Source organism: Frondihabitans sp. PhB188 (genome assembly GCF_003752365.1).
In the GTDB taxonomy this organism is placed as follows: Bacteria; Actinomycetota; Actinomycetes; order Actinomycetales; family Microbacteriaceae; genus Frondihabitans.
Genome location: NZ_RJUO01000007.1, coordinates 1 through 56,735, shown reverse-complemented (window position 1 = coordinate 56,735; position 56,735 = coordinate 1). Strand labels below are relative to the sequence as shown.

Here is a 56,735-nt window from a genome sequence, read left to right as displayed (position 1 = left end):
GCGGCCGACGCAGCCGCGGACTGGGCGGCGACGGCACCTCGCAAGCGATCCTCGATCCTGCTCAGTGCGTTCAACCTGATGATCGAGCGCGCCGACGACCTCGCCTCGCTGATCGTCGCGGAGAACGGGAAGATCTTCGCGGACGCGAGAGGCGAGGTGCTCTACGCGGCAGAGTTCCTCCGCTGGTACGCCGAAGAGGCCGTCAGGATCCCGGGAGCATTCCAGACCGCCCCCTCGGGCGCGAACCGGATCCTCGTCACGCACCACCCGATCGGCATCGCCGTCCTCGTCACCCCGTGGAACTTCCCCGCGGCCATGGCAACGCGCAAGATCGGTCCTGCCCTGGCTGCCGGGTGCACGGCGATCCTGAAGCCGGCGAGCGATACCCCGCTGACCGCGCTGGCGATCGCCGCGATCTTCGAGGAGTCGGGCCTGCCCGCCGGTGTCCTGAACGTAGTGACGAGTCGCCGCAGCGGGCCCGTGGTCGAGGAGATGGTCCACGACCCGCGCGTCCGCAAACTGTCGTTCACCGGATCGACCGAGGTCGGCGTCACGCTCATGCGCCTGGCGGCCGACAACGTCGTCAACTCGTCGATGGAGCTCGGCGGCAACGCCCCGTTCCTCGTTTTCGACGACGCCGACCTGGAGTCCGCCATCAGCGGCGCCATGATCGCCAAGATGCGCAACGGCGGCGAGGCCTGCACTGCGGCCAACCGGTTCTACGTCCAGTCCGGGATCGCCGAGCGCTTCTCAGAGCGCCTGACGGAGGAGATGGGCAAGCTCACCATCGGCTCGGGTCACGACTCGTCGGTCCAGCTCGGCCCGATGGTCAACGCGAAGGCCCGCGACGACATCGCAGGCCTGGTCGACGGCGCTACGGCTCAGGGGGCACGCGTCCTGACCGGGGGCACAGCGCCCGACGGTGACGGCTACTTCTACCCGGCGACGGTCCTGGTCGACGTGCCGAACGACGCGCTCATCCTCGAGGAGGAGATCTTCGGCCCGGTTGCGCCGATCGTCACCTTCGAGACGGAGGAAGAGGCGATCCGCCTCGCCAACGCGACGCAGTACGGGTTGGTGTCCTACCTTTACACGCAGGACGTCGGGCGCGGGCTCCGCGTCAGCGAGAAGCTGGAGTCGGGCATGGTCGGTCTCAACCGGGGTCTTGTCTCCGATCCTGCGGCGCCCTTCGGCGGAATGAAGCAGTCCGGCATCGGCCGCGAGGGCGGCGCCGAGGGGATGCTGGAGTACATGGAGAGCCAGTACATCGCCGTCGACTGGTGACGCGCGACGCGTAAGCCTGCCTGCCAGTGAACACGCCTCCGGGCGGGGCGGAGGGGCGAAGGGGCGCCGGGCCGATCAGGCCCGGCGCCCCTGTGTCGTCGCATGCTCGGCAAGGCGACGAGCGGCGTCGCCGAGAGCCGCGAGGAAGTCGTCACGGTGCGCGTGCATGTCGCCGGCGAGTCCGCCGATGGACACGCAGCCGAGAAGCTGGCCGGCACTCGAACGGATCGGCATGCCGAGAGCCCCGATTCCCACTGTCGCGTCCTCATCCGAGAATGCGTAGCCGAGCACTCGGGTCCGACCGATGTCCACGCGGAGCTCGTCGGCCGTCACCAGCGTGCTCGGTGTGAGCCGAGCAAACGGAGCCTTTGCCAGGTACGCCTCGGACTCCTGCCCGAAGGCGAGCATCGTGCGACCGGCAGCACCCGCGTAGTAAGGCAGGGTCCGGCCCGGCTTCAGAATCAAGACGCCGATTCCGCGACCGGGGGCCCAGTCGATGCAGACCGCTTCGTTTTCGCGAGGGACCGAGAGAAACGCGGTCTGCTCGGTCGCCTCCACCAGATCGTCCAGGATCTCGCGCGAAGCGTTCCACTCCGTCATGGCGGCGAGTGCAGAATCCGCTAGGTGGAGCCAGCGGAGGTTGAGGGAGACCCGGGAGTCGGCGCCCGTCTCGGTAAGTCCGACCGAATTGAGCCCGCTGATCAGGCGATACGCCGTCGGTCGAGGGACGCCTACGATCTCGGCCAGTTCGGCGGGGCTCAGGGAGCCCCGCTCGGAGAGGGCCTGGATGATGTCGGTGGAGTTCGCCAGAACCCGAATCGGTTTACGAGGCGGCAACCGCTGCCCCTTCCAGGAAGCCCAGGCGGGCGCTGGTGGTCGCCGCGGCTTCTCGAAGGAGTCTGACGATGCGCGGCTCGTCGGCGAGGAGGGAATTCGCCAGGCCGCTAACCGAGATCGCCGCCGCCAGCTCGCCGCGGTGGTTGAAGACGGGCGTGGCGAACGCTGCGATGCCCAGGGTGACGTCCTCGACCGATCGGGCGTAGCCGTGGTCCCGGGTCTTCTCGAGGGTGCGTTCGAGAAGGTCGCGCGACGGCACGGGGAATCGACGCGGCTCGCGATCGGCCTGGAAAGAATCGAGAAGCGCATGCTGCTCCGCCTGGGGCAGGAACGCGAAAAGGGCTTGGGGGGCGGCGCCCGCGTAGAGAGGGAGAGAGTCGCCGATCTGCATGGCGAGGGAGCGGACGTTCGAGCCGTCGATCCGTTCCACGCAGACGCCTCGCCTGCCTCGCCTGTAGCAGAGAAAGCTCGTCCAGCCGGTTTCGCCGCGAAGCTTCCGGAGTTCGGGGAGTGCGGCCCGGCGGACGTCGATGCTGTCTTCGAGCTGAGCGCCCACGCGGATGAAGAAGACGCCGAGTCGGAAGCGGCCCCGGGATGATCCTGGTTCGATCCACCCGATCGTCGCGAGGTTCTGCAACAGACGGTAGGTCGAGCTGACGGGTTCGTCGACCAGTTCCGCGAGTTGCGCGGCGGTCAGTTCGCCCGCCGTCTCGAGAGCTGCGACGACGGCGCCGGCCTTTGACATGATGTCGCGGCCGTCGTCGATGTCGACCTCTTCGCTCATCCGGTCATCTTCTCACAGGGTGGACACTCTCAAGATCAAGAGATCGTACGGCTTGTTTATCTCACGTAATAGACACACCGTTCACTGCGCGATAGATTGATCGTAGTGACCGAAGTAAGACCACGGGTTGTGAGCAGAAGGAGCGATAGTGAATCGCAATGACGCGAAGAACGTCGAAGAATTGGCGGCGATCGCACGCCAAGGGCGACTGAAGGTCATCGAGACGGTGACCTCCAGCAAGGCTGGGCACGTGGGTGGGCCATTGTCCGCCATGGACCTCATGGTCGCGCTGTATTTCCACCAGATGAACATCGATCCTGCCGAACCGGCGAACCCCGATCGTGACCGTTTCATCCTGTCGAAGGGGCACTGCGCCATCGGCCTGTACTCGGTCCTCGCGCTCCGCGGATACTTTCCCGTCGAAGAACTCGCCACGTTCGACCACGGCGACTCCCGTCTTCAAGGGCACCCCGACATGAAGCTGACGCCCGGCGTCGACTCCTCGACGGGCTCGCTCGGTCAGGGTCTATCGGCAGCCTCGGGCATGGCCATCGCTGCCAAGAAGCTCGGAAAGGACTTCCACACCTGGGTTGTCCTCGGCGACGGCGAGATCGAAGAGGGCATGGTCTGGGAGACCGTCATCTGCGCCCCTCGGTACGGTCTCGACAACCTGACCGCCATCGTCGACCTCAACGGACTCCAGCAGTACGGCTGGCCGGCCTCGGCCACCGACCGCTTCGACCGGAGCGAGCCGATGGGCCACGTCGACCTCCCCGCCGTGTTCCGCGGATTCGGCTGGAACACCATCGAGATCGACGGGCACGACTACGGCGAGATCCTGGCCGCCTACGACGAGGCCGAGTCGTACCGCGGCGCCTCGGGCAAGCCGACGGCGATCATCGCCAGCACGATCAAGGGGTACGGGCTCTCCTACACGCAGGCCACATTCAAATGGCACAACGGCGTCCCGACGCCCGAGCAGCTCGCCACCGCGCGCCACGAACTTGGCGACGCCATCGACATCAGTGACACCGACAAAGCGGAGGCCCTGGCATGAAGGCACAACGAGTCGTGTGGGGCGAGACCCTCACGAAGCTGGCCGAGACGGATGACCGCATCCTCGTCATCGACGGCGACCTCGCCAGCTCCACACGCGCGGATATCTTCGCCGAGGCGCACCCCGATCGATTCATCCAGGCCGGAATCGCCGAACAAAACATGGTGGGTATGGCGTTCGGGATGAGCACGCTCGGTTTCCGTCCCTGGCTGTCGTCGTTCGGCGTCTTCCTGACCAACCGCGCCCTTGACCAGGTCCGCATGCTGGTGTCGCAGACCAAAGCGCCGGTCCGTCTCGCGGCGGCTTACTCCGGGCTCCTCAACGGAGCCAGTGGCAAGACACATCAGGATCTCGAAGACCTCGCCGTCATGCGCGCTCTGCCGAACATGACCGTCCTGGCTCCCGCCGACGAGCACGAGCTCCGGGCGGTCATCGAGTGGGCCGCCAACTACGACGGGCCGGTGTACCTGCGCCTCGCTCGCGACGCCGTGACCGAGGTTTTCGACGAGACATACGAATTCGTCATGGGCGCACCTGTCTCGCTGGCGGAGGGAAACGACGCTGTCGTCGTCTCCACGGGCGTTCAGACATCGCGCACGGTCGACGCCCTCGACCAGCTGCGGGCACAGGGGCGCTCCTTCGCCCATGTCCACCTACCCACGCTCAAACCCGTCGACACCGACGCGCTCTCCGCGCTGATCGGCGACGCCCGCCAAATCTTCACCGTCGAAGAGCACTCCGTCGTGGGCGGCCTCGGCGACCTGGTCAGCGAAGTCGTGACGTCCCGCGGGCTCGGCGCCCGCCTCGACCGCATCGGACTCGCCGATGGCTGGGCCGAATCCGGGCCGAACGACTTCCTGCTCGAGAAGTACGGGCTCTCCGCCGAGAAGGTCGCGGCCCGGGTCCTAGCCGGACTCGAAGTCCTCGCACCGGCATGATCTCGCTGATCGACGAGCTGAACCTCGTCGCCGATGTTCAGCGTGTCGGTGGTCAGCGTGTCGGTCGAAGCAGGGTCGTGACGCTGACCCCGGCGCCGACCGTCGACCGCGTGTACCAACTCGACGGTCTCGAGGTGGGCGGAGTGAACCGCGCCATCTCCACCGCAGCGTTCCTTGCAGGAAAGGGCATCAACATCAGCCGTTGCCTTCGGCTCGGGGGAGCTGTGACCCGGGCCGTGTTCCCCCTTCGGCCATGCGAGCGGGACGGTCTGGTCGGCGACGACCCGGACCGCTCGTGCTTCCGGCCGGTCCCGGTCCGCAAGCCGACCAGAACCAACGCCGTCCTGATCACGTCGGATGGTACGACGACGAATGTGAACCAGGCGCCGCAAGCCCTTTCGTCCGACGAGTGGGAGATGCTCTGTGTCGCCACTGTCCGTGCCCTCCAGGAAATCGGCGCGAGCTGGCTGGTCCTCGCGGGGGCTCTGCCTCTCGACGAGGGGACAGGCACGACCGTCGACCTCCTGCCACTCGTCACGGCCGCACACACGAGCGGGGTGATGGTCGCCGTCGACACGGCGGGGCCGTTCCTCCGTGCCGCGCTCCAGCCTCTGCAGCCGGTCGACCTGATCAAGCCGAACCTGGAGGAGCTAGCGGAACTCGTCGGCAGGTCGCTCACGACCCACGACGAGATCGTCCGCGCAGCGCAGGAGGTCCAACGGCTCGGAGTGCGCACCGTGCTCGTCAGTCTCGGTTCTGCCGGCCTCCTCCGAATCGGCCCGGACGACGACGTCATCGCAGTCTCTTCGGCCGTCGTCGACGCCGTCAACACGACGGGCGCCGGCGACGCCGCTCTTGCCGGCTACCTCAGTGTCTGCGCGGGGCAGCCCGCGGAGCACCACGCCGGCCTCCGACGAGCGGCCTCCTGGGGCGCGCTGACAGTGCAGGTCGCCGCGGCGACACCGAGCCGCCTCGCCGATCTTCCCGACATCACTCTTCGAACGAAGCGGTCGACCCCCGGGTTGATCCGTCACTGACCCGCTCCACCGATCAGACGAGGCTCCCATGACCGACACCGTTCTCACCGACTTCGCCACCGAGGAAGCAGCGCACACCGGCCGGGCAGCGCTCGACGCCTGGGTCGCGAATTTCGCCGCGCTCACGCAGCCCGACGTCATCCTTTGGTGCGACGGCTCCGAGGAGGAACGCGCGCGTCTCCTCGCCGAGATGACGGCCTCGGGCGCGCTCATCGCCCTTAACCATGATCTTCGCCCCGACAGCTACCTCGCCCGCAGTACTCCGTCGGACGTGGCCCGCGTCGAAGACCGCACCTTCATCTGCTCGGCCGATCAGGAGGACGCCGGGCCGACGAACAACTGGCGTGCACCAAACGAGATGCGGCGCGAACTCGACGCACGATTCACGGGGAGCATGAGCGGGCGAACCCTCTACGTCGTCCCATTCTCCATGGGGCCCCTGGGGGGCGCGATCTCGCAGATCGGCGTCCAGCTCACCGACTCGCCCTACGTCGTCGTGTCGACCAGGATCATGACCCGCATGGGCCGCCCCATCCTCCACGAGATCGACGCCGGTGCTCGCTGGGTCCCCGCACTGCACACGGTCGGCATGCCCCTATGCACGCCGTCAGGGGCCCGCCTACCTGACGTCGCGTGGCCGTCCAACGAGACGAAGATCATCGCCCACTTCCCGGAGACCCGGGAGATCTGGTCTTACGGCTCGGGTTACGGCGGCAACGCCCTCCTGGCCAAGAAATGCTTCGCCCTCCGCATCGCGTCGTCGATGGCTCACGAGGAAGGCTGGCTCGCCGAGCACATGCTCCTCATCAAGGTCACCAGCCCCGACGGCCACACTTACCACCTCGCCGCGGCGTTCCCATCGGCGTGCGGCAAGACGAACTTCGCGATGATGTCGCCCACACGACCCGGTTGGATCGTGGAGACCATCGGCGACGATATCGCCTGGCTCCGCCGCGGCGAGGACGGTCGCCTCTGGGCGATCAATCCCGAGGCGGGCTTCTTCGGGGTGGCCCCCGGCACCGGCGCGGACACGAACCCGGCCGCCATCTCGACCATTCGCTCGGGCACGATTTTCACCAACGTCGCTCTGACGCGCGAGGGGGATGTGTGGTGGGAGGGGCTCACGCCCGAGGCGCCCAGAAACCTGATCGATTGGCAGGGTAAGGCCTGGACGCCGGAGACCGGCACGCCGGCCGCCCATCCGAACGCTCGCTTCACGGTCGCGGCCGACCAGTGCCCGACGATCTCGGACGACTGGGACAGCCGGGACGGCGTCCCGATCGACGCGATCGTCTTCGGCGGTCGTCGCGCCACGAACGTGCCCCTCGTCGCCGAGGCGGAGGACTGGGAGCACGGGGTCTTCTTCGGAGCGACCACTTCGAGCGAGCAGACCGCGGCGGCTGAGGGGCCCGTCGGGATCCTGCGCCACGACCCATTCGCGATGCTGCCGTTCTGCGGCTACAACATGGCCGACCACTGGACACACTGGTTGCGCATCGGCGAAGCCCTCGGCGAGAACGCGCCACGGATCTTCCGCGTCAACTGGTTCAAAAAGAACGCGGCCGGGAAGTACGTCTGGCCGGGCTTCGGCGACAACATCCGTGTCGTCGAGTGGATCGTCGATCGCCTGCAGGGGGCGGCGGCCGTCGACTGGACACCGCTCGGCGGCCTCCCTCGCACTGGAGCCCTGGACGTCGCCGGCCTCGGCCTCGAAGACGCCGACCTCGTCGATCTCTTCGACGTGGACCCGGAGTTGTGGCTAGCCGAGACAGATCAGATCGACCGTCTGTTCGCGACCTTCGGCGAGCGTCTGCCGCTCGAGATGAGCAGCCGCCTCGCGCAACTCCGCGGTCGTCTCGAGGAACTCCGATGAGCTTCGTCGGAGGTCATAAACGGACAGATTGAGCGGCCAAAGGAGATCGCGGAGGCGATGATTCCGCTGATCGGGGCGTTTTACCGCAACCATAGCGTCGTGACCTCGATCCACGGTCGTCGGCTGAAGAACGAAGATGTCCGCGCTCGAACTCCGCCCCGCCGCGATCGACGCGGCAGCGTTGGTGAACTCGTTCCGCGGACGACCGGCCGGAGCGGACCTTGCCGCCTTCCTCGAGGTCGAGCTCGCCGAGATCATCGATTCGCCCCGGTCGGAGCTTCTCGTCACCGACGTTGTCCTCTACGGTTTCGGCCGGATCGGCCGCCTGATTGCTCGAATCCTCGTCTCGCACGAGGGGGCCGGAAGCGGCTTGCGGCTGCGCGCGATCGTCGTCCGGGGCGGAGAAGAGGGGGATCTCGTTAACCGGGCCAGTCTGCTCCACCGCGACTCCGTCAACGGGCCCTTCGACGGAACGATCACGATCGACGTCGAGAACTGCATCCACCTCACGGGCCCTCGGCGTCGGCGTTCCTCCAGTTTGCGTCGCCGTCGGGGGCTCCCTCATGGGCCCACGAGCGCCCGGCGAGGCCGTATCTACCTCGAGCGGCCGAGCAAGTTGCCCAGCGAGCGTTTACCCGGGCGAATACTTTCCTACTGAGCGGGCGACAAACGTGCCCCCCTTCGCCCTCTGGCTTGGACCTGGTGTCGCTCTGGGGTACAGCCCAACGCGGCATTGTGGATGAGTGAAGCTAGTGCCGCTCTAGGTTCGATCGGCCTGATTTGCGTCAGATCCGCGTGAGGGCCTAGAGATGGCGTGGCGAGTTCAGCAGCCACGAGACCACTGTCAGGTGCGGGCTCGTATTGAGGTGCCTAGCGGGTGTCTTCGTGTGGGAGGGGCCGTGGGTGTTTATGCGGCGAGCGTGACTTGGGCTGGGCGGGGGATGGTGACCCAGAGGTCGACGTCGTCATCGTCATCGAGGCCTAGGGCGGCGGCAGTTTCGTCGGGGGTGGAGGCAACGATTGTGATGGCGGTGTCGGTGTCAAGGCTTCCCGTGCGGAGGACGATGCGGGCTGAGTGCAATGGTTCGATTTGTGAGGCGGCGTTGTCGATGAGCACGTTCAGGGTGTCGGGGTCGTAGTTGTCGAGTCCGCCGTCGTCGAGGACTTGAACGTGGGCTCCCCGACGCCTGTGGGCGGAGATGGCGTCGCGCATGGTCGGGTTCAACAGGTGTCGTCCACGAATTTCATCGCGCAGCGCTTGTTCAAGGACACGGCACTCGGTCCGGCTTGCCTGATCGAGGACGCCGTGCTGGTCGATGATGTGGCGGAGCATGGGGGCGGCGTCGGTGCGGGTGTGGTGCAGGCGGGCTCGGCGCTCGAGGTGAAATGCGTCCAGCTGTGCCTGGTGGAGGGTGAGGGTTCGTTGGGTGGCGGCGGAGATATCGGCGGCGGCGCTGACGCGTTGGATGGCGCGCCGCATCATGAGGCCCGCAATGACGAGGACGATCTCCGCGGCAAACCCTAACCGGATGGCCCCGGTGGGCCCAGCCCACAGAGTGATCTGGGTGAGCTGGAAGGCGACGGTAACGATAGGTGGGGCGCGGTGGCCGGTGGTCCAGACGATGACGGCTCCGGCGAGGATGCCGCAGGTGTACCAGTAGATCGATCCGGCATCGACCTTGTGGGGGTTAAGGCCGATGGTGGCGGTGCAGCACAGGAGGATGCCGCCGGTGGCGATGCCCCATGCGGTTCGGCCACTCATGGTCCCTGTTTTTGCGCCTCGGAGGAGGGCTGGCAGCAGAATGAGCCCAATACCGGCGGCGATCAGGGGGCCGACGGCGCGGGAGAACAATGCTGTTTCGGAGATCGCGGTCAGGATCGCCATGATCATTACCGCCGACAGGATGCGGAGCATCTGGTGTTGTGGGATGAGAGCAATGCGCGGTGGTTTGGCGTTATCGTCGGGGGAGGGCGAGCGTGTCGGGGGTTGCCAGCGCAGGGTGACGGTTGTGCCCTCGCCCGGGACGGATCGGATGTGAGCTGCGCCTCCGGCTTGGTGAACGTTTTCCAGAATTGATACCCGCACCCCGAGGCGTTCTTCGGAAATTGCGGAGGCGTTGAACCCTTTCCCGTTGTCGGAAACTGTGATCTCAACTCCGCCGTCGGGCAACACCGTGGCGGTGGCGGTGCGGCGGGACACGGGGCCGGCGTGGGTGACACTGTTGGTCAGCGCTTGAAGGGCAGCGGCAAGGAGTGCGTCCGCCGACGCTGGTGGCAACACAACGTCGAGTTCAGCCGACAGGTCAATGAGTGCGTGTGGGCGGAACATGTCCCACTCGTGCCGTCGTTTCGCGACTGCGTCCTGCCACTTCACGGTGGGGGCGTGCATGACCGGGTGGTCATCGGTGTCCGAAATGATCTGCAGCGCTGAAGCGGCCATGCTGTGGGCGCGGCCCGGGGTTTCGCCGCCGGCGGCGGAGAGAAGTGTTGCGAGGACAGAATCATGCAGGAGCGAGTCCGTGGCGGTGCGTTCTTTCTCCAGAGCCTCGTGCCGGTTCTTGGCTTCGAATGAGAGTTGAGCTTTGTGTTCAACTTTGTCGGCCCGGTCAGCTCGAGCCCGGAGGACCTTCATCCCCGCGACGAGACTGCACGACAACAGGGCGAAGCCCACCCCATCGATGACGCTGTGACTGGCCGGTATCCGGCCCGCGTAAACGGCGGTGAGCGCAGCCGTTATGCCAAGGCTGATCACCGCGGCACGACGCGGGCGTTTCTCGGCGACGGCTACGCAACCGAACCCGATCAAGGTCATGGATAGCAACCATGGCGTTGCCCCATCAGGCAAAGGGTCTTTGAGAATGAAGGGCTCGAACAAGAGGAGGGCCACGTTCGCGCCAACCGAAACCCATAGCCACACAGCCGCAGGAGCTGCCCTTTTCGCCAGCGCGAGCGGAGGCGCCGCTATCTGAAGCACCCCAAACACGAGAGACTCCAGCATCCACGCGGCCGTTGTGGGTAGGTGATCGTGGAGGAAATCGGGGACGGCGAGGAGCGCCAGGAGAACCCCTACGACGCTGATGATGGCAACGACGCCGCGTTCGACACCAAGGCAGAGCGAGCCTTCACCATCAGAATGCGGCGGGATCGTGGAAAGGGTGAACGGCATCGAACCGATTCCCCCTATTCGTCACTTCTGGCCGGCTGGATGCGGCATAGTCCTTTTTCAAAACGCTAGGGCCGGAGACATTCGGCATCTACACCCAAAACGGGGCCTCAGGCCCCGACTCATCCCATTCCGTTTGACCAGGCAGGCGTAATTAGTTGAGGAGTGCCTCAAATGGACGTTAGGTATGGACCGTCAGAATGTCGATCTAGAGTCGGGATTGGCTTCTTAGATGCCCTTCGAGACGCGGTCTAAGACTCCAGCTCGACACCGACGCGGGCGGCGTGGAACTGGCCGCCAGCCCAGCAGGAACAGGCCTACCTAGCTCCGACGCTCCTAATTCCCATGCGTTTTGGCACACTTTGGTTATGGGACACGTGGAGCTGCGTGAAAGTGAATTTTAATCGTGCTTAGGAGTCCGGGATCAGGAAGTGATGGTCAAAATTCGGTTCCCGAACAAGGCGGCGTAGAGACTCTGGCCGGCGAGAATACTTAGTAAAGAGGACGCCGCTTTCGGAGCCACCCTGTGGAATGCTTCAAAAGCGGTCACTACCAAAACAAGTCCGATCTCGTCCCCCTTCCAGCCGTAATCGTGTTCGGCCACATCGCTCAGGCAATCGTTGAGAGCATCGAGGTTCACGCCGTAGTAATCCGGGAAGTCCAGCGCTGTTCCGATTTCAGTAAGCATGTCGGGCTCGTCGGCCCACAGACTGGCGTCGAAGCGGACGAGTCGATACCCGTGATCTTGGAGCCACGTAAGTGTGTGCTCCCGTTGATCGCGGTCGGAGATTGTGAGGTGGAAGCCGTTGCGAGCTATGTCGAAGTCGATGGGGTTCCCAAAGGTCTCCTTGGTTGTCCAGGCGGGCATACCTCAAAGGTATCCGGGCAGATGCCCGGGCAGGAAAAGTCTGGATAGAAGCGTGCAGGAACCCTCAGCGTGCGGCTCGAGCCTTTTATGACGTACGTCGGAGAGCAGTGACCGAACCCCCTCTCAGGCGACGGCCCGAGTCAGGTCTAGGATCGCTCCGTTCGATGAAAGGGAACTGCTTTGAGCGATCAGCAGAACCGGCCTCAACCCTGGCCCGTCTTTTTTGTAGGCCTTTTCATTCTCATCCTCTGTTTGCTCGGAATCTTCACACCGTTCGGCACTCAAACCACAGCCGGGGGATTCCCTGTTCGACCTTTAAGCTGTGTCCTCCTGGCAGGCGTGGCTTATCTCTGGTTCCTGGCCGCACGAGCCTTCCTCCGTCGGCGAAGGTGAACGCCTAGCTGTCTGATGCTGAGAGCCAGGGGTTTTTTTTTATTGCCCATGCGCATCGAGTCCAGTAAAGAACGGCTTCTGCGCAGCCTGGCCGGCCGTCGGGAGGGAACGCCCAACGGACAATGGTTTTTCCGGCTAGAGCGAAATGACGCGGCGATCCTGCGATGGGGGACTCAACCATGGACAAATTGATATCGGATGCATCGCTCCCGACGCCTTACCGGGCTGTTGGTTGGATCGAGGACGTCGAGGTGCACTCATCTGGCGACCGGATGCACTGCTGGGTGGGCGCCCGAAACGGGGCTCTCTTGGCAGTTCAGGTCGACCATGTCGTTTTCCACGGACGCGTCACCGACTACCAGAGTTCGCGCATCGCGTCGCTGTTCAAGTGCCTGACGGATGACCGTCTTGCGGCGTTCCTCGGCACAAATATTGGCAGAGAATTCTTCGATGACATCGAGGAACGGGCTGCCGCAACCCACGAAATCGAAGCCGCGCTAACCATCGACGGAACACAAGTGCCGGCCGTCCGGAAACACTTCGAAAGCTTCGCGGCCACCTGGCCGGTCGACTATCGCCAATACCCACTCCTCATAGTGGAAATGCCAATTTCGGCTCTGACCACCATCGAGCTGGAGCCCACGATTCCTTAGCCGAACCCTCTGCGAGCACACGGATGGCTATATCGAGTTTGGCTCATCCGTGCGGGGCCCCGAGGTAGCAAACGGCGCGTGATGTGAAGCAAGGCTTTGTCGGACTTCGAGCTCGAGGGCGGTTAAGGTCCCGGTGCCGAGTGGGGTTCGGTTCCTAGCTGTGCACTTGTAGCGCGGAAATACGTACTCGACGGTCGCAGGACTGTAAGGACGGCGGCGGTGACCGAAATAGCAGCGAACAGTGTTCCCAGCCCATGGGTGTGAGTGATGCTGCCCAGCGAGAGAACGGTGAGGGCAATCAGAACGATCCGAGCCCAATTCGCGCCCTGCCGCATGAAGAGGTCAAAGACAACTAGTCCCGCGACTAATAGCAAGCCTAGGACGAGCCCACCCATGATCAAGGGCGTAGTTAACGCTTCAACCTGGTCGACGACGCTGCTCGTTTGTCCCCGTTGAGCGACGTCGGCGTTGGTGTCTGCAATGAGCTCCCGGACATTCGCGGCCACTACGATTTCAGCTGCCAGATGCACTAGGGCGGCTAAGAGGTACAACCAGAATGCGATTGCGATGACGCGTGGTTGCGAGTTTTTGAATGGTCTAGACAGTTCTTCTCCAACGTCGGCGGCGGATTAGGGCCATGCATAGAAGCGACGAGTGCGCTTTGGCGAGCCGGTGCGCGGTGGACTCGATGTGTCTCGATTCGCTACGGCTGACACTACCCATCTGGTCGCTCAGATTGGTGGCACCGCAAGGTGCCCGCAAGCCGAACCTCTTACGGCACGGAAACGGTGTCTGCCGGATCGTCAGGAAGTGCTAGTCGTTAGGGAATGAAACGGTTTCGACTCGGAATTCCTGGGCGGACCAGAACACAATGCTGGCCCCTGTCCCGTCGGCGCGGGGCACGGATCCTTGACGTTCTTCATGTACTAACCCGGCTGGCGCACCACACGTGACGACATGCAGGTCGGGCAGATCAATGGTCGAGCCGCAAAACTCGGACGCGTCATTCATCACTTGGCTTTCCCTTCCCATGAGCCTGCACAGCACCAGCATTCGCCGAGACTATCTGTCGAAACGGCTTCCCGTAGGCGAGCGCAGTTCGCACACCAGCACTTCGGCTTCTTTGCCCTTCTATAAGCCGAGTTCAGCAGAGCTAACAGGCTGCTCCTGCTGGAGAAGAGTGAGCAGCCACGCGGCCTTCTCGCGATCAAGTTCGGGCCAAGTTGGAAGCCGAGTGATTGAATCCTGGGAAGATATTTCTTGAAAAATGAGGTCACGTACAAAGGCGTAGAAGTCTTGCTCAAGGCCGATGTTCCGTCGCCATGTGCCGTCGTTTGCCACCCAGACGAGGACGTGATGATCGCCGCTTCCTTCTTGAGCTGCAATCCATACTTGCTTCTGGTCGCTGTGTACGGAAAAGAAAGTCGTCACGTAGGTCGTCTCCTCTCCCAGGGCTGTTCCTCTCTTCTAGTGGAACACGTGAGTTCCGGCTGAGCACCACTACAGGCACGGGCCGGGGCTTGTGATGCGGGATTGTTAGAGTCCTGTCCGGTAGGACGTGTCAGGATCGGGATATGAAGCCTGGGGGAGTGGCGCCGCTTGTAGGGGTGGGGTTAGCAGCCGCGGCCATCATGGTGGTGATCGCGGCGGCAACGCACGGTTTCCAACAGGTCACGGGGTGTGCGGCGTACGCGGTGGCTCCGACGGTCACGGTGAAAATATCCGGCAACGCCACCGATGTTGCTGTGTTGCAGGTGTGCGCCAGCGACGAGCCGTGCGTGACGGCGCCTCGCACAGGGGAAGCAACGCCTGGCCCCGGCCCGGCATCCCAAAGCTCTTCGGGCTCCGCGGGCACTGCGAATGCCACCTTCGTGCCGGTCTTCCTCGATTTCTCAAGCAGCAGGCCGCGCGTATGGGTGTTCGACGTGGGAACAGCTGAACCGGCAGCGATCACGGTCACTGCAAAGAACACGTTGGGAAAGGTTCTTGCTCGGAAGAGGTACCAACTGGCGTGGCATTCCGCCGACACAGACGATGGGTGCGACCACGGGAACGTCACCGATCCGGTTCACCTACATCTGTAGATGTCAGACCCCATGATCGTAGATACGACAGCCCACCAGCTCGCTTGCTGCTCGCCCTAGACGAGACAGCACAACTACTGGCCGGCGAAGAGTCGGAGGCTGGCAGGCTCCACCTATAAGCGAGTCGCATCAGGGCCTTGTATTAGTGAACGAGCGCAATCAAATTGAGGCTTAAGTTCATTCACTTCGGCGCCCGTAAGACAGACGGCTACCGCGCGGCCTGGGCGGCGATCGCAGAGGAACGGTTAGCGTGCGTCGTCGAGGTAGTCGCCGCCGACGCCCGCCCACTTGTGCAGAGTTCGTCGACCGTCGAGTGCGTGCTGAGCGAATTTGGGTAGCGCCCCTCGCGCGTTGAGGACGGTGACCGGGGTGGAGTGTTTGCGTCCGTGAGAGTCGGTCCATTTGATGAATGGCCATGGCGTGATCGATGTGATTGCACGCCGTGGCACGGTCCGGGACCAGAACTGGCCGAAGACAGTCATGTGGTCGTCGCTCAGGGTGACTCGTGCCCGGGGAGTGCGAATGGTTGCAACGATTCCGAAAGCTATGGCGATGATGCCGAAGGCATACCAGGGCCAGCCGGGTGAGATGGTTGTTCCGGCCCAGAGAAACATCACCCCGGCCAGGGCGATGACGACGCTGCCTCCGACACCGACCCACTTCGTGAAGCGAAGCTGCTCCAGGACGATATCTGGCACGGGGACCCCGCTATCTGTGTTCACGAGTGCCACCCAACTCCCTCGTCATTGCCGTTGTCTTTGCTCCTGGCGAAGGGAGACTGGCGGCGGTGGCCGGAACTAGCTTTTGCCTTGGCTGCCTCTAGCTTGGTGGATCCCCCGGTTCGCCAGTGGCGCTTGTAGCAAGCCATGCTCGTAGTCGACTGAGGGCGATCTGGCGTTCCTGACGTCCGAGTCGATCCTCGCGAAACATCACCGTGCCGACATTTGTCGTCCCACCCCAATGGTCGTGACGCTCGACGACGCCGGCCGTGGGAAACGAGGCGATCTCATGCTTGGGGATTGATGATGTGACGAGCAGCCCTCTGACTCTGAGAGTGGACGGGGTGAGCACATAGCCAGACCGAAGGACCCTGATCGAAGCAGTGAGGGCGACTGCTGCGGCCACGCCGGCGATCACTGTTTGCACGACACGGATCGGCGGATAGACCGCGATGAATACACAGATCATCACCAAGAAAACGAAAATACAGAAGTTCAGGACGCGGATCGAACGAGGAGCCAGGATTACTTCTGATTCTGCCGTCATGGGTGTGGGCCTCCCTCCGGCGCCAAGGGGACGCAGGTGTTATCGGTCCGTGTGTTTGATTGAGTTGTAGATCGCGTAGCCGACGATGGCCGCGATGACCACGAGAACAATCCACCAGTACGAACCAAGCACGGATGCACCCATGAGTTTGACTTCCCTTTTTGAAAACGCAGGCTAGCCGCCCTGAGGTGAGCCAAGCACAAGGGTCTTGCCGCCGCCGTGACGTCGACGGTAAGTCGTTCGTCGAGGAGTCGAATTGCCGCTATGCCCCGGGGGCTCGAAGGACGAGATTTGCGTCAAGGTCAGTCGCCGGATCTATGAACGGTGCCGAGTCCGTATCGCCTGAACAATGCCAACGGCTGCCGCCGCCGCCCCAACCGCGAGCAGGAGGCCGCTCCATGCCTCTCCCACGGACGGTGAGACGACTAGAACAACGATGCCTACGGCCATTAGCAGCAAACCAATGAGCGCCATGAGGAGAAGTTTGGTGGTCGGCTTCGTCATGAGCGAATCCTAGGCTCGCGTGCAGGTTGCATCAAAGGGTGGGTGGCAGTGATCCGTATGTGGAAGTCCTTCCGGCCCGCACGTACGCCGGACCTTTAACGTGCCCGGTACGCGAGGGAGCTCGGTTCGATGACATCACCGGTCAGGGCGTTCTTCGCGCCAGAAAAATCACACCCATGACGATGAAGAAGATGCCGAAGGGTAGCGGGGCATGCCCGGGACCACCAAGCACCCTGTGGGTGCCGAGCGTGAGTTGAACAACGCCGAAAGCCGTGAAGAGAGCGCCGATCACAAGGAGAAGTATCCCGCGAGTGCGGCGGCTAAGAGGCGTCTTCTGACGAGGCGGCTTCATTGAAGGCAAAGGTAGTCCTCGCGTCTTTGAGAGCCGTCGGTCGGAGGGGAACGTCCTACGTGCATCGTCTATTGGCGGTGGGCTTGAATTCTTGCTTCGACGGAGGCGAGCAGCTCGTCGGTTTCAATTTGATCGAAGCCAGTGACCGAGGGCCAATCTTCCCCCGATGCGTTTCTGTCCGTCGACACGAGTCGAGTCGATGCGATTACTCGGGCCCACGCGTCGATTGGTAGCGCCGCCGGACCGTTGACGGCCGTCCATAGATACTCCAGGTCGCTCTCCATGAGTGCAGCCGAGGAATAGCCCAGCGCGCTTGCGTGGCTGTCGTCGGCTCGTGCTGATCCCCACCATTCACCGACGCCAGCTTTCAACACGTGCATCTCATCCTTGGTGAGGCCGAGCTGACCAGCCGTCATGACGTCCATCAGCTGATGCTGTCATGCCCAGACTCGAGAATGCAGTGGTCGCTTGGGGATGCCGTCCGTGCCCGGACTAAGGTGTTTTCGACTTGCCCTAGCCGGCAACCCGCCCACAGGGCCCGGCCGAGTTTGGGAGGGGGGAGGCAGCCCGTTCGAGCCGGGCCAAGAGTGGGATCAACCTAGTCTCGCCCGAGCCTTCATCCCGTGCGGAGGGGAAAGACCCTCGCTCTTTAATCCTCAAGGGCTTCGAGTGAGACCGCCATAGGCACGCGGACGCACGTTTACCCCGCACGGTGACGACGCACGGTGACCGGGGGCTAACTGCAACCGACTTTTGCGTCTCATATCCCTAGGGATATGGGATGTCCCACGGTCTCGACTTCGAGACCCGAGCTAAGTCCGGAATTCCGCCACGTCGAAGTTCCCAAATCTATGTCCCAAAAGCCTCTGCTTGAGTTTGCGTGTTCATCGTTGGTTTTGGGACACGTGGAGGTCCATCGTGGGCAAGCTGATTGGGTACGCACGGTGTCGACGAAGCAGTAAGAAACTGACCGGCAAGAAGCGGACCTCCTTACCTCCGGCGTCCGACGCGATGACCTCTGTGTCGACCATGGTGTGTCCGGCGCTCGAGCGTCTCGGCCGGCCTTTGATCGTGCCCTCGACGCGATCCATGACGGTGACACTCTGGTGGTCACCACTCTTGATCGTCTTGGCCGGTCAACGCAGAACATGCTCGATTTTGCTGAGGGACTGAGGTCGCGGTCGGCAGGTCTTCGGGTGTTGAACCTGGGGGGAGCGGACGTGGACACGTCGACGCCAATGGGGTCGATGGTGTTCACGGTGATGTCGGCGTTGGCGCAGATGGAGCTCGACATTAAACGGGAGCGTATTACGGACTCCGTTGCGAAGCGGCGAACGGCTGGTGGGGACCTTGGTGGTCGTCCGCAGAAGGTGTCGGATCGGCCGATTCGAAATGCCTTGCAGTTGATCGATGGGGGAGAGGCTGCTGCGGGTGTTCTTCGGGATCTGGGTTTGTCTCGGTCGACGTTTTGCCGGCGTGCCCGGGCGCTCGAGCGTGAGCGGGCGTGAGAGCACTGTCGTGACGTTTGGACCGGCCAGGTGTGGTCAAACGATGTCGCTGTCCAGTGGCGCAGCAATCGGGTTCATGTTCCTGTTCAGGGCGTCCTGGCTTCCTCTCTGAGTTGGCCTAAAGGACGGGGTTTGTTGACCCGCCGATTCTGCTGCTCGGCAACACCGATCCTCCTTCCGGAGTGGTGAAGCCGTGGGCGTGCCTCGTGTGGGGATCTTGGGTGGGGCAACCGTCTGTGGGAGTCTCGGCTAGACGAGGAATCAAGGGGTGAGCACGGTGGGGCAGAAGTGGGCACGGCCATTGCGAATACTTGCCATCGTGAGCATAGGTGTGGGAGGGATTATCTCGGTTGCTGCCCTGGGCTTTGTCGCTTTCGCGGCAGTTCTGTTGGCAAATCAAGCTGCCGGGTTCGTCAAGACTCCGGTAGCCGAAGCCGACATGATTGGCACATGGTCGTCCCGCCACGATGGCAAGATCACATTCGCCGCTGACGGAACCGTCCACCTCCATGACGTTCCCTTACGCGGTGCCATCTCTGAACTGGACGCGTCGGCGCGAAAAATTGACCGAACCGATGGGTGGATAATTCAGCACAGGCAAGACGGCTCGAATGACGGCACCGTGTGTCGTGTCACCCCGGACACTGACGACTGCATGTGGGCGGTCACCACGACAGGGGGCCATTTGGAGCTGGATCTCATTGTCGGCGACCCTGATTCCCGAGATTGGTACCGGTACGTCAAGATCACTCCATGAGCTCGGCAGTTTCTGCCGTACAAGACCGTCCGTATGGGGCGTATTGATGCAAAGGCTTGCAGCTCAGTTACCCGGTAGCTTTCGGGTGCGTCGCAGGGGCAGCTGGGTCGGATTCGCAGAGGCATAAGTGGTCGTGCCCTGGAATTACGGTTGTGCGGGCCATCCGTCTCTGAGTCCTGGGTTTAGCTTGGGGGAAGTGGGTCGCCGCTTTCGTAGACGGTGATTTCGAACGGGGTCTTTGCGGTGACGGTGACGCTGAGTGAGGTCGGCTTGTCATCCGCGGTCAGGTTCTTTCCGTAGCCGCTGAGGTTAGCGCCTTGGCAGTCGTCGCCGGATCCGCCCGTGATCTTTTTGTTCGACGCGAGTACCGCGAAAGCGTAGGTGCTGGAAGTTGCGCAGGCGACAAACACGCTGATGCTTTTCGTTCCCGCTCGTGTGGTGAAGGGGATGGTGCTTGTGCCGATCCCGTCGGCGATGAACGGTTTCTGGCTAAGGTCGGTGAATGTGGGTGCGTCGTCTGGGGTTTTACTCAGATGGCCGGCGACGCTTGGGACTTTCACCGGCGCCGGGTCGTTGATGGTGGTGCTGGAACACCCGGCGAGGACGCCGATACTGGCGATGCTAATAAGGGCAATGGTGGCTTTGGTTTTCATGATCCCCCTGGATAGTTGCTGTGCCGCTAATGATCTGCTCGAACAGTACTGGATCACCGAAGGCTGACATGTCGCGTGACCAGTCAAAGGGTCGGGTACCCGTTTTTCGCTGCCATGTTCAGGGTGGTGGTGATGTTGTCGAGTTGCGGGAGGATCGCGGTCAATGACCCGTCGGTGTCTGCCTGGCCGAGGACAGTCCGGTACGCGGTGCGCATCTTCACAAGGGTGTGTTGTCCGTCGTCCGTGAGGTCAAGAGTGACGAGGTGGGGTTGGGTGCTGCTGGGGACGCGGTGCAGCAAGCCGGCGTCCTCGAGGCCGTCGATGAGTGCCGCCGTGTTTCCGTCCGACGTTGCCAAGTCGGCAGCAAGGCTGCTCGGGCTGATGCCGGGGGTGACTGCGATCACTAGCAGGGCGGTGAGCTCGGCTGGCGTCATCGCGAGGCTTCTCGCGACGTGGCTCCGGAATCTGCGGTGGGCTTCATCGAGGCGGTGCAATGTTTGAGACAGGGGAGCGACTGCCTCGTAGGAGTCATCGGGGTGGGCGGTCATGGTTGATCCTTCCACGCAGCTGCTCGTTCCTCAAACGGTCGACCTTCATTAACCGAACGAAACCTAAACGTGTTCTTGGACCCACAGGGTAGGTGTGGCGGCGGGCAATGGGATCGACCGCGGGGCGGGCCTTGGCGCAGAAGATGCTGCACGCTTCCGAAGCCTGGTTTTGGTGGCCCATTCCGTCGGCCATACAAGAAAACCGGCGGTGAGAAGGAAGACGCCGGCAGCCTCGCCGTTGACGAAGAGAGCCGCGCCCGTCAGCAGCAGGGTGAATCCTGCGGCGTCGATGCACCGGCATGCCCAACGGGTGGGCGGGACTGTTCGGGCCATAAGAGTTAGCGGGCCTGGAGAGAACGGCGGTGGGTTTCGCGAAGAGCCCGGAGCCTTTCGCTGCTGTCCTGGACCGGCCCAGTCGTCGAATTCTTACGGGCAAGAATCACAGTCGTTGTCGTGGCAGCGAGCAGGAGAACGAGACTAACGAGGGCGATGAGCACGGTGACGCCTCCACGGGCAAATAGGTTGACGGTCGAGATTCTCCGTAATGGAGTGTCTTTATGAAACGCCATCTTGGTTGTATTGTCATGCCCCAGAACGGGGCGGCTCTATGCGACAGTCACGCAAGCCGCCACGCCTGGCCTTTCCAATTCCGTGCTAGACCCGGAAGGGATCGGGTACCGGGTGGGGGAGCCTTTTACCGTTTGAGGTCTTTGCGTACGGTGAGGTGTTCCCTCGCGACGTGCTGCCACCGCGGATGTTTTGGACCCTGGCTGGTGGGAGTAACGATCTGATAGGTGGTACCGGTGGTGTGGAGGTGTCCATGGCCGATGAGGATGCTGCCGAGGGTTTCGGTGATCTCCCACACGCCGGCACGGGCGTTTCGAACCCGGTAGACGCGGCCGTTTAGCCGGACAAGGGTGTGTTGCCCGTTGATACGTGGCAGTTGCGCGTCGTCAAGGTCGATCGGTTCCACACTGCCCCCTGGATTGGTACGCCCATCCTTGTCCTGGAGGCGGCCAGGGTCGTGGACCTCAGAGTCGTGTCGTCACGCCGAGCCCAGTGGACCGACGTCAGAGGGAGAGGGGTGTTAGGCCTTGCTGGCGTGGAGGACGGCGGAAGTCAGCGTGGTGAGCTGCTGGATCATTGCCGGTTTTTCGGGGAGGGCAGTGAGTGTTGTCTCGTATTGGTGGAGAACATGGTTGACGGCGTTCCGGCCGGTTGGGGTGAGGACGAGGAGCAGGCTGCGCCGGTCGGTGGGGTGTTGCAGGCGGGTGAGGTACCCGGCGGCGTCGAGTCGGTCGGTGACGGCGGTGATTGCGCCGGTGGTGAGTTGCAGGTGGGCGCGTAGCTGTCCCGGGGTGACGGGTTCGTCTTGGGCGAGTTGCAGGAGAGCGTCTAGGTCCGTTGTTCCCACCCCGAGCTGCTGGGCGGCAGCGTCGAGGAAGACGCGGTGCGCGTGATCGAACGCGAAGAGAGCGCTACGAATAGTCGCGAGCGAATTCCCGATGTGTCCGGGAGATGGGGACGCGACCTTGGTTGTGGGGTTGGGTGTGGTGTTGACCGTCGTGGTCATCAGGTACTCCGTATCTGGGGACCATCCATGGTCCGCTTCACCCTGACTCAACCACCACCGGGTCCTGCTGTCATTCCCCAGAAGGGGGAGCTGGAGTGAGAAGGGTCGTAGGGCCTTAAGGTGCCTGACGTGTAACGCTCCACAACCAATGCTGCCCAGATCACCGAACGAGGCCCCTCGTGAAAAGCCGGTTGGGTGACGAGCAGCGGGCAAGATCAACGGGCGCGGATCGGACGGTTTTCACTCAGGATGGGTACCGTCGGTTGGGCTGGGTGCGGCTTTCACTGTTCTGTCGTGGCCTGGTCGGCTCGGCCCGGCTCGTGACCCGAAGGCCGGGCCATTTTCTTGGTTGAGGACAGGAATGGCGTCGGTTCACTGGTTCCACCTCGAGGTGGCGCGTTCGGGATTTTGCCGTTGGGACTGTCAGCCGTGGAGGGCGGCGAGGACGACGAGCGTGATCGTGGCCACGGCCAGGATGCCGACCGCGACATAAATGACGCGAGGTGTTCCGGGTTGTCGCGGCGGCCCATAGGGGTTCTTCTGGCGGCGCCTCATTCGACCGATTTTATGGGTGAGGTCGGTAAGTGTGGTCTTGGACCCCGGCTTTTTGCGTGTGGGGTGTTGGGATGTGCCTCAGCCGCGCGCGGCTGCTGAGGGTGATCCTTGTTGAGCGTGCGTCGGTGTTGATGGGGTGGAGCGGTCCCGAGCCGCGCCACCCCATCAGACCAGGAGCACTCCTCTGTCTCCTGGCCAAAAGAAACAGGCGCGCGGCAGCCGGGTAGGAAGGGGCTCCACGCTGTGAGGTGAGTGCGGGGTCTCCCGCCCGGGCGGGAGACCCCGCGGCCACGCCCCACGGGCGCCAGATCAGAAGCATCCACATAAAGCGGGCCTTCGCCTGGGGTACCACCCCCCGGCATCACAAGCGTAACCGCGCCGGGGAGGGCGCAACAGGATCGCGGTCATCTTGGCGGTCACGCTCAGGGGCCGACGGGAATGGCTTTGTGGGAGGTAGGCGAGATTCAGTTGTCGCAGGCGAGTAGCTGCAGGAGGTTGGCTTCTATCTCCTCGAATCGGATGTGGGGGTTCTCCGACCAGGAGGTGAGGGTCTGTTGCCACCCGGTGGCGCCGAAGATATGTCCGCCTAAAATCGTGACCAGCGTCGCCAGATGCTGCTCCAACCCCAGCGCCCCAAGTGCGGAATTTCCCGTGTCGGGCTGCGGGCGCGGGGTGGCGGTTGCGGTGGGTTCCTGGTGAGGGACACCTGTCGGGTTCTGATCCATCCTCACATGCTAGAAGGCGGCCCCAGCGGGGTCTTGTCCCCACTACTGGGAGTCCACGACGCTCCGTCGTCATGGTCGAATGCGGGCGTCCCGGGCGGATAGCGTCCCAAACTCGAGCCGCTTCCAATGAGCGGGGCAAGGCTCCCAGGTGGGGTGCGGGTGTTTCTGCCCATGCTGAGTGCATCATCCGGAACGATTACGCGTCCCGGGGAACGTGTGTGAGCTGAGGGGCACCCGGTTGGGGTTCTAGTCGAAGTCGACACGGCTACGTAAGTTCAAGGCGTGCGTATTCACGAGGACCCGAACCTGCCGGTGGCCGGTCGTATCGACAAGGCGGCGAAGGCGATCGCGTTCGACGCGGGCCTGCCGGCGGTGACGTTGCGTCGTGTCGTGGCCCAGACCGGGCTTGAACCGGCCGTTATTGCTCGGCAGGAACCGTCAATGCCAGCGCTGGCGGCGCGCATGTTCCGGGACATCGCCGCCGACGAACTCGCCGCAGCACGCGCCCACGTGAACACTCTCACCACCGCTCGAGCAGCGCTTCAGTACCTGACCGATGACCTCTTTGCCGGGGAACACACTAGGGAAGATTGGATCTGGGCAGACGGGTGGAGTGTGGGACGCCGGAACCCCGTCGTTGCGAAAGTGGCACGAGAAAGCACAACCCTGTGGGTCGAATTCGTGGCGGGCATCATCACCGTGGGCGTGACTAATGGTGAATTCAGAACCCGTGACCCGCATTTGGTCGCAGAACTGTTCGTGGCCCTGATCGACAGTCTCAGTATTTATTCACTCGTGGCACACAGCACCCCGACCCGGAGAGCGGCCATGGTCGAAGCATTCATCCGCACCGCCCTCGACCCGACCTGCAACATTCCCGCCACCCCACCCCGGGATTAAGAACTCCGAGAATTTGGTGCTGCCGGCGCGAACGCCTCCGGCGAGTAATGATCTATCCCTGTCTCGTAAAGTCCGGGGTGACCATGCCAGGCCCATCGAGCTGCGGGAACGACTTCTCGAGACACGACGACCCCTGGCTCTTCAGGCATGTTCTGAGCGGGTGAACCGCGACCTGAGACGTCCGAAAACCTTTAGTTTTCCGAGACGGCAGAGTGGGATTGGTTCCATCGAACAGCTATCGAAGATGGAATCGATCTTCGTCGCCAGCCCGACCTGGCATGATGGTCGGCGAAGGGGAGTAGCTCCCACGGCCCGAAAGGGCCCAACGGTCCGTCGACATACTGGTGTATCTGCACCCGGCGTTCCTCCCGACACTGCTTCGAGAAGCGGGTCGGGCGAGCGAGACCTTCGGTTCCTGTCCCGGCCGAACCCCCTTCCTCACGTGCGTTCGGCCTCGCTTCCGAAAGGCCGCACCATGTCCCCCATCACGCTCGTCCTCATCGCCGTCGGCGTCTCCGCCGACGCCTTCGCGGTCGCCCTCACCAAAGGCCTGCACCTCCGGCACTTCCGGCTCTCCCAGGCGCTCGTCATCGCGGCCGTCTTCGGCGTCTTCCAGGCCGTCATGCCCCTCATCGGCTGGTTCCTCGGCAGCCAGTTCGCCCGCTACATCAGCAGCTTCGACCACTGGATCGCATTCGGGCTGCTCCTGCTCATCGGCGGCAAAATGATCTGGGAGGCCGTGCGAGGTCAGGACGACCACGAGAAGGACACCGACAGGATCGGGATGCGCGAACTCCTGCTCCTTGGGCTGGCCACGAGCATTGACGCCCTCGCCGTAGGTGTCTCGTTCGCATTCGTCCCCGTCTCCATCGGCGGAGCCGTGGCCCTCATCGGAGCGGTCACCTTCGTGTTCGCCCTGGCCGGGGTGGCGATAGGACGCCGAGTGGGCGCCCGATTCGGCCGACCCGCCGAGATCGTCGGCGGTGTCGTGCTCGTCCTGGTCGGGTCGCGAATCCTCGTCGACCACCTCGGCGTCCTGTAGTACTGCCGCTGATGCACGGAGTGATTGGTCCGCCCCAATTGGCCGGGGGCTACAGGCGCGTGAGACGCCTCAAAAATCTATAGTTTTTCGAGACTCTGTGGGGGTGACCAGGTGAGGGTGATGGTTGTTCCGTTTCCGGGGCTGGAGGTGATGTGTGCGGTTCCGCCGGCGTTGCGGGTTCGTTCGATGATGGACGTGCGAACGCCAAGGCGGTCGGTGGCCTGGGTTGGGTCGAAGCCTTGGCCGTTGTCGCTGATCGTGATGGTGAGGGTGGTGCTGTGCCAGGTGACGGTGATGCGGCGGGTGATGGAGACTGGGCCGGCGTGCTGGATGCTGTTCATGAGGGCTTGCATGGTCGCGGCGTAGAGGTCGTCGACAACATCGGCAGGGACGGCGTGTCCGTCGAGTCCTTCGGTGTGCAGCTCAACCGCGGTTCCGAATTCAGTGATCGCGGTGTCGAATCGTGCTCGAAGTGCGGTGCGTCTGGCGGCCGTTTTTTCGGCGTCGTCCAGGGTATGGGTGACGGTGATCTCGGCGAGGGCATTCTTGGCCATGTTGACCGCGATCGCCGGGTCAACGGGTGAGTCGTGTTCCCCTGCGAGGAGGAATGTGGTGAGGACGCCGTCGTGCAGGAGCGCGTCTATGCGGAGGCGTTCCACTTCGTTGCGGTGCGCTTTGACTGTCTCCGCATAACGGCGGGTGGCGGCCCTTTGGGCGCGGTCAACAGACGTTGTCGCTTGCCTTAGGAGCGACACAATGACGAGTGTCGCGACACCAAGGATCAGGGTGTATCCGCTGTCGAGGATCGCATGCAGGAGCGTGGCATGTCCGCCCGGAGGGGTAAGACGAACGAGGGTGTAGGCGGTGGCGAGACCGAGGATGTAGAGCGTGGCCCACCGTGGGGTGAAGGCCAGGGCGGCTGCGGCCATGGCGACGTTGCACAGATACCAGGGCCACGGCACATGGGGCTGCACTTGGGTGAGATTTTGGGCGGCGAAGGGCCAGGAAATGATGACGGCTGCGTACACGGTGGAGAGGGCTCCGGCGGCCGGGAGGGTCGGCCCGAGCGTGGCTGCGGCAATGGTCACCAGCAGGAGGGAGCCGAAAAGGGCGAGGCCGATGATCCAGGCCCATGCCTGGTTCATCGCAGGTTGACCTTCGAACGCGAAAGGGAGCGCCTGTAGCCCGAAGATGAGGCAAACTGCCCCGAAACTGCGGGCGAACACGGTCTCCAGGAGAGCGCGGCTGATCGCCGATCGGCGGGACAAGGTGATCGCACCTTCTCGAGGTGCAATGCCGGTGGTGGGCCGGGGGTGGCGATAGTTCATCGGCCGGGATCCCTTCAGGTTCGTCAAGGGACTCGACAAACATATTGGGTTCCAGGAAAGGCGATCCCCCGGTTGACATAAATGGATTCGTCCCGAAATGCGCCTGTCAAAGGCCCTGATCATCTGTCATCAGCCGGAGTTATCAGCTGGCCAGGTCCATCGGGCGGGCGTGCTTCAGGGCAACGGTTGCCGACATGATTCTCCGGATACCTACGCCCCGGCGTTCTCGGATATATGCCGCCGACATGTGCCCCGCAGGAGTGCCAAATGCGCGTGCCCGGCAGACTCTGACAGGGCGTGCCGCTGTGCCGCTGTGGCAGTCGGGGGTGCGTGGCTCCTGCCGGGGTTAAGGGCGAGAGCCACGCGGCTGGACCTGCGCCGGCGCCGAATCAGAGGCACGGGCAACAAGACACAGCCATTGCCGGTAACCAGCCGACTATGGGAAAGCTTAGGGCTGTGCCTGTTCCCCGGCGAGGGGCCTTGCACTTCTGGGGTGGACGGGTGGGGTGCGGTCCTTACCCCAGTCGACGGCGTCGCCGCTGGTTCCGGACAGTTGCGTGGTGGGGTCTCGGGTGGGTTCATTGACGGCGTAGAGGCCGCGTCCGGAGTCGGCGGCACTGTAAAGCGCAGCAAGCCAGGTGGGGTTGATGTCCGGGGTCCGGCCGCCGGCGAATTTGAAGCGGAGCCCGATGTTGGGGGAGAGCCACACGGTCGCTCGTCCGTCGCCGGTTTCGGCGGGTTCTCGCCAGGAGAACATCAGGGATTCGTTGCGGCGGAATTTGTTGACGATGACGATTTGGAGGTGGGCGAGGAGGCGGTCTTCGACTTTGAATTCGAGGACTTCGCCGTCGTAGACGATGTATCCCATGGGGTTTTGCTCTCAGGGGTGAGAGCCCAGGTGGTGCCGGTGGCGGGGTCTGGGCCGGGCGGGTGCGGGTAACACCCACGCACTGTGCCATAGCTCAAGTACTGTCACCGGTTTGGTGACGTGGGCCGCACACGGGTGCGTCCTGGACGAGCTCTCCTCAACAACTCCAGGGTACGTGCGGACGGAGTGCCCCGGTGGAGTGTTTGGGGGGGGATTGACGGGGGGAGTTGGGGTGTGGGGTCGACCCGAACGACCCCACACCCGGCCCGGCGACCCTGATCCAACCCCCGGAACATATGAACACTAGCCAAACAGAACAGTTCGGAAAAGAGCTAGACAGAAGAACCTGAAGCTGTTGCCGCGCTTGAGGCCACTTTCCGAGGCGAAGTGTTGAGCATTTGCTGTGACGTGACCAGCCCCTCCGGAGAGGCTGGCCACACTGCACCTTCCGGGGTAGGGAGTCCGGTAGGGCAGCGCACTTCACGGTACGGAGGTTGGCGCCTTTGGGACGGGGCTTGACTTCTCCACAGGCCGGAACTGCGCCAAGAGTGCACTGGTGTGGGGTCGCCAGGGTGCGACCCACCATTGGGGGTCTTGTATTGTCGCTTCCGCCCTCTTTATCGTGGTCGAGCCGTCGAGGAAGCCGACATTTCACCCCTGTCCTTTCTTTGGCACGCGTCTAACCCGCGCGTTCATCACACCTCAAAGTCAGGATCAGGATCATGCATTTCTCGTTGCCTCGTGTCACCCCTCGTACCGCCAAGCTGACGGCGTGGTTAGCCATCCCCGCAGCTCTTGCCGTATCAGGCATCGCGGTGTCGAATGCGTCGTATGCGGCGTTCTCGGCCACCACGTCCAACGCCGCCAGCAACTGGTCGGCAGGATCGGTAGCGTTGACCGACGATGACGCGAACGCCGCCCTGTTCACCGTCACGGGGCTGAAACCCGGGCTCACGGGTGCGAACTGCATTGCGGTGACATCGACGGGTTCGTTGCCGTCGGCGGTGAAGCTGTACGCCACGAACACTGCAACGACGAATGCGTTGTCGTCGTACCTGTCCGTGTCGATCGAGCAGGGGACAGGGGGCGGGTTCGGGTCGTGCACCGGGTTCACCCCGCTGGCGACAACCCCGTCACTATTCGCCGGCACCCTCGCCGCACTCGGGACCGCCAACACCGGGTACGCCACCGGGCTTGGTTCCTGGACCCCGACCGGGACCGCACCAGAGACCCGCGTGTACCGGATCACCTACAGCCTCGCTGCTTCCACACCCAACAGTGCCCAGGGGGGAACAGCATCTCTGGGGCTGACATGGGAAGCCCAGAACAGCTAACCCCAGCACCTTAACGTCTTCGAAATCGTGTCTGCCATTGACGTGACCTCTACGCTCCTCGGCCGAGGCGCCGGAAACGTTTCTCGGCCGTTGCCGGATTGGGGCCGGGTGGTCGTGGCGCTCCTTGCCCGCACCGTTCTGGCGGCCACGGTAGGAATGCTGTTTTGGGCTGCAGCCCCCACGGCGCTCGGGTGGGAACCGACCACGGTAATGACCGGGTCCATGATGCCCCGCCTCCACCCCGGAGATATCGTCGTCGCCCGCCCCGTGGCGACCCCGCAACTGCATCCCGGTCAGGTGCTTCTGTTTGATGACCCCGACCATGCCGGCCGGCTGCGCCTGCACCGCTACCTGCAACCCGCCGCCACCGGGATGATCACCACCAAAGGAGACGCCAACCCCACCGCAGACTCATCCGCCGTCGACCTCAAGACAGTTCACGGTGTCGGCTACCTCCGGGTGCCTTACCTAGGGTTGCCGATCCTGTGGCTCCGCACCGGTGCCTGGCCCGCCACGCTGCTTGTCGGCATCGCACTTCTCGCAGCGGGGATCCTCACCCGCACCGACAAAACCTTACGGTGCGCGATCTGGAACCAAGGATGCACCACCGATTCCACGGCCCAGAACCCATCAAGACAACCGCGCCGCTTATTTCGCCGTGCCAGTGTCCTTGCCTGCGCCCTAATCATCGTCGCGGCCCTTATTCCCGAGAAAGCGCACGCTGCCGCCTTTGCCGGCACGACCCGCCCCCCACAGGCCGTCTTTACGGCGGCCACGGCGACTGCACCCACCGGGGTGACCTGCACCAATAACCCCGACTCCACGGCCACCATCAGTTGGACCTACACCGACGTGGCAGCCAACTCGTTCGACGTGATCAGCGGTGGCACCGTCCTGGCCAGCAGTCCCGGGACTGGCCGCACAGCCCGAATCAGTGCCAGCCAGTTATTGAACCTCGGCACGACGTGGCCGATCCAAGTCCGCACCAACCTCACCGCGACACCCGCATCCTGGAGCGCCACCTCGACCACCAGTACCCAGATCACGGTCACCGCGCTCCTCGGCCTCGCCGCTGTCCGCTGCAGCTGACCCGCGGAAACCACGGCCCCGATGCTGCCCTTCAACGGGAAGTGCCCCTGCGACAGAGGTCACAGGGGCACACATTGGCGACGTGAAGGATGCGCGTCCGTCTCGGATCAGGAAAAACGGAGGCTCATGGCTTCATCGCCAACGAACGTCAAGTAACCAGCTTGACACCTCGACGATAAGCCACGAATGGGCCAAAAGCTACGTCTCTATTCATGCCGGCAAAACCAACCGCGGATCGAGTGAAGATCAGGGAGATCACCTTCTGCCTCGACTCAAGCGGCCGGAGGAACCGCGATCGATGAATTGACCTCGCGCCCATCTCGCACTCAGCAATTCTCAAAATCGATCGTTTGTGACTCCCCGATAGACGGTCGTCCACCGAGACACGGGTCGGCGAGGACGAACCTTGCCGATTGGCCCAGAAATTCAGGGTCGAGAATTCCGACATACCCGTCCCTCAAAACGGCCCGGGCAGGGTGCCTCATTCGGGACTGGTGTTGTTCTCGAAATCGATCGGTTTCGGACGCCGTCAACTGGACGCGGTTGTGTCCTTCAGATCCGGGGGAGTGGTCTTCTCAGATCTCGTGTCCGAAATCAATGTAAGGCCGGCACCGTTATTGAGGCGGCCAGGAAGACCGACTCGGCAGGGTGTGTAGTTGGTCGCTAAGTGGCGGTGCTCAGTGATTGCTCCGTGACGGTGTCAGGGCGCACGGTGACCAACGGTGTCAGTGTCTACGATTGGGTACGCGAAGGCCCGTGTAGCCCCGCACGCACGTAGAGCGAAGCGGCAACCTTGCCCGTGGATGCGTTAGAGGTCGATGAAGAGTTCGCCGGTGGATTCGACGGGCCATTGGTTGTAGGTCAGGATCCCGGCAACGATCGCGAGGGCGATGATTGCCGGGACGCCGTTGATGTGGAGCAGGTCGCGGATTCGGGCGAGGTGGTACCGGACCCCGTTGGGCGTCATGTCGAGTTTTTCGGCGACGGTGTCGTAGCTTTCGTCTCGCGCGAGGTGCTTCAAGATGTCGACCTGGGTTGGGGTCAGCATCTTTATCTCTTTGGTTTTCTTCGCGCCCATGGGTCGAAAGTAAGCCCCTCCGAAGCGGTCTGCCCAGAATTCCCCCACCTCTTGTTCACTCATCGGGCAGCCAGTGTGCGGTCGGTTCGTAGCTTCACTATCACTTTGAGTAGAAGTACTTGTTCACGGGTGTGAGCGTCGCTTAGATTCACCTCGGCCCACCAGATTTGGGGGCATCCGGGGTCGAACACAGGGGTTCTCGTGCGCAGACGTGCCATCACTTCACTCATCGCAGGATCGGCGCTCCTCACAGCGGCGCTCGTAGGAACACCAGCCGTCGCGCAAGCAGCCACTGGGGATGCCTGGAACACCGTGTTCACGCCACCTTCGTCCGCTGATCAGCACGCGATTCCTGCGGCAAATGCCCCGACGACGCCATGGGCTCCCCAGACCCCGGTCAACGCAACAGGGAGCGGGACGAAGAAGTCTGCCGCTGTTGCCCAGCCTCTCTCGGCGCCGTCGGGAACGACCGCCGCGGCCCCGGGTCTCGGTTCGCTGCCTTACTTCGCGTTCGACAAGGACGATCTGTCGCCCGACCTCGTGGCGCAGGTGAACCTGGCCAACGGAAACCTGCTCCTGACCGCATCGGATGGTTCTCTGTCCGGCCCGGGCCTTGATCTTCGCAACGACCGTTTCTACAACGGCCTGTCCACCGCGGCTGGTTCCTACGGCGGGGGATGGTCGTCCACGCTGAGCCAGGTGGACTTCGGCCTTCGAGTCAGCGGTACCACGGCCGCGTTCAATGGCCCGACCGGCATTACCCCGAAGTTCACGAAATCCGGCACGACGTGGACGGCACCCACCGGGTTCAATGCCACCCTGACCGAAAACGACGCGTCGACGACGGCGATGTATGTCCTTCAGTACAACCAGGGTGGGGAGAAGCTTTCGTTCTCCTCAAACGGGTACATCACCTCCGACACCGACCGGAACGGCACGGGCAATCACTACGCCTACAACTCCTCCAACCAGGTCTCCACCATTACGAACGCGGCCGGCCGCCAATTCACCGTCTCCTGGTCCGGAAACACCCCCTCGTTGATTACGCACGTGGATGACTCCGCGGGCCGGGATTGGCAGTACGACAGCAACTCAGCAGGCCAGCTCTCCCGGGTCACCAAGCCCGGGAATGTCATCGAGAACTACACCTACGACTCCTCCGGGCGGATCGCGACCGCTCAGGTCTCCGGCGCACAAGGTGGCGACGAACTGATCACCTTCGGGTACGACACCTCCTCCCGCATCACCTCGATCAAGGTCGCGCTGGCATCTTCCCCGTCGACCCTGGTCAGCTCCCGCACCTACACGTACGGATCCTTGTCCGCGACGATGACGGACGGCAACAACCACACCACCACCTACGCCCTGAACGCCGCCGGCAACGAGCTCTCCGCCACGGATGCGCTCGGCCAGAAGCACTCCGCGGGTTATGACACCAACGACAACGTCACCTCCACCACCGACGCCCTTGGGGGCTCCCCGGGGAATCAGACCACGGCGAAATACGACTCCCTGAACAACCAAACGTCGGTCAACATCCCCACCGGTGCCGGCTCGACCGCCTCATACTCATCCAGCAGCTCGTGCACCACGACCCAGACCGGGAACGTGAACCTGCCTAAGTGCTCCACGGACGCGGCAAACGACAAGCAGGCATTCACGTACGACACCGCCGGGAACATGACTTCTGAGAAGGACTCCACCAGCGGAGGAACCGGTGTCACCCCGGTGACGAAGACCTACGAGGATTCCACGGGCAGCATTTGCGGCGGTGTTGCTGGCCAGGTGTGCACGGCTACCAACGGCAACGCCGGCGTCACGCACTACACGTACGACTCCAACGGCAACCTGACCCAGGTCACTCCGCCGTCCTCGATCGGGCAGGTGCAGTACCTCAACTATGACTCTCTCGGCCGCCTCCTGACGGTGAAAGACAACAAGGGCCAGACGACCACGTACACGTACACCGTCCGAGACCAGCTGAGCCAGACCACCTACCAAGACGGCTCCACCGTCCAGGTGTCTTACTACGCCAACGGCCTGCCGCAGACGACAACCGACTCCACCCAGCAGACCCCGGAGACGCTGACCTACGACGCCATCGGCCGCACCCTGTCCCAGACCGGCCCCGGCACCGCGTCCGAGTCGTACACGTATGACGAGGTCGGAAACGTCCTCAGCTACACCGACACGTCCGGCACCGTCAACTACACCTACAACGGCGACAACACCCTCCACAGCACCACTGAACCGGGCGGCTCCTGCCCGGCGTCGGGTGTTCCCGCCGCGAATTCCGGCTGCATCCAGTACACCTACAACGCGAACGGTTTCGAACTCACCCGCACCTTCCCCGGCGGCGCAAAGATCACCACCAAGCCCGATGCGTCGGGCCGCCCGATCTCGATCGTCGCCACCGACTCGACAAACGCCGTCAAGGACAGCCTCAGCTACTCCTACACGGTCGCCGGCGGCAGCGGCCTGACAGCCGACCGTACGCAGATCCAGTCCATGACCAGTACCGCAATCACCGGTGTCACCGCAGGTGCCGTCACGTCCTACACGTACGACACCCTCGGCCGGCTCAAGTCCGCGGTGGAGAAGAGCGGCAGCACCCAGACTGCCTCATGGGCTTATGCCTATGATGCCGACGGAAACCGGACTTCCGAAATTCGATCTGGTTCTACGGGGGCGACCGCCGGAACCGTCACGTATAAGTACAACGCTGGGGACGAGATCACCAGCACGAGTGCGGACACCGGCACGTGGGCGTATGACGCCAACGGCGACCAGACGACCGACGGCATTACTGGCCAAGCTCAGGCGCCCAACGACCGTGACGCCATCAGCAGTATCGGTAGCGAGTCGCTAACAGATTTCGCCCAAGGCAACTCAAGCCAACTATCGCGAAGCACCCCATCTTCCAGCTACACAGGCAGCGCACTTGGGCTTTCCACCGAAACTCAAGGATCTGCAACAACTGCCTACACCCGCGCCCCCTCTGGAGACCTCATTTCGGAACGAACGGGCTCCGGCACGTATTACTACGTCAAGGACGCCCTGGGTTCGGTCATCGGCTTGTTCAGCTCCACCGGTAGCTACACGGGTGGCTATTCGTACTCTCCCTACGGCGAACTGCGAGCAAGCACGACGAACGGCACGGCCGCGAATAACGCAGTCGTCGCGGCAAACCCGCTTCGCTATATTGGCGGCTACTTTGACTCTGGCTCCAGCCTCTACAAACTGGGGGCTCGCTACTACGACCCCACAGTCGGCCGCTTCACCCAAGTCGACCCCTCCGGTCAATCCCAAAATCAGTACCTCTATGCCAGCGACGACCCTATTAACGGCAGCGACTCTTCAGGAGCCGTTACGTCCTACGGAGGTGAGTTCTGCGACATCATCTGCGTCGGGTACAACCAGAACGTTGCAGCGGATGGCCAGCAGGGAGGAACGATCACGCTTGGCTTGGGCGGAGAGGAGGGAGCCTCCTACCACGTCTCAAGAGACTCCGAAGAAGAGGACCCTTACGGAATTGGTTCAGGTGCAAGCTGCACCTCCGCAGATGGGCCTCTCGGCGTCTTCGGTGAAATAGCGACCGCCACCTACCCGCAAGGTGGCGAAGGATCGGAGGGATTCGGAGCCAGCTATGGAGCCGAAGAGGGCTGCGGCGTAGAGGCAGATTTCAGTAGGGTCTTCTAGCGCCGCGAACTGTCAAAAGGATTGAGAAACAGCTAATGGAAACAACCCATGCTGAAAGCAGATGGAATTCTCTCTCCATCGCCGCCTTCGTGCTTGCCTTCGTACTCTCCTGGGTCGGCATCGTCCTTGGTTTTGTGGCGAAAGCACAAATCAGGCGAACCCAGGAACGAGGAACCGGACTGGCGACGGCCGCAATTGTCGTCGGATTCGTAGAAATTGGTCTTTTCCTCCTCGGTGCCGTCCTCTTCGCCACCGTTAACTCCGGGCCCCATACCTAGTGAGCAATCAGAATTGGCTCACGTCATGACAAACCAGTACGGAGAAGCAGGACCCTCCTTGCCTTCGCCGCTAACTAGGGTTCCCAGAAGCGTTGTCTTAGCTTTCTGGCTATTCTTGGCCTCAGCTGCTCTCCATTTAGGGGTACTTGTAATCTCAATCGCTTCTTACGGGACAGACCTTCTCGCTGCCAAGAAGCAAGTAGGGCGAATCACGCAAGGGGTTGGAACGAGTCAAGCTCAGTCTTTTGCAGGCGCCGGCCTGTTGGCTGGGATCGCCATTACAGCCCTAATTTTCATCACATTTGTGCTCATCAGCTTCCCGATGCGGCGGGGTAAAAATTGGGCACGAATTGTTCTGCTAGTCGTTGCTGTCTTTTCTCTCAGTGGTGTTGGGTCCTACAACGGAGTAGGCGCCCTGGCGGTTGCAGCCGCCATTACGGCGGTAGTTCTCACGTTTCTTCCGCAATCTAAGCCTTTCTTTGCGGTTAAGAATTAACACCTGTCGCGTGCTCTTTTGCTTGTCGATCGTGCACGCACAGCGCTTCAGTATATAAAATGTGATCTATCAGATCTGTTTAGGTAAGACAGCATCCTTTTGACCAGTTCGAGCCTGCGGCTATCTGGGGTATACCCCAACCAGGCGTAAAGCATGACCTGCCCAGCGTGTCTAACTAGGGTCAATATTAAGCTGTTAGACACTAATTCCTGGCGCCTTTAAGACCTTATCTAGACACAGGTGGCCAGGAAGGCACCCATGGCAGGTCAACGAGTCGGGTACGTCCGCGTGAGCACCCTCGATCAGAACACCGTCCGGCAGCTGGACGGAGTCGCCGTCGATAAGACCTATTCCGAAAAAGCGTCCGGAAAAGATCAGAAAAATCGTCCGCGGCTGGAGGAGCTGGTCGGTTTTGTTCGGGAGGGTGACACGGTGCTTGTGCACTCGATGGATCGCCTGGCGCGAAACCTCGACGACTTGAAGCAGATCATCGGCCGGCTGACGGCCAAGGGCGTCCGGGTCGAGTTCGTGAAGGAGGGCCTGACCTTCACCGGGGACGACAATGCGGCCGCGACATTTCTTTTGCATGTCATGGGTGCTTTCGCGGAATTCGAGCGGTCGCTCATTCGAGAGCGGCAACGCGAGGGAATCGCTCTGGCTAAGAAGCGGAAAGTGTACGCCGGGCGGGTACCAGCCCTCACTGCATTGAAGGCCGCGGAGTTGCGCCGATTGGGAGGGGAGGGTGTCCCCAAAACGGTTCTCGCCAGACAGTTCGGGGTCAGCAGAGCCACCGTCTATGCCTATCTTCGCGCCGGTGCCGGCCCACGAACCTCCAGAGACAAAACCGGCGCAGACCTGGCCGGCGTCCCTGCGGATGAACATCAGCCTCGAGCGGGCGCGGCAGTTGTCGGTGACGGTTGAAAACTGAGCAGTTGTGACGGTCGAAAAGTGAGCACTTCAATCCACGATTGGATGGGTGATCACTTTGGAAGATTGGGCGTTGATTCGTCGGCTTCATCACGGCGAGAAGGTCCCGCGGGCCGTCATCGCGAGGCAGCTCGGGATCTCACGGAACACGGTCGCGAAAGCGTTGGCGGACGAGTCGCCACCGAAGTACGTCCGGCCGCCGGCGGGGACGGCGTTCGATGTTGTCGAGCAGCAAGTCAGGGCGCTGTTGGTCGAGGCGCCGTTCATGCCAGCGACCGTGCTGGCGGAACGTATCGGCTGGGACGGGTCGGCGTCCTGGTTCCGTGAACAGGTCCGGAGGGTCCGCCCGGACTACGCGCCGAAGGATCCCGCGTCCAGGCTTCGGCACGATCCGGGCGATCAAGTCCAGTGCGATCTCTGGTTCCCGCCCGCAAAGATCCCCCTCGGCAACGGGCAGCTCGGGTCGCCTCCGGTGCTGGTCATGGTCGCAGCGCACTCAAGGTTCATCACCGCGGTGATGCTGCCCTCTCGAACGACACCGGACCTGTTGGCCGGGATGTGGTTCCTCCTGAACGGGCAGTTGAGTGCGGTCCCGCATCGGCTGATCTGGGACAACGAGGCTGGCATCGGCCGCCGAAACCACCTCGCCACCGGGATGACCGAGTTCGTCGGGGCTCTCGCGACGAGGATCGTGCAGTTGAAGCCGTTCGATCCGGAGTCCAAGGGCATCGTCGAGCGGGCGAACCAGTACTTCGAGACGTCCTTCATGCCCGGACGAACGTTCGCCTCGCCGGCGGACTTCAACACCCAGCTGACGGCCTGGTTGCCTCGAGCGAACACCCGAACCGTCCGGGCGTTGAAGGCGAGGCCGGTCGATCTCATCGGCCGGGACCGGGCCGGGATGCTGCCGTTGCCCTCGGTCGCGCCCTCGGCAGGGTTCGCCCACCAGGTTCGGTTGCCCAGGGATTACTACGTCCGTGTTCTCTCCAACGACTACTCCGTCGACCCAACCGCGATCGGCCGCGTGGTCGATATTCGCGCCGACCTCCACCGGGTCGAGGTCATGTTGCAGGGACGCCTCGTCGCATCTCACGAGAGGTCGTGGTCGACCGGGGCCACGATCACTGACCGGGCCCATGTTGCCGCGGCTGACGTCATGCGGGCCCGGTTTCAAACCCCTAGGGCCGTCCCCGCTCAGGACGACCTGATCCGGGACTTGTCGGACTACGACACCGCGTTCGGCGTCGACTTCACCACCGGGGTCGCCTCATGACCGACAGCGACGACATCCTGAAGCACATCGAGTTCCTCGCCCGCGCTCTCAAAGCACCCCGGATCCGGGATGCGGTCGAGCGTCTCGGGGACCAGGCCAGAGCAGACGGGTGGTCACACGAGCAATACCTCGCCGCGGTCCTAGACCGGGAAGTCTCCGCCCGCGACGCCTCCGGCGGGCTCCTACGAATCAAAGCAGCAGGGTTCCCGACGAGGAAGACCATCGAGGACTTCACCTTCGACCACCAGCCATCCCTGAAACGGGACCAGATCGCCCACCTGACCCAAGGCGCCTATCTCTCATCCGCGCAGAACATCGTGTTGCTCGGGCCTCCCGGCACCGGGAAGACACACCTCGCGACGGGTCTTGGCATCAAAGCCGCCCAGGCCGGACACCGGGTGCTTTTCGCGACCGCGGTCGAGTGGGTCGCCCGGCTACAGGCGGCGCACCAGCAGGGCCGGCTCGCAGCGGAGCTGGTGAAACTGCGACGGTTCGGGCTGATCATCGTCGATGAAGTCGGCTACATCCCCTTCGAGCAGGACGCCGCGAACCTGTTCTTCCAACTCGTCTCGTCCCGTTACGAGCACGCGTCCCTGATCCTCACGAGCAACCTCCCGTTCGCGCGTTGGGGCGACGTCTTCGGCGACCAAGTCGTCGCCGCCGCGATGATCGACCGCATCGTCCACCACGCCGACGTCATCACCCTCAAGGGCTCCAGCTACAGGCTCCGGAACACCGGAATCGACACCCTGCCTTCAACCCGAGCCGAAAACACGACACAGTAAACAAACAAGCAGCTGCTCACTTTTGAAGCGGCAGAACTGCACGGTTTTCGACCGTCACTGACAGCAGTAGCTAAGAGGCTCTGATGGCAGGTGTTGGGCCTTGGGTATCCGCGGGTGTAGGTCTACTGGCCTTGGCGTGGAGCGTCGTCGTTTATGTCCGAGACAGCAGCGGCCGGAGACAGGCAGACCAGGCAGAGCGGGCAGGACGAATGATCACGCTCCTCGAATCGATTGATCTGGGGGGTACCGAAACCGGTTTGGATTCGACGAATGCGAGAGCGAAGCATGAGGAGCAAATTCGCGATCTTCAGCGGGTAGTCCGGCTGGGTGCCGCCGATTTCTCCGTACGCGCTCTCCGCCATGGACTGTCCACGTCGACTGTCGTGATCATCGCTGCCTACGCCGTCTTCCTAATTTCGACAGGCGCGTTCATCCTGAACAAGGCATCGGGCGAAAGTCCCGCACGTCACAACAGCGACGACATTGTCGGAGTTACCCTTCTTGGCCTTGGGGTTCTTGGTGTTCTCATCGTGGGTGTGGCCGGCGAGCGGAGAAGGAAGTCGCGCGCTCAACAACGCGCCGCGGGCATGAAGGTGGTGTCACTCGTCGAAGGAATGCGAGTGACGAGCGGTGAGGCGAGAACAGTTGTGGTCACATGGATTTTGCGGAGGCGCCAACTTCGAGCTGCCAAGAAATGGAACGAAGAAGACGTCGACCAGATCCGTCCCCGGTAGACCGGTTAGGAAAAGCTAAGTGGCTCGTGGTCTGGTGCACGGGGAGGGGGTCTGAAAGTTAGCCGGGAAACACCCCTAGCCTTTACGTATGGGATCTCTCGACCGGCTGCTGTACGTGGACGACTCCGGCAGCGACCGTTTCGGGTGGATTGTTTATGGGTGGGTGGAAACGACACCCGAAGGATGGCGACGGGCCCTTCGGACGTGGCTTGAGTTCCGAAAGCAACTCTGGGAAGACCATCGCATTCCGCCATCGCAGGAATTACACGCCACGGACTACATCAATGGTCGCGGCAATCTCTCCGTCGATCCGGTCGAGTTGAAGAAAGATCTCGGTCGACTAGTGGCGGAGAAATGTCTCGCGGTCCTCCGAGACTGCCCAGACATCCAAGTTGGGGCCGTGTGCCGGCACACGAACCTGCGCGGTAAGGACTACTCGGCGGAGCGGGGCCGTGTCTATGAAGCACTCGTCAACCGTTGGGACGAAGAGCTTCTCGAGCAGGATTCTTTTGCGCTTGTAGGTATGGACGGGAACGGAACCGAGCCGTCCTATTTCGACGCCCATCGAGGCCTCAAGCTGGACACTCGACGGCTCATCGAAGACCCCATGTTCCACGACTCGAAACGTTCTCAGTGGACCCAAATGGCGGACCTCGTGGCGTACATCGCTTACTGCCACGTTGATCGGCACCCCCGCAACGAGTTCGCATGGGAGTGGTACGCGGCGTTCTTGTCCGGGTCGGATCCATTCGGGGAACCGCAGCCGTTAAACAGCTAGACCCGCCTATCCACGAATGTGGGGCGGGTCTGCAATTGCAATCCTACGCAGCTCCACGCAGCGAGGCAAGTCAAAGCTGGGCGAACCGCACGTATTCCAGCCAGCCGAGATCTCGGGCCACTAGTGCCCGGCTGCCCGAGAAATGAAGCAATAAGAAGGGCTCCGCCGCTATTCGCGTCGGAGCCCTTGGGTTGCAACGTTCTACTGAAGGAGCCCTTTGGCTCGTTCGATGCGCTCTTTTAGGCCGGCCTGGAATGTCGCGTCGTTTCGTCGACTCTCGATATGACCGCTGATCGCTGCCCGAATCACTTCGGACACGGGCTGGTTTTCCACGTTCGCGACTGTTTCCAGTTGGTCCGCTTGTTCTGCGGAGAGGCGAATCGTCATTGCTTTCTGCGTAGGCATACCTCGATTATGCTCCGTCCACGACTTGGTGGTCAACCACCGTGGTGATGTGATACCGTGATACCAATCAACCACCTTCGATCGATTGGAAAATCGTGAACAGCACCGAGAACAACCACCCCGATTCCCTCGTCACCATCTTCATCGACGGGACCTCCTTCACGACGAAGGCAGGTATGACCACTGTCGATGCTTTGCGTCATCTGCCCAACCCTCACGTTCCGGCCGATAAGAACCTCTGGCTGGACATCCTCGACGAACAGGACCGGCTCCTCGAGCACGCCGAGACCATCGAGATCCGTGACGGGATGCGATTCTTCACCGAGATCCCGTCCGTCACTATCAAGATCGACCGGCACGAGTACGAGGTCTTCAAACGCAAGATGGCCGGTGCCGAGCTTCGCGTCGTCCCCTCGCCCGACGTCGCCGCCGACAGGGACCTGTGGCTCGACGTCCCCGACAAGCGCGACGTCAAAGTGCAGGACGAAGACGTCATCGAACTGCACGCCGGTATCCGCTTCTTCACCGCCCCGGGCCGCATCAACCCCGGATCCAACCTCAACCGTCAGTAGCACTCGTGAAACTGCCTGCCACTGACACCGACTTCCTCGAAACCGCCGGGATCAATCACCGCGTTTTCGAGGAAGCCGGGACCCTCAACGTAGAACTCATCGGCTTCGTTCTCCCCCCAGGGTTGAACGCAGAAACAGCCAACGTTCTGTTCCGTCTGGCCCCGACCTACCCCGACACCGCCCCCGACATGTGGTGGCTCATCCCACACCTCGCCAAAGCGGACGGACGAGTGATCACCGCGACCGAGCAGGTGGAGATTCACGACGGCAGAACCTGGCAACGCTGGTCACGGCATCTCGACGCGACCCAATGGCAATCCGGTATCGACGGGCTCGAAAGCTACATCCGTCTTCTCAGAACCGAACTCACAACCGCAGGAGAACTATGAAGACCTCACTGGTCATGCGCCAAGAACACGCCGACAGGCTTCTCGTCTTGGCGCAGGGAACCCTCGAAACAGGAGCCGTTGTCCTCGCGCGGCATGTTGCCACCGCGTCGGGCATACGCCTCCTCGTGACCGAGATCCACGAGGTCCCCGACGAGGCGTATGTCCGACGGGACGAGGACGCCTTAGAAATTCTCTCCGAGGGCTACATGCATGCCCTCGGCCGGGCCGAGAAAACCGGCAACGTTGCCCTGTGGCTTCACACCCACCCCGGCGAGGGCGCATCCCCCCGCCTCAGCACCCACGACCACATCGTCGACGCATCCCTCAAAGATGTCTTCGCAGCCCGAACAGGGTCAGGGCAGTATGGTGCCATTGTCCTCAGCCACGTAGACGGGCATCTGACCTTCACCGGGCACCTCGACGGCGAAGAAGTCAGCCCGATTGAGTACCTCGTCTCGGTCGGCGACCGGTTCCTCTTTCACCGAAGTGCCGATTCCGCCTTTCCGTCGGTCCCGGCTCTTTTTGACCGCAACATTCGAGCGTTCGGGACAGAGATTCAGGCGCTTCTTTCGGATCTCACCGTCGCTGTCGTTGGAGCCGGGGGGACTGGCTCCGCCACGGCCGAGCAGCTGGTACGCCTCGGTGTTCGACACCTGATCCTGATCGACCCTGACACTCTGTCTGACTCCAACGTCACCCGCGTGTACGGCTCCACACCGGGCGACGTCGGCAAACGCAAAATCGACGTCCTCGGCGACCACCTTCAAGCCATCGCCCCCGACCTAGTAGTCGACCGGCGTTTCGGTGCCATCACTGCTCTTCAGCACGCCGAAGCGCTCTTAGATGCGGACATCATCTTCGGCTGCACGGACGACAATGCCGGACGCCTTCGCCTGTCCAGGATTCCCTACTACTACCTGACACCCGTCATCGACTGCGGCGTCCAGCTGGACGCGAACGAACACGACCTCATCACCGGCATCTTCGGCCGAGTCACCACCTTGCACCCCTCGGCACCTTGCCTCATCTGCCGCAACCGCGTCGACCTTGCCCTCGCCGCGGCGGAGACACGATCGCGGGACGAACAGCGAACCCTCGAAAAGGAGGGTTATGCCCCCGCGCTTCCCGGAGTGGAACCGGCCGTCGTCGCTTTCACAACCTTCGTCGCCGCCACGGCCGTCAACGAACTGCTCGAGCGTCTGATCGGCTACGGCGAACCACCGGCACCTTCCGAGGTTATTCTGCGCATTCACGACCGAGACATTCGGGCCACTCACGCGGACGCCAAGACCGGCCACTATTGCGACCCGGCCGCGACAATCCAGTACGACGACGAAATGTTCTTGGGGCTCAATTGGACCTCTTAAGAAAATTCTTCGGTTGGCGGCTCCCTTACCGGTGGAAGATCACCACGGAAGTCAGATCCGTCCTCGACGTGAACGACACCCTCGCACCCAAGACAGCCGTCCTTGTCCAAGCCGGTGGGAACGCCAAGTGGCTGGTCTTCGATTGCCCGTGTTCCGGGCACCACCGAGTCATGGTGAACCTGAACCCCGAAACCAGGCCCCTCTGGAAGATCGACCAATCAAATCCTCTGTCACTTCGTCCGAGCGTCGACGAGCGCAGCCCTGGCAGACACTGCCATTACGTTGTTCACGACGGCCGAATCCGATGGGTCGAAAGAACGGAACCACGCACGTGACGACCACAAGCGAGCCCGAAGGCGCCGAATCGTACGAACCGACGCCAGCAACCCAAGAAACGAAAAGACCCACGCGCACTCCCTTTTATGAGGCCAACCATGCGCCCCGGTACGCCAGGCAGGCGCTCATTCGAGAGATCGAGAAAGAAACGGGGGCAACCCTGATCTGCTACGTTGCCGATGACGACCAGCAGGTCGATCGCTTCGACACTCTCAGCGTTGTCGACCTGCTCCATAACATCCCGCCAGGAACGGCTATCGATGTGCTCCTCCAGTCCCCGGGAGGCGACATTGACGCAGCCGAGAAGCTCATCATGCTGGTCCGGAAAAAAGTCGGCAACGCCCACCTCAGAGTCATAGTTCCTGACTACGCCAAAAGCGCCGGCACCCTGATCGCTCTCGGCGCCGACGAAGTCGTTATGAGTGACACCTCAGAGCTCGGCGCCATCGACCCCCAGGTGCTTCTTCCCGACTCCAACGGACACAACAGCCTGCTGTCCGCCCAAAGCTACCTCGATGCCTATGCCACCCACTCCGCCCGACTTCGAGAAGAACCGCACGATCCCGTTGCGCGGTTGATGCTCTCCAAAATGGAGCCGGCGACAGTGCGGAAACTTGAACGCATGACGACTCGGTCGAAGTCAATCGCGGCCGACCTTCTCTTCCAAGGCATGCTGCGAAACAAGGCTGCCGCGGAACAAGCAGCAAAAGACCTCAGCGATACCCAGAAATGGCAATCTCACGGCCAAATGATCTCCCACGAAAGCGCAGCCGGCCTAGGACTCACCGTCGCCTACCTTCGCCCCGAGGACTCCCTATGGGTCAAAATTTGGCGCCTCTACTGCCTCCAAAAATTCGAAGTCGTCGGAGGGAAGAAACTTTTCGAAAGCGCGTACGCCTCACTCGAAATTGTCTAAATATCCGCCGAATGGCACCGGTTGCGCCGTCACATCTACGAAAAATCATTGCTACCTGTAACGGCGGTTCAGCCAGCCTTCTGGTAGCTCCGCAGATTCATACCCCACGGCCTACCTCACCGCACGGGTCGTCGAGCCACAGGCAGAGGGGGATCTAACGATTCGGCTGCTCAGGCCGATTGTTCTAGGTATGACTGTCTCGGGAGTATCCGCCGCTTCGGCGCTGACGGCGCGAACAGTCTCGAGCGGTGCAGCCAGAGCCAATCCTGCAGCCAGTCAACCGTTCGACTTAAACAGCTTCGTTCTGTCGACAGGTATCTCGGCCGATGCCGCTGAAAGCTTTCTGACCGGGGCGACGCGGCTTTCTGTGGCCTCAACGGACGCTGGCGGGCTCATTTCTGCGGCCGCAGCCTTATCCCATGCCAAGGTTCCAATGACGACAGAGGGGCTTCCTGACTTCGATGCCATTGTCGCTGCGGGAGGTCATGTCCAAGGGGCGATCCCCCCCGATGGCTCGCCGATGATCCAGAACGTCACGCAGAACGGGAACGTCACCGAGTACGCAGCCATCATCGACATGGGCGACGGAAGTGCACCGTTTCTCCTCAAAGGAGGAGACTCTCAAGCTGCGGCAGGAACGACCCAAAGCGACCGAGAGCAACTGCTCACGACTCTGAAAAGCGTGCTCGCTGATCTACCTTCCAGCCTGGAGCAGGCCAGGGCCTGGGCCACCGCCAACGCGTGGTCTCCCTATGGGGCTGAAGAGGAGGCTGCGCCGAGTAGAAGGCTCGACGCAACGGCGTGAAAAGAGGGGCCGGACATTTCTCCGGCCCCTCTTACGCTTTCTCCCCTAGGAAATGTCGACGAGGTACGCCAACCCGGTCACGATTCCGTCGCTGTTTTTCTGCATGTTGCCACCAATCACGAGACGTGAGTTCGTGCCGAACGCGCTCGAGATCCCGACGCGGGAACTGGTGCTGTTGTTCCCCAAGGGACCAATGGTTGTGAGTACACCCCACGTGGAGCCGGATTTCTCCGAGATGAATTCCCGCCCGCCGGCCGTTGCGGCGTAGTAGGGCGCACCGAGGATGATGCGGTTGCCATCAGGCGAGATCGCTCCCGAGTAACCAAGGCGGGCGTTCGTTGTATTCGTCAGGCTGAACGTCGCCGACCTCGTCCACGAGGTCGAATAGCGGTAGTAGTAGGCCATTCCTCCCACCGAAGTGGCACCGGCGGCGGTCGCGGCGTATGGAGCTGCCGCGAGAAGGCCGTTGTTATCGGCCGTGAAGGACAAGGCGCCACCGCCAAAACCAGGGCCACTGGATACCGTGGTTGCAGTTGAGGGGTCCACAATCGATGCAAGGGTCGTCAGACCCGTGGTTGTCGCGGTGTAGGAGTAGACGCGGCCGCTGACCGTCGAGGAGCCAGCCGCCTTGTATTGGGGTGCACCGACAGCTGCCCGGGTGCCGTCGGCCGAGAGGGCTACCGACTGACCCCCTAGAGCACTCGCGGAGCCACCCGCGACCACGGTCTTCAACGTCCACGTGCCGCTAATGAGGACGTAATAGGCGGCACCGCCTTGAGTAGTCGTTCCGCCAGCCGGCGCACCTGCGAGAATTTTCGTCCCGTCGTCCGAAATGGCGACAGAATTACCGAACGCGCCAGCATTCGCGCCGGCCGGTGCGTTGAGGCGAGCCGATTCTGCCCAGCTCGCGGCACTCGTTCGCTGAAAGACGTAGACGGCGCCAGTGCCTGCACCGTAGTTAGAGGCGCCGACAACAATCGTGTCACCGTTCCCCGACACATCGACTGCCGACCCGAAACTGTCATCAGCTGAAGCCCCGACGGTTTCTGAACGAACAAGTCGTCATCGACGGCAATGGAACCAAGATCCTGTCCCGACGATTCAAGAATCGAGAAACCGAGATTTTGACCCTGATGGGAGACGTCGCGGGCCTGCCGGGCGGAACAGAGGTCTCCTGGACGACAGACCTCAACCACGGCGGGACCGGGCTGCTGCAATCGCTGCTTGGTAGCCATAAGCAGCCTCTGCATTACATCTCCGGCCGCGCCATCCACCATGCCTCCGGCGCGTACCGGGGCGAGGCCAAGACCGACGCGAAAGACGCCGTCATCATCGCCGACCAGGCCCGCATCCGACGTGACGTGAACCTCATGCGCCAACCGGAAGAAGTCACCGTCGAGCTGCGACTGTTCTCTGCCCGGCGTGAGGACCTTGTGCACGACCGCACCCGCGCAGTGAACCGCCTCCGCGCTCTGATGGCCCACTATTTCCCGTCACTCGAGGCCGCGTTCAATTACGCGACCACACGCGGACCGCTGGTGCTGCTGACCAAGTATCAGACCCCCGCCGCCATCCGCCGGATGGGGGAGCGACGGCTGGCAACCTGGTTGAAGAGCCAGGACTGCTGGAAGTCGGCGACCTTGGCCGCGGTTGCCGTCAGTGCAGCCAACGAGCAGACCGCCGTCGTCACAGGTGAGGCCGCGGCCGCCCGCATCGTGAGCCGTTACGCCCACGACCTCCTCCGCATCCGCGATGAGCTCGCGGAAGTCGAAGCAGAGATGGACACAGCGCTCAAGGACAACCAACTCGCGGCACCGCTGATGACGGTGCCCGGGTTCGGCCCACGGCTGGCAGCCGACTTCCTCGCGGCCGTGGGCACAGACCTCGCCGCCTTCGAGAGCCCCGATCGGCTTGCGAGCTTCGCCGGCCTCGCCCCGGTTCCCCGCGATTCCGGGAAGATCTCCGGCAATCACCACCGCCCGAGACGTTACGACCGGCGGCTCTTAAACGCCTGCTTCCAAGCCGCATTCATTGCCGCCAGAACCTGCCCAGCCTCTAAATCGTTCTATGAACGGAAACGGCGCGAGGGTAAATCGCACAAGCAAGCCCTCATTGCCCTCGCCCGGCGGCGGATCAACGTCATCTGGGCCATCTTCCGAGACCAGACAACCTTCGACCCGACAGCAATTCCTGGCGAGTCCGCCTCCCAAGCAGACAGAACTTCGACGCTACGCCGTCGGCCGGGCGAACACTCCTGGTTATCTGCCTCATGAGGACGGGAATCAAGCTGACAGGCCCGGGTATGACCCGAGTGACAATCCCCTTCAGGGGGTCGGCAGAGACCAGTTATTCGCGTCCCCGCACCGCTTTGAGGACACGGAAGAAAATGATGCTCATGGCGAGGAGAACAACACCAAGCGCAACGGTGACGTAGCCACTGCCCTGACCCCGGATGGCTTGGAGAATGCCTGTTGCAAGAGCTACTAGCCCAACAGGTAGGGCGACCCAGGCAAGCACCCGAACGAACCGGCGGACTCGAGCAATAGCTGGATCGTTCGGAGTCACAGGCCCAGTCTGCGTTACAACCTGAGTCAGAACAAGAAGCGCAGGCTGATCACTCCAAGCAGCACGCTCTTATGGCTAAACAGCAGACCGATTCCGACGATGAGGAAGGCAAGGCTGAAGAGACCCACGACGACCGTCAGAACCTTTGCTGTCGTCGTATCCATAAGCCGAACTTAGCGACAACCGTGTCCCGGCACTAGCGCCAGAAGGCGTGCCATTGGCGAGGTCGACCGCGCCGCCATGAGAACCATGAAGGACTAGCGGTCGTCGGCCTGCGGCCTGCGCCGTGTTGCTGCGCTGCGCGCTTTTTCGCCTGGAAGCCTTCGGCAGCATACGGGCCTCCGCCGTCCACGCAAGCGGCAAGCCGCTGTCTCCTCCGACATTCCTGGCACGCGGTCGCTGCGCTCCCTTATTTCGCGCCAACAATCTCCCTCCGCCACCCTGCGGGTTGCCCTCCCGCCTGCGGCCCTGCCGGTACTTCGTACCTTCCAGGCGAAAAAGACGTGGGGGAGGGAGTGACAGTCAGGACCAACTCGAACGCCAGTTTCGGCTTGACAAACCTGATTGAGAATCACGGCAAAAAGAACGAGAGGGAAGAGGAAGAGCACATGAGTCAGCAGATCACCACCGTGACCACGTTCGTTCCGGTCGTCGGAGAGGGGGCGTTGCAGCGCCAGCTCCGCAAGTTGGGAGAGCGCGATAGCGACCTTGCGACGTTCGCGCGGAACGGGTGGGAACTCGCCCACACGGCCACGATCACCGGCCCGGAACTCGTGACGTTCGTGGACACCCTCACCCGCACCCGCGAGGAGTGACAGCAGGTGGGAGGGGACAACCACTAATTGCCCCCTCCCGCCTTCCATCCTCACCGATCAAGACCAGGAGCAGAAGCCATGACCACCACCGCCACCCCCACCAAGAAGACCACCACCCGCACGCCCGCTAAGACGATCGAGGAGAAGAAAGCCCAGGCCGAAGCCCTCCACAACTCCATCAGCGAGCAGGTTGAAGCCCTCCGCGATTCGGCCCGCTGGACCGCCTTTCTCGACTTCGCGCAGTCGTTCCACGCGTACTCGATTAATAACCTCCTCTTAATTCTCAGCCAGCGAGAGGACGCCTCCCGGGTTGCCGGTTTCTGCAAGTGGCAGAGCCTCAACCGTCAGGTTCGGAAGGGAGAGAAGGGCATCCGCATTTTCGGGTACTCGACCAAAAAGGTGACCGAAGAGGACGAGAACGGCGACGAAGTCGAAAAGCGAATTGCCCGCTTCCCCATCCTGTCGGTTTTCGATATCGGACAGACGGAATTGATCGACCCCGAGCAGGGCGACCCCGGCACCATCACCGCCCAGCTCACCGGGCCTAAGGATCACGGCATCGTGGACGCCCTCAGCGCCTACCTCACCGAGACTGGCTGGACGGTTGAGCGTTCTAGCCTCCCCGGGACCATGAACGGGGTGACGCGCCCCGAGACGATGACTGTCGTGATTGACGAATCCCTCTCGCCCGAGCAGGCCGCGAAAACGACTATTCACGAACTCGCGCACGTCCTCTTGGAGCACACCGAGGACATCGAGGAATACGCCGCACACCGCGGGCTGATGGAGACCGAGGCCGAGAGCGTCGCCTATGTCGTCGCGGGAATGGTCGGGTTCGACACCGCCGCCTATTCGGTGGGCTATATCGCCGGGTGGGCGGACGGGGATACCGAGCTGATCAAATCCACCGCCGCGCGGGTGCTCCGCACCGCGCACCAGATCGCCGGAATCCTCACCCCCGAGGAGGACGCCACCGACGACGCCGAAGACGCCGCCTAACCCATTGACCCAGGAGGGGCGGCCACGGCCGCCCCTCCCCACCCCGAGGAGGGAAGGAACTGTGATTATCAGCTATCAGCGCCCCGACACTATCGGCCAGGGGATCGACCCCGAGGCCCCCGCCCTCGACCTCAGCAGCAGCGCGACGACGTGCGGCGCGACGACGTACGACGTCGCCGGGGTCGAGTGGAGCTGCACCCGTGCACCGCACCCGGGCCAGGACACCCACCAGGCAGCCCAGGCCGTGACCGGCCAGCCCGTACCCGTCGTCGGTCTCGCCTGGGGACACCAGTACGCCACGGGCGAGAACACCGGGGGAGAGGCCGACGAGGCCGCCCCCGTGCACAGCGTCACGGTTACGGTCTCGTTCCCCGCCAGGGCTATCGGCGTCGACGTCGAGAAGATCCGCTCCGCGGTCCTCGACCTGTTCTGGGAGGGTGACGCCGACGATGTGCAGCTCGTCGCCTCCACCGCGCACGATGTCGCGGAGACGCGCGCCGCGGTGGCCGAGCTGGTTGACCTGGCCCAGCGCGGACACGAGGACTTCGAGCACCAAGCCGGATACGGCGACTACACGGCGGCCGATGGCGACGCGGCCCACGCCCGCTGGTACGCCGTGCAGCAGCTCACCGCGGAGCTGACCCGGCACATTCCCGAGGGCTAAGGGGCAGCCCCGGCCTGGCTGGCCGGGGCGAGGGGCTGGCCCCTCGCGCTCCCCTCGACAGGATCCGTGACGTCCGGGTTTCTTTACACTGGCGGTTATGGTCACCCCTCACCTGCACCCTGTCCCGAAGGACAGCCCAGCTGGCCGGTCGGGGGTGCGTGCGGGGTTTTCGTCGTCGTTCACGATCCGGGTGGAGTTGGTCGGGTCGGTACCGCCTGTGTGGCGGCGGTTCCGGTGCCCGTCGGATCTGCGGCTTGATGAGTTGCATCAGGTGTTGCAGACGGTGATGGGGTGGACGAACTCTCACCTGCACCAGTTCACTTTCGATACCGTCCCGGGTCGCCCGGCCGTGGTGGTCTACGACCCTTGTGACCCGTATGCGGAACCCGACCCGGGTGCGGTCCCGGAGGACACGGTGCGCCTTGACCGGGTACTGCGAAGCGTCGGGGAGACGGTGGAGTATCTCTACGATTTCGGGGACTCCTGGGAACACGTCCTCACCCTGGAAGACATCAGCGCTCGTGCCTCAGAGGACCGGGCGGTGCGGTGCCTTGCGGGGGAGCGGTTAGCACCCCCGGAGAACGTGGGCGGGATCGAGTCCTACGAAGACCTCCTCAAAGCCCTCCACCAGCCTGCCCAGTGGCGACACCCGGACATGGTCGAGGCCCTGGAATGGACAGGCCGGACGGGCAGGCCGGACACGTTCGGTGCGGACGACACCAACAAGGCTCTTGACCGTGACGCCCGGGCACGAGCAGCACTGGGACGGTTCGAGGAACATCAGTTGGGGAACGCAGCACCGGTGGTGTTGGCCGGGATCATGTCCCGGTTAGGGACGGATGCGCGCCTTCACCTGGCCGGGTTCCTCGCCGACACCACCCGGGACACCGCCGAACCGGTCACCCGTGAGGTGATGGTGCGCGGGACCCATGTCATTCAGGGGCTCCTGGACGGGGTCGGTCAGGAAGGTGTCACCCTGACCGCGGCCGGCTACCTGCCCCCGGCAACCGTGGCCGAGGTGATGGCCGTGGCCGACCCGGAGAACGTGTGGGTGGGGGCAAGCAGCCGTGAAATCGACATTCCTCCGCTGGCAGCCCTCCGGGAAGCCGCCACCGCTTTGGGGTTGACCTGGAAAAGCGGCGGCCGGCTGGTGTTGACGTTGGCGGGCAGGAAAGCGCGCCGTGACCCCCAGGTGCTCTGGGAGCACATTGCTTCCCGCCTGCCGGTGGAACGAGGGATCGCCGACCGGGAGATCGGGGTCCTCGGGCTGTTGCTGATCGGGGCAGACATCCTCCCGGGTGCCGACCAGTTCGGGGCCACCCTCAGCGCCCTCGCCGGGATCGCGGGCTGGCAGACAAGGACCGGGGCACGCATCGACGGGAGTACGGCGTTCCAGAGGGCGGAGGTGACCAGGCTGGTCCTGGAATGGGCATCCACCGGCGTCCTCATTACCTCGCACTACCCACGTCCGGGTGAGGCGGAACCGGTGTCGGTGCCGCTAGCCCGGGCGGCATTCGCCCGCTAACCCCCGGCCGGTCGGTGGCAGGGAGTGCGTATGCGTGTCGTAGGTTGCCGGTATGCCGCGTCTGATCCCCCTTCCCGACAAGGATGGCCGCCCGGGGGATTCACGGTTGTGGATCAACCCGAACCACATCGTCACCGCAGCACCCATCATCAGCAGAACCCAAAACAAACGCGGTGACGTGCTCGTGGTCGCAGTCGAGCTGAAGTTGGAGGGCGTTCCCACGATGCGGGCCTGGCTGGGGGAAGCCACCGGCCAGGCTGGGGCCGAGACCATCTGGCAGGGGTTCCTGGACCAGGTCCTCGGCCGCCCTCAAGAGCTGTAGGCGGGCGCACCGTGATGCCCGGGTCTGGATGGTGGCGCTGGCGCGCCTAGGGTTGGTAGCCTTGTGGTACACCCCCGGATGCTTCGGCTACCGGGCGCGAGGCCCCGCCGGAAGGCGGGGCCTCCGCTATTTCGGCCACGCGGCCGGCCGGTGGATACGGCCATGCATGTCGGTGAGCATGTCGGGCAGCTGGCTAGCGGCAAGGAGGCCATGCCGGATGGTGCGCACGTGGTCAGGTGCTGTCGCCAGAAGTGACTTCGAGGGCCTGTCCGTTGGCGAGATGAGGCCAATCTTCTTTCCCGCTTCGGTGCGGACAAGCCCAAACGCGTCCGAGAAGTCGGAATCGTTGGACAGCAGAAAGAACACGTCCGCGGCGTCTTTGAACGCGTCGACGAGCATGCGCGCGGCAAGGTTCACGTCGGAGCCTTTCTCTTCCGTTTTCCGCACCTGCACGGTGACGATTTTCCCGTCGGCGTCAACACGGACGGGGTGTTCGGGCATCCACCGTTTGTCGATTCGGTAGGTGCCTTCGTGGATGCTGACCCGGGGGATGGTGTCCAGGGCGCGGAGGTAAGCCTGTTGCCTGGCGGGGGAGTGCGGGTCGGTGCCGGTGGTCGCTTTGATCCGGGCGGTGAAGTACCGGACCCGGACGACGTCGAAGCCTGGGAGAAGAAGGTCGCTCATCTGGGCAATGTCGAGCCACTTCAGGGCGGGCTCGTTTTCGAGGACCCGCCGGTACAGGTTGAACCCGTCGATGTACACCGCAGCCCGCGGTCTGGGCTCTGTCGCCATAACTCGACTGTAGAGGGCACGCAGTCCAGGGCAGGACTGCCTGCCACACCCCGACCGTGATGCGGGCAGCGGGTGTGCCTCAGTGTGTGGGCATGAAGACTTCGGCCGACGGCGGGCCCCGGGGTCACCCGCGTGCCGTGGTTCGACACCTATCGGGACGTCATCCATGTCCCTGAGAACGCCAACATGGATGGTGACCCCGTGGCTGCCATTGCTGGGTGAACAGTTCCCGACGCGCCGAGACCGCAGCGGTGCTAACAACTCATCGCCCTGGGGATTGCCGTTGTTGTCGACGCGGTGGTGTGGGTGCAGGTGGTGACGAGCAGTCGTAACGGTGTCGTCCAAGTGGGTGGGCTTGTCGTCGCTCTGGGGGTGAGCTTCGCGGTCCCGCTCGCTTTCTTCTGGATATGGAAGGTCAGCAAAGATGTTGCGGCATGCCTGGTGGGCCCTTCGCCCGTGGCGGTGTCGGGGCGTATTTTGCGGTCTGCGTCGTACGGTGGGCGGGTGACCCGGTGCGACTCGTTTGTCCTTCATCAAGGTGTCGTGTACCAGTGCGAGCTTTCGCCTCACACAGATGACGTCGCCGATCACATGGCGTTGACCCGGACTCGCCCCAGGGCTCTTCGCATCGTTGAGCGGTGGGGTCTTTTGGTGTGGACCACGGCGATGGCCGACGAAGGATTTGACCGGTGACCCGCAGCGAACTGGAACGGTTTTGGTCGTTTGTCGTCAAAGGTCCGGAACGGGATGATTGTTGGTTTTGGACCGGTGCGATTTCCGACGACGGGTATGGCCGGTTCTGGGTCAAGCGGGACCGTGGGCAGCTGGCGGTCCGGCCGCAACGATACGCATACGAGCTCGCCACGGGGGAGCCGCTTCCCTCATCAACTCTGCTGCTGCATTCCTGCGACATCCCCATCTGCGTCCACGCCTCCGCGGACATGGAGGTGTCGCATGTGGCGCCGGGGACGCATCGGGAGAACATGCTCGACCGCGCCCAACGCGGCCGCTACCGCAACCGCGCCACCTTGCGCCTTAGCGACCTGCCCAGGCAGGTCCGAGTACAGCGCTCCCTCGATCTCCGCACCGTGATCCTCGAACACGGATGGCAACCAGAACTGATCAGCGCCGCCCTCCTCGGCGTCGAAACCACCCACCCCCGCCTCTTCTAGACTCGACAGGCAACTCCGACACCTAACGCTCGAGGTTCTCCAACCGGTACTCCGCCTGGTCGTGCTCTACGGTCAGGGCATGGTGCGTTTGATCCCGCTTCCGGACCGAGATGGCCGGCCCGGCGATGCCCGGCTCTGGATCAACCCCGACCACATCACATCCGTCGCCCCCATCGTCACCCGCGGTGGCGATCAGAACGGTGTCGTCTTCACGCTCGCTCTCGACCTAAAACTCGAAGGCCTACCCATGCAGCGGGCTTGGCTCGCGACCTGTCATACCGCGGACGAGACCGATAGGGAGTGGCAGCAGTTCCTTGACCTCGTCACCGGGCCAGTCGTACCCTAAACCGGGCCTGGCACCATCACATGACATAATAAATATTATTGGCGGTTGATGTGAGCCGGGGGAGACGTGCCAATCTCAGTCTGAGGGGCTCGTTCTCCTCGCCGACAGAGCCATCACGGCAACATCGATGATGTCCTTCTTAGACCCGACGGAGTGTTCCAGGAGGGCGTCGACGTCGCCGCCGGAGGCGAGAGTCGTGCTGGTCAGGTAGCTGCTGCTTGCCTTCTGGGTTCTCATTCGTAGGCCTCACGGGAGTTGGTTCCACGACTGGGTGCTTGGCGCCTCTCGAATCCGTCACGGAAGTCTTGCACCTACGTCCGCGTCCTCAGCCGCTTACGGCCTCGTCTCCGTCTGACCGGGTCACGACCGCGGGGCTGGCATCCGCAAAACGACCACCTTCCAGACATCATTAGATTTTCTAGCCTCCTGGCTCATAATGAGAACAAGTCTTCGATTCACGGCGATGACCTGGTCCCGATTCACGGCGGAACCGTTTGCTCCACCGTTTGATCCCAGGCTCGCAGGGGCCAGAAACGAGTTGAACTCATGACGCTTTCGCGTGCCGAAAAAGTGTCCTCGCCCTTTACCGAAGTCCGCCAGGTACATCGGGAACACACGCTGTGGGTTGTCGCAGTGTCGACGCTGTCAGCCTCGACTGTGATCATCGCCGCAGCTCTCGCGTGGCTAGAGGTGATCGCGTGAGCCCCGAGTTCGCTTCCGCGGACACGCAGCCTCTCAGCGTGGCCGAGTTGAACGATCTGATCGACGCAAACGCCGTATGAGCAGCTATCTCCGCGCTCCCGGCGCCACACCGGTACGCATCCACCCTTACCCGAAACGGTATGGTCGCAGTTCCTTCCCGCAGGAACGGAGCGACCGGTTGAGTGTGGCGGGGTCTCTGCAGGAACGATCCCGCCTCTCCTATCAAGGTGACAACGGACCCTGTTACGCGGACTTCTTTGCAGAAGCGGGCGCGGCCGTTCTGGGTTCGGATTTGAGTGCATGATCCGTTCCTGACCACCGAGGAGACGGAACACCGGGGGCGACATAGCTGAGAGAATGCACATGCCGGGTGGTGTCCTGAACCGTCCTGACCGTGGCACCACCCGGTTCACGTCCTGATCGCAGCCATGCAGAGTCGATGCGTGTCAGCGTGGCTCTGTACGTGCTTGGTTGCGTTTGCCTGTGGCCGATATCTCACGGCTTTCTCATTGGTGTTCGAAAGCTTGTCTGGTGATGCTCGGGGTCTTGGCCAAGACGAGAAGGTGACCATGACCCGTATCCCTGAACCCGACCACACCCCCGACGGACCTTTCTATGAGGGGCGTCTTCTGACGCGCACTAATGAGGAGGTTGTCGATCAGGGCATCGCTTTCGACCTGGGAACCCTGGTCAGTAGGCGCGGTGCGCTGAGCATTTTGGGCCTGGGACTGGGGGCTGCGACTCTGGCTGCGTGCACGACAGCGACCGGCACGACAACCCCGACAGCGTCCGCCACTGGGACAGCAACAGTGACACCCGCGCCCACGTCGTCTGCGACCGCGGATGCGTCGGTCACGGTGCCCGCAGGCGAAATCCCGGATGAGACTGCGGGCCCGTACCCGGGAGACGGGTCCAACGGCGCCGACGTGCTCGAGCGCTCCGGGATTATCCGTAGCGAAATCCGGTCAAGCCTTGGCGGTGGCGCCACCGCTTCGGGTGTGCCGATGACACTCACGCTGACGATCCTCGATCAGGCGAACGGCGACGTGCCGTTCGAGGGTGTTGCCGTGTATGTGTGGCATTGCGACGCCGCCGGCGGGTACTCGATGTACTCCGACGGCATCACCGAGGAAACCTACCTTCGCGGTGTGCAGGTTGCTGACTCCGACGGCGCCGTCACCTTCACGTCAATCTTCCCGGCCTGCTACACGGGCCGGTGGCCGCACATCCACTTCGAGGTGTACCCGAAAGCGGCGGCGATCACCGACTCCACCACCGCGATCGCCACGTCCCAGGTCGCCCTGCCCGCCGGGGTGTGCGACAAGGTGTACGCCCTGTCGAACTATGCTGGCTCCAGCCAGAACCTGGCCCAGGTGAGCCTCGCCACGGACAACGTCTTCAGCGACGACTCCGGCGTCCTACAACTGGCCACCGTGACCGGGAGCGTTACCACCGGATACAAAGTCGCCCTCGCCGCCCGGGTCGACACCAGCACCACCCCCACCGCCGGCACCGCACCCGGGCGCTAGAGGACCGATCCGAACCGGCGCCTCTTCCCCACCGCTAGCGGGCCGCTCGTTCGCGGCCGACACTGCTCGCATTATTGTGCTGCGGTCACGTCACGCACGGTCACCACGGCGCGAATGGCGGATGGGGGCCATGCGAAGCCGGCGTGACCTAGAAGTGGCGGCAGGGGTGAGCCTGTCGATCACGAGGCTGCGGGTGAGCACGTGGCGTTGACGCGGACAGCCGGCCACACGAGCCAGGGTCACGAGCGGTGGGGTCTTCTGGTGTGGACGACCGAGATGGCCGACGAAGGCTTCGACCGGTAACCCGGACAGAAGTGGACCGGTTCTGGTCGTTCGTCGTGAAAGGACCCCCTCGCACACGCAGGTTGCGCTCGTGCCCCGTTCTGGAAGTCCCCGATCGGGTGTCAGCACTTAGGGGGACACGTAGGATCGTGTTCACTCCCCCACCGGCGATGTTGCCCCCTCAGCGACACTGACCCGAATTCTTTTTCGC

At 63.0% G+C, this 56,735-nt stretch carries 58 protein-coding genes and 2 pseudogenes (1 of these 60 running past the window's edge); 35 read left to right on the top strand and 25 right to left on the bottom strand.

Annotated elements, in window-relative coordinates; translation table 11 throughout:
* A protein-coding gene (locus tag EDF46_RS17785) for an NAD-dependent succinate-semialdehyde dehydrogenase (RefSeq protein WP_123508015.1) crosses the window boundary here: on the top strand, positions 1-1,284 show its 3' portion. 192 nt of this gene lie to the left of the window's left edge; only the last 1,284 of its 1,476 coding nucleotides appear in the window; the start codon falls outside the window, past its left edge; the stop codon is at positions 1,282-1,284.
* Between the two features lie 75 nt (positions 1,285-1,359).
* On the opposite strand, the gene EDF46_RS18215 is transcribed toward EDF46_RS17785, so the two are convergent.
* From EDF46_RS18215 to EDF46_RS17770, 3 genes and pseudogenes are all read right to left on the bottom strand, one after another.
* Positions 1,360-1,884: an IclR family transcriptional regulator gene (locus tag EDF46_RS18215; RefSeq protein ID WP_123508039.1), complete on the bottom strand. Its 525-nt coding sequence runs from the start codon at positions 1,882-1,884 to the stop codon at positions 1,360-1,362.
* An 81-nt stretch (positions 1,885-1,965) separates the two neighbouring features.
* Positions 1,966-2,121 (bottom strand): annotated as a pseudogene (locus EDF46_RS19000) (helix-turn-helix domain-containing protein); the annotation flags it as partial.
* Positions 2,108-2,905 (bottom strand): IclR family transcriptional regulator, encoded by a 798-nt coding sequence (locus EDF46_RS17770; protein WP_123508013.1) that lies wholly within the window; start codon positions 2,903-2,905, stop codon positions 2,108-2,110. The gene EDF46_RS17770 and the pseudogene EDF46_RS19000, both read right to left, overlap by 14 nt.
* Positions 2,906-3,053: 148 nt before the next feature.
* On the opposite strand from EDF46_RS17770, the gene EDF46_RS17765 reads away from it, so the two are divergent.
* The 5 genes from EDF46_RS17765 to EDF46_RS17745 all read left to right on the top strand — a co-directional run bounded on the left by EDF46_RS17765 (position 3,054) and on the right by EDF46_RS17745 (position 8,468).
* Positions 3,054-3,962 carry a transketolase gene (locus EDF46_RS17765; RefSeq protein WP_233580105.1) on the top strand — a complete coding sequence of 303 codons (909 nt, stop codon included), beginning with the start codon at positions 3,054-3,056 and terminating at the stop codon, positions 3,960-3,962.
* Positions 3,959-4,900 (top strand): transketolase family protein, encoded by a 942-nt coding sequence (locus tag EDF46_RS17760; RefSeq protein ID WP_123508009.1) that lies wholly within the window; start codon positions 3,959-3,961, stop codon positions 4,898-4,900. The genes EDF46_RS17765 and EDF46_RS17760 overlap by 4 nt, the downstream gene beginning before the upstream one ends.
* Entirely contained in the window at positions 4,897-5,937 is a 1,041-nt protein-coding gene (locus EDF46_RS17755; protein ID WP_123508007.1) for a 1-phosphofructokinase family hexose kinase, read from the top strand. The genes EDF46_RS17760 and EDF46_RS17755 overlap by 4 nt, the downstream gene beginning before the upstream one ends.
* A 28-nt stretch (positions 5,938-5,965) precedes the next feature.
* A complete protein-coding gene (locus tag EDF46_RS17750) occupies positions 5,966-7,810 on the top strand; it encodes a phosphoenolpyruvate carboxykinase (GTP) (protein ID WP_123508005.1) in 1,845 nt (614 codons plus the stop codon).
* 136 nt (positions 7,811-7,946) lie between these two features.
* The gene (locus EDF46_RS17745) at positions 7,947-8,468 is read left to right on the top strand and encodes a glyceraldehyde 3-phosphate dehydrogenase NAD-binding domain-containing protein (protein WP_233580104.1); all 522 of its coding nucleotides are present in this window, start codon (positions 7,947-7,949) and stop codon (positions 8,466-8,468) included.
* Positions 8,469-8,717: 249 nt separating this feature from the next.
* Here EDF46_RS17745 and EDF46_RS17740 read toward each other — a convergent pair whose 3' ends face one another.
* Positions 8,718-10,976 (bottom strand): ATP-binding protein, encoded by a 2,259-nt coding sequence (locus EDF46_RS17740; RefSeq protein WP_123508003.1) that lies wholly within the window; start codon positions 10,974-10,976, stop codon positions 8,718-8,720.
* Between the two features lie 421 nt (positions 10,977-11,397).
* Positions 11,398-11,841, bottom strand: a complete 444-nt coding sequence (locus tag EDF46_RS17735; RefSeq protein WP_123508001.1) for a barstar family protein — start codon at positions 11,839-11,841, stop codon at positions 11,398-11,400.
* 572 nt (positions 11,842-12,413) lie between these two features.
* Between EDF46_RS17735 and EDF46_RS17730 the strand changes: the two genes are divergently transcribed.
* Positions 12,414-12,887, top strand: coding sequence for a hypothetical protein (locus tag EDF46_RS17730; protein ID WP_148061307.1), 474 nt, complete (start codon positions 12,414-12,416; stop codon positions 12,885-12,887).
* Positions 12,888-14,018: 1,131 nt separating this feature from the next.
* Here EDF46_RS17730 and EDF46_RS18210 read toward each other — a convergent pair.
* From EDF46_RS18210 to EDF46_RS18195, 5 genes are all read right to left on the bottom strand, one after another.
* Positions 14,019-14,318, bottom strand: a complete 300-nt coding sequence (locus tag EDF46_RS18210; RefSeq protein WP_148061306.1) for a hypothetical protein — start codon at positions 14,316-14,318, stop codon at positions 14,019-14,021.
* Positions 14,319-15,216: 898 nt separating this feature from the next.
* Complete coding sequence (locus EDF46_RS17725; RefSeq protein WP_123507997.1) at positions 15,217-15,669, bottom strand: hypothetical protein; 453 nt, start codon at positions 15,667-15,669, stop codon at positions 15,217-15,219.
* 121 nt (positions 15,670-15,790) lie between these two features.
* Positions 15,791-16,237, bottom strand: a complete 447-nt coding sequence (locus tag EDF46_RS18205) for a hypothetical protein (RefSeq protein ID WP_148061305.1) — start codon at positions 16,235-16,237, stop codon at positions 15,791-15,793.
* A 315-nt stretch (positions 16,238-16,552) separates the two neighbouring features.
* The gene (locus EDF46_RS18200; RefSeq protein WP_148061304.1) at positions 16,553-16,741 is read right to left on the bottom strand and encodes a hypothetical protein; all 189 of its coding nucleotides are present in this window, start codon (positions 16,739-16,741) and stop codon (positions 16,553-16,555) included.
* Between the two features lie 420 nt (positions 16,742-17,161).
* Positions 17,162-17,518, bottom strand: coding sequence for a hypothetical protein (locus EDF46_RS18195; protein ID WP_148061303.1), 357 nt, complete (start codon positions 17,516-17,518; stop codon positions 17,162-17,164).
* A 493-nt stretch (positions 17,519-18,011) separates the two neighbouring features.
* Here EDF46_RS18195 and EDF46_RS17720 point away from each other — a divergent pair.
* Both EDF46_RS17720 and EDF46_RS18190 read left to right on the top strand, forming a co-directional pair.
* Positions 18,012-18,601, top strand: a pseudogene (locus EDF46_RS17720) (recombinase family protein).
* Between the two features lie 268 nt (positions 18,602-18,869).
* Positions 18,870-19,358: a hypothetical protein gene (locus EDF46_RS18190; protein ID WP_158614331.1), complete on the top strand. Its 489-nt coding sequence runs from the start codon at positions 18,870-18,872 to the stop codon at positions 19,356-19,358.
* A 182-nt stretch (positions 19,359-19,540) separates the two neighbouring features.
* Here EDF46_RS18190 and EDF46_RS18185 read toward each other — a convergent pair whose 3' ends face one another.
* The 6 genes from EDF46_RS18185 to EDF46_RS18175 all read right to left on the bottom strand — a co-directional run bounded on the left by EDF46_RS18185 (position 19,541) and on the right by EDF46_RS18175 (position 23,412).
* A complete protein-coding gene (locus EDF46_RS18185) occupies positions 19,541-20,011 on the bottom strand; it encodes a hypothetical protein (RefSeq protein ID WP_148061301.1) in 471 nt (156 codons plus the stop codon).
* An 83-nt stretch (positions 20,012-20,094) separates the two neighbouring features.
* Complete coding sequence (locus EDF46_RS17710; RefSeq protein WP_123507993.1) at positions 20,095-20,559, bottom strand: MarR family winged helix-turn-helix transcriptional regulator; 465 nt, start codon at positions 20,557-20,559, stop codon at positions 20,095-20,097.
* A 694-nt stretch (positions 20,560-21,253) separates the two neighbouring features.
* Positions 21,254-21,532 (bottom strand): hypothetical protein, encoded by a 279-nt coding sequence (locus EDF46_RS18180; RefSeq protein WP_148061300.1) that lies wholly within the window; start codon positions 21,530-21,532, stop codon positions 21,254-21,256.
* Positions 21,533-21,646: 114 nt separating this feature from the next.
* Positions 21,647-22,132, bottom strand: coding sequence for a MarR family winged helix-turn-helix transcriptional regulator (locus EDF46_RS17705; RefSeq protein ID WP_123507991.1), 486 nt, complete (start codon positions 22,130-22,132; stop codon positions 21,647-21,649).
* A 423-nt stretch (positions 22,133-22,555) separates the two neighbouring features.
* Positions 22,556-22,687 carry a hypothetical protein gene (locus EDF46_RS18865; RefSeq protein ID WP_255410986.1) on the bottom strand — a complete coding sequence of 44 codons (132 nt, stop codon included), beginning with the start codon at positions 22,685-22,687 and terminating at the stop codon, positions 22,556-22,558.
* Positions 22,688-23,151: 464 nt separating this feature from the next.
* Entirely contained in the window at positions 23,152-23,412 is a 261-nt protein-coding gene (locus EDF46_RS18175; protein WP_148061299.1) for a hypothetical protein, read from the bottom strand.
* Positions 23,413-23,694: 282 nt separating this feature from the next.
* Between EDF46_RS18175 and EDF46_RS17700 the strand changes: the two genes are divergently transcribed.
* Positions 23,695-24,312 carry a TetR family transcriptional regulator C-terminal domain-containing protein gene (locus EDF46_RS17700; protein WP_123507989.1) on the top strand — a complete coding sequence of 206 codons (618 nt, stop codon included), beginning with the start codon at positions 23,695-23,697 and terminating at the stop codon, positions 24,310-24,312.
* A 475-nt stretch (positions 24,313-24,787) separates the two neighbouring features.
* Entirely contained in the window at positions 24,788-25,354 is a 567-nt protein-coding gene (locus tag EDF46_RS17695) for a manganese efflux pump MntP family protein (RefSeq protein WP_123507987.1), read from the top strand.
* Between the two features lie 77 nt (positions 25,355-25,431).
* Here the strand turns inward: EDF46_RS17695 and EDF46_RS17690 are convergent, their stop codons facing one another.
* The 3 genes from EDF46_RS17690 to EDF46_RS18480 all read right to left on the bottom strand — a co-directional run bounded on the left by EDF46_RS17690 (position 25,432) and on the right by EDF46_RS18480 (position 28,799).
* Positions 25,432-26,709: a sensor histidine kinase gene (locus tag EDF46_RS17690; RefSeq protein WP_158614330.1), complete on the bottom strand. Its 1,278-nt coding sequence runs from the start codon at positions 26,707-26,709 to the stop codon at positions 25,432-25,434.
* 421 nt (positions 26,710-27,130) lie between these two features.
* Positions 27,131-27,550, bottom strand: a complete 420-nt coding sequence (locus tag EDF46_RS17685; protein WP_199738322.1) for an ATP-dependent DNA ligase — start codon at positions 27,548-27,550, stop codon at positions 27,131-27,133.
* A 679-nt stretch (positions 27,551-28,229) separates the two neighbouring features.
* A complete protein-coding gene (locus tag EDF46_RS18480; protein ID WP_158614329.1) occupies positions 28,230-28,799 on the bottom strand; it encodes a hypothetical protein in 570 nt (189 codons plus the stop codon).
* Between the two features lie 112 nt (positions 28,800-28,911).
* Here EDF46_RS18480 and EDF46_RS17675 point away from each other — a divergent pair, with 112 nt between their 5' ends.
* On the top strand, positions 28,912-29,973 hold the full coding sequence (locus EDF46_RS17675) for a S26 family signal peptidase (protein ID WP_148061298.1): 1,062 nt from the start codon (positions 28,912-28,914) through the stop codon (positions 29,971-29,973).
* A gap of 808 nt (positions 29,974-30,781) precedes the next feature.
* On the opposite strand, the gene EDF46_RS17670 is transcribed toward EDF46_RS17675, so the two are convergent.
* Positions 30,782-31,021, bottom strand: a complete 240-nt coding sequence (locus EDF46_RS17670) for a LuxR C-terminal-related transcriptional regulator (RefSeq protein WP_158614328.1) — start codon at positions 31,019-31,021, stop codon at positions 30,782-30,784.
* Positions 31,022-31,363: 342 nt separating this feature from the next.
* Between EDF46_RS17670 and EDF46_RS17665 the strand changes: the two genes are divergently transcribed.
* The 7 genes from EDF46_RS17665 (at position 31,364) to EDF46_RS17640 (ending at position 40,021) form a co-directional block, all read left to right on the top strand.
* Positions 31,364-34,750, top strand: coding sequence for an RHS repeat-associated core domain-containing protein (locus tag EDF46_RS17665; RefSeq protein ID WP_148061297.1), 3,387 nt, complete (start codon positions 31,364-31,366; stop codon positions 34,748-34,750).
* Positions 34,751-34,785: 35 nt separating this feature from the next.
* A complete protein-coding gene (locus tag EDF46_RS17660; protein WP_123507976.1) occupies positions 34,786-35,028 on the top strand; it encodes a DUF4190 domain-containing protein in 243 nt (80 codons plus the stop codon).
* A gap of 754 nt (positions 35,029-35,782) precedes the next feature.
* Positions 35,783-36,445, top strand: a complete 663-nt coding sequence (locus tag EDF46_RS17655) for a recombinase family protein (protein ID WP_123507974.1) — start codon at positions 35,783-35,785, stop codon at positions 36,443-36,445.
* A 55-nt stretch (positions 36,446-36,500) separates the two neighbouring features.
* Positions 36,501-37,724 (top strand): IS21 family transposase, encoded by a 1,224-nt coding sequence (istA, locus tag EDF46_RS17650; RefSeq protein ID WP_123507972.1) that lies wholly within the window; start codon positions 36,501-36,503, stop codon positions 37,722-37,724.
* On the top strand, positions 37,721-38,509 hold the full coding sequence (gene istB, locus EDF46_RS17645; RefSeq protein WP_123507970.1) for an IS21-like element helper ATPase IstB: 789 nt from the start codon (positions 37,721-37,723) through the stop codon (positions 38,507-38,509). Before istA ends, istB begins: the two co-directional genes overlap by 4 nt.
* A gap of 209 nt (positions 38,510-38,718) precedes the next feature.
* Positions 38,719-39,243 (top strand): hypothetical protein, encoded by a 525-nt coding sequence (locus EDF46_RS18170; protein ID WP_148061296.1) that lies wholly within the window; start codon positions 38,719-38,721, stop codon positions 39,241-39,243.
* An 88-nt stretch (positions 39,244-39,331) separates the two neighbouring features.
* Complete coding sequence (locus tag EDF46_RS17640) at positions 39,332-40,021, top strand: DUF3800 domain-containing protein (RefSeq protein ID WP_123507968.1); 690 nt, start codon at positions 39,332-39,334, stop codon at positions 40,019-40,021.
* A gap of 201 nt (positions 40,022-40,222) precedes the next feature.
* Here EDF46_RS17640 and EDF46_RS17635 read toward each other — a convergent pair whose 3' ends face one another.
* Entirely contained in the window at positions 40,223-40,408 is a 186-nt protein-coding gene (locus EDF46_RS17635; protein WP_158614327.1) for a ribbon-helix-helix protein, CopG family, read from the bottom strand.
* 113 nt (positions 40,409-40,521) lie between these two features.
* Here EDF46_RS17635 and EDF46_RS17630 point away from each other — a divergent pair, with 113 nt between their 5' ends.
* The 6 genes from EDF46_RS17630 to EDF46_RS18165 all read left to right on the top strand — a co-directional run bounded on the left by EDF46_RS17630 (position 40,522) and on the right by EDF46_RS18165 (position 44,811).
* Positions 40,522-40,998 carry a multiubiquitin domain-containing protein gene (locus EDF46_RS17630; protein WP_123507964.1) on the top strand — a complete coding sequence of 159 codons (477 nt, stop codon included), beginning with the start codon at positions 40,522-40,524 and terminating at the stop codon, positions 40,996-40,998.
* A 5-nt stretch (positions 40,999-41,003) separates the two neighbouring features.
* On the top strand, positions 41,004-41,387 hold the full coding sequence (locus EDF46_RS17625) for an E2/UBC family protein (protein ID WP_158614326.1): 384 nt from the start codon (positions 41,004-41,006) through the stop codon (positions 41,385-41,387).
* The gene (locus EDF46_RS17620; protein ID WP_158614325.1) at positions 41,384-42,754 is read left to right on the top strand and encodes a ThiF family adenylyltransferase; all 1,371 of its coding nucleotides are present in this window, start codon (positions 41,384-41,386) and stop codon (positions 42,752-42,754) included. Before EDF46_RS17625 ends, EDF46_RS17620 begins: the two co-directional genes overlap by 4 nt.
* A gap of 68 nt (positions 42,755-42,822) precedes the next feature.
* Positions 42,823-43,089 carry a DUF6527 family protein gene (locus tag EDF46_RS18995; RefSeq protein WP_370454139.1) on the top strand — a complete coding sequence of 89 codons (267 nt, stop codon included), beginning with the start codon at positions 42,823-42,825 and terminating at the stop codon, positions 43,087-43,089.
* Positions 43,086-44,006: a hypothetical protein gene (locus EDF46_RS17615; protein ID WP_158614324.1), complete on the top strand. Its 921-nt coding sequence runs from the start codon at positions 43,086-43,088 to the stop codon at positions 44,004-44,006. Before EDF46_RS18995 ends, EDF46_RS17615 begins: the two co-directional genes overlap by 4 nt.
* Before the next feature lie 190 nt (positions 44,007-44,196).
* Positions 44,197-44,811, top strand: coding sequence for a hypothetical protein (locus EDF46_RS18165; protein WP_148061295.1), 615 nt, complete (start codon positions 44,197-44,199; stop codon positions 44,809-44,811).
* A 45-nt stretch (positions 44,812-44,856) separates the two neighbouring features.
* Here EDF46_RS18165 and EDF46_RS17610 read toward each other — a convergent pair whose 3' ends face one another.
* Positions 44,857-45,810: a hypothetical protein gene (locus tag EDF46_RS17610; protein WP_123507956.1), complete on the bottom strand. Its 954-nt coding sequence runs from the start codon at positions 45,808-45,810 to the stop codon at positions 44,857-44,859.
* Between the two features lie 5 nt (positions 45,811-45,815).
* Between EDF46_RS17610 and EDF46_RS17605 the strand changes: the two genes are divergently transcribed.
* Entirely contained in the window at positions 45,816-47,084 is a 1,269-nt protein-coding gene (locus EDF46_RS17605) for an IS110 family transposase (RefSeq protein ID WP_370454140.1), read from the top strand.
* 318 nt (positions 47,085-47,402) lie between these two features.
* On the opposite strand, the gene EDF46_RS18475 is transcribed toward EDF46_RS17605, so the two are convergent.
* Positions 47,403-47,540: a hypothetical protein gene (locus EDF46_RS18475; protein WP_158614323.1), complete on the bottom strand. Its 138-nt coding sequence runs from the start codon at positions 47,538-47,540 to the stop codon at positions 47,403-47,405.
* A 351-nt stretch (positions 47,541-47,891) separates the two neighbouring features.
* Between EDF46_RS18475 and EDF46_RS17600 the strand changes: the two genes are divergently transcribed.
* The 5 genes from EDF46_RS17600 (at position 47,892) to EDF46_RS17580 (ending at position 51,701) form a co-directional block, all read left to right on the top strand.
* On the top strand, positions 47,892-48,191 hold the full coding sequence (locus EDF46_RS17600; RefSeq protein ID WP_148061294.1) for a hypothetical protein: 300 nt from the start codon (positions 47,892-47,894) through the stop codon (positions 48,189-48,191).
* A gap of 78 nt (positions 48,192-48,269) precedes the next feature.
* Positions 48,270-49,190, top strand: coding sequence for an ArdC-like ssDNA-binding domain-containing protein (locus EDF46_RS17595; protein ID WP_123507952.1), 921 nt, complete (start codon positions 48,270-48,272; stop codon positions 49,188-49,190).
* Between the two features lie 61 nt (positions 49,191-49,251).
* Positions 49,252-49,854: a hypothetical protein gene (locus tag EDF46_RS17590; protein WP_123507950.1), complete on the top strand. Its 603-nt coding sequence runs from the start codon at positions 49,252-49,254 to the stop codon at positions 49,852-49,854.
* A gap of 97 nt (positions 49,855-49,951) precedes the next feature.
* Positions 49,952-51,379: a plasmid pRiA4b ORF-3 family protein gene (locus EDF46_RS17585; protein WP_123507948.1), complete on the top strand. Its 1,428-nt coding sequence runs from the start codon at positions 49,952-49,954 to the stop codon at positions 51,377-51,379.
* 52 nt (positions 51,380-51,431) lie between these two features.
* Complete coding sequence (locus tag EDF46_RS17580; protein WP_123507946.1) at positions 51,432-51,701, top strand: hypothetical protein; 270 nt, start codon at positions 51,432-51,434, stop codon at positions 51,699-51,701.
* A 126-nt stretch (positions 51,702-51,827) separates the two neighbouring features.
* On the opposite strand, the gene EDF46_RS18470 is transcribed toward EDF46_RS17580, so the two are convergent.
* The gene (locus EDF46_RS18470) at positions 51,828-52,493 is read right to left on the bottom strand and encodes an NYN domain-containing protein (protein WP_158614322.1); all 666 of its coding nucleotides are present in this window, start codon (positions 52,491-52,493) and stop codon (positions 51,828-51,830) included.
* 689 nt (positions 52,494-53,182) lie between these two features.
* On the opposite strand from EDF46_RS18470, the gene EDF46_RS18465 reads away from it, so the two are divergent.
* A complete protein-coding gene (locus EDF46_RS18465) occupies positions 53,183-53,665 on the top strand; it encodes a hypothetical protein (protein ID WP_158614321.1) in 483 nt (160 codons plus the stop codon).
* A gap of 79 nt (positions 53,666-53,744) precedes the next feature.
* Positions 53,745-54,011, top strand: coding sequence for a hypothetical protein (locus EDF46_RS17560; RefSeq protein WP_148061291.1), 267 nt, complete (start codon positions 53,745-53,747; stop codon positions 54,009-54,011).
* Positions 54,012-54,086: 75 nt separating this feature from the next.
* On the opposite strand, the gene EDF46_RS18460 is transcribed toward EDF46_RS17560, so the two are convergent.
* Positions 54,087-54,248 carry a hypothetical protein gene (locus EDF46_RS18460; RefSeq protein ID WP_158614320.1) on the bottom strand — a complete coding sequence of 54 codons (162 nt, stop codon included), beginning with the start codon at positions 54,246-54,248 and terminating at the stop codon, positions 54,087-54,089.
* A 309-nt stretch (positions 54,249-54,557) separates the two neighbouring features.
* On the opposite strand from EDF46_RS18460, the gene EDF46_RS18455 reads away from it, so the two are divergent.
* Both EDF46_RS18455 and EDF46_RS17555 read left to right on the top strand, forming a co-directional pair.
* Positions 54,558-54,713: a hypothetical protein gene (locus tag EDF46_RS18455; RefSeq protein WP_158614319.1), complete on the top strand. Its 156-nt coding sequence runs from the start codon at positions 54,558-54,560 to the stop codon at positions 54,711-54,713.
* Positions 54,714-55,282: 569 nt separating this feature from the next.
* Positions 55,283-56,242, top strand: a complete 960-nt coding sequence (locus tag EDF46_RS17555; RefSeq protein ID WP_123507936.1) for an intradiol ring-cleavage dioxygenase — start codon at positions 55,283-55,285, stop codon at positions 56,240-56,242.
* Positions 56,243-56,735: the final 493 nt, after the last annotated feature.

Coding starts and splice junctions, on each gene's coding strand:
- EDF46_RS17560 (WP_148061291.1), top strand. CDS start 53,745: ATGGTGCGTTTGATCCCGCTTCCGGACCGAGATGGCCGGCCCGGCGAT.
- EDF46_RS17695 (WP_123507987.1), top strand. CDS start 24,788: ATGTCCCCCATCACGCTCGTCCTCATCGCCGTCGGCGTCTCCGCCGAC.
- istB (WP_123507970.1), top strand. CDS start 37,721: ATGACCGACAGCGACGACATCCTGAAGCACATCGAGTTCCTCGCCCGC.
- EDF46_RS17685 (WP_199738322.1), bottom strand. CDS start 27,550: ATGGGATACATCGTCTACGACGGCGAAGTCCTCGAATTCAAAGTCGAA.
- EDF46_RS17705 (WP_123507991.1), bottom strand. CDS start 22,132: ATGACCACGACGGTCAACACCACACCCAACCCCACAACCAAGGTCGCG.
- EDF46_RS17555 (WP_123507936.1), top strand. CDS start 55,283: ATGACCCGTATCCCTGAACCCGACCACACCCCCGACGGACCTTTCTAT.
- EDF46_RS17710 (WP_123507993.1), bottom strand. CDS start 20,559: ATGACCGCCCACCCCGATGACTCCTACGAGGCAGTCGCTCCCCTGTCT.
- EDF46_RS17760 (WP_123508009.1), top strand. CDS start 3,959: ATGAAGGCACAACGAGTCGTGTGGGGCGAGACCCTCACGAAGCTGGCC.
- EDF46_RS17640 (WP_123507968.1), top strand. CDS start 39,332: ATGGGATCTCTCGACCGGCTGCTGTACGTGGACGACTCCGGCAGCGAC.
- EDF46_RS18205 (WP_148061305.1), bottom strand. CDS start 16,237: ATGACGGCAGAATCAGAAGTAATCCTGGCTCCTCGTTCGATCCGCGTC.
- EDF46_RS17580 (WP_123507946.1), top strand. CDS start 51,432: ATGCCGCGTCTGATCCCCCTTCCCGACAAGGATGGCCGCCCGGGGGAT.
- EDF46_RS17735 (WP_123508001.1), bottom strand. CDS start 11,841: ATGCCCGCCTGGACAACCAAGGAGACCTTTGGGAACCCCATCGACTTC.
- EDF46_RS18195 (WP_148061303.1), bottom strand. CDS start 17,518: ATGGACGTCATGACGGCTGGTCAGCTCGGCCTCACCAAGGATGAGATG.
- EDF46_RS17755 (WP_123508007.1), top strand. CDS start 4,897: ATGATCTCGCTGATCGACGAGCTGAACCTCGTCGCCGATGTTCAGCGT.
- EDF46_RS18455 (WP_158614319.1), top strand. CDS start 54,558: ATGACGCTTTCGCGTGCCGAAAAAGTGTCCTCGCCCTTTACCGAAGTC.
- EDF46_RS17730 (WP_148061307.1), top strand. CDS start 12,414: ATGGACAAATTGATATCGGATGCATCGCTCCCGACGCCTTACCGGGCT.
- EDF46_RS18865 (WP_255410986.1), bottom strand. CDS start 22,687: ATGAGGCGCCGCCAGAAGAACCCCTATGGGCCGCCGCGACAACCCGGA.
- EDF46_RS17620 (WP_158614325.1), top strand. CDS start 41,384: ATGAAGACCTCACTGGTCATGCGCCAAGAACACGCCGACAGGCTTCTC.
- EDF46_RS17670 (WP_158614328.1), bottom strand. CDS start 31,021: ATGCTGACCCCAACCCAGGTCGACATCTTGAAGCACCTCGCGCGAGAC.
- EDF46_RS18185 (WP_148061301.1), bottom strand. CDS start 20,011: ATGAAAACCAAAGCCACCATTGCCCTTATTAGCATCGCCAGTATCGGC.
- EDF46_RS18475 (WP_158614323.1), bottom strand. CDS start 47,540: ATGGATACGACGACAGCAAAGGTTCTGACGGTCGTCGTGGGTCTCTTC.
- EDF46_RS17770 (WP_123508013.1), bottom strand. CDS start 2,905: ATGAGCGAAGAGGTCGACATCGACGACGGCCGCGACATCATGTCAAAG.
- EDF46_RS18215 (WP_123508039.1), bottom strand. CDS start 1,884: ATGACGGAGTGGAACGCTTCGCGCGAGATCCTGGACGATCTGGTGGAG.
- EDF46_RS17655 (WP_123507974.1), top strand. CDS start 35,783: ATGGCAGGTCAACGAGTCGGGTACGTCCGCGTGAGCACCCTCGATCAG.
- EDF46_RS17745 (WP_233580104.1), top strand. CDS start 7,947: ATGTCCGCGCTCGAACTCCGCCCCGCCGCGATCGACGCGGCAGCGTTG.
- EDF46_RS18170 (WP_148061296.1), top strand. CDS start 38,719: ATGATCACGCTCCTCGAATCGATTGATCTGGGGGGTACCGAAACCGGT.
- EDF46_RS18470 (WP_158614322.1), bottom strand. CDS start 52,493: ATGGCGACAGAGCCCAGACCGCGGGCTGCGGTGTACATCGACGGGTTC.
- EDF46_RS17750 (WP_123508005.1), top strand. CDS start 5,966: ATGACCGACACCGTTCTCACCGACTTCGCCACCGAGGAAGCAGCGCAC.
- EDF46_RS18175 (WP_148061299.1), bottom strand. CDS start 23,412: ATGGATCAGAACCCGACAGGTGTCCCTCACCAGGAACCCACCGCAACC.
- EDF46_RS17635 (WP_158614327.1), bottom strand. CDS start 40,408: ATGACGATTCGCCTCTCCGCAGAACAAGCGGACCAACTGGAAACAGTC.
- EDF46_RS18200 (WP_148061304.1), bottom strand. CDS start 16,741: ATGACGAAGCCGACCACCAAACTTCTCCTCATGGCGCTCATTGGTTTG.
- EDF46_RS18165 (WP_148061295.1), top strand. CDS start 44,197: ATGACTGTCTCGGGAGTATCCGCCGCTTCGGCGCTGACGGCGCGAACA.
- EDF46_RS17740 (WP_123508003.1), bottom strand. CDS start 10,976: ATGCCGTTCACCCTTTCCACGATCCCGCCGCATTCTGATGGTGAAGGC.
- EDF46_RS18460 (WP_158614320.1), bottom strand. CDS start 54,248: ATGAGAACCCAGAAGGCAAGCAGCAGCTACCTGACCAGCACGACTCTC.
- EDF46_RS17585 (WP_123507948.1), top strand. CDS start 49,952: ATGGTCACCCCTCACCTGCACCCTGTCCCGAAGGACAGCCCAGCTGGC.
- EDF46_RS17660 (WP_123507976.1), top strand. CDS start 34,786: ATGGAAACAACCCATGCTGAAAGCAGATGGAATTCTCTCTCCATCGCC.
- EDF46_RS17595 (WP_123507952.1), top strand. CDS start 48,270: ATGACCACCACCGCCACCCCCACCAAGAAGACCACCACCCGCACGCCC.